General features: G+C 64.7%; 29 protein-coding genes (1 of these 29 running past the window's edge). 15 read left to right on the forward strand and 14 right to left on the reverse strand.

Features of this window, described 5'->3' with window-relative positions:
* Positions 1 to 914, reverse strand: a 914-nt coding sequence (locus tag B9A11_RS15540; RefSeq protein WP_143595902.1) for an aldehyde dehydrogenase family protein, incomplete at its 3' end; no start/stop codon positions are given.
* Positions 915 to 917: 3 nt separating this feature from the next.
* Positions 918 to 1307 carry a 5-carboxymethyl-2-hydroxymuconate Delta-isomerase gene (locus B9A11_RS15545; RefSeq protein WP_058248742.1) on the reverse strand — a complete coding sequence of 130 codons (390 nt, stop codon included), beginning with the start codon at positions 1305 to 1307 and terminating at the stop codon, positions 918 to 920.
* 250 nt (positions 1308 to 1557) lie between these two features.
* On the opposite strand from B9A11_RS15545, the gene B9A11_RS15550 reads away from it, so the two are divergent.
* The 11 genes from B9A11_RS15550 (at position 1558) to B9A11_RS15600 (ending at position 12679) form a co-directional block, all read left to right on the forward strand.
* The gene (locus B9A11_RS15550) at positions 1558 to 4431 is read left to right on the forward strand and encodes a monovalent cation/H+ antiporter subunit A (RefSeq protein ID WP_058248743.1); all 2874 of its coding nucleotides are present in this window, start codon (positions 1558 to 1560) and stop codon (positions 4429 to 4431) included.
* Position 4432: 1 nt separating this feature from the next.
* Complete coding sequence (locus B9A11_RS15555) at positions 4433 to 4840, forward strand: Na+/H+ antiporter subunit C (RefSeq protein WP_058248744.1); 408 nt, start codon at positions 4433 to 4435, stop codon at positions 4838 to 4840.
* Positions 4837 to 6447, forward strand: a complete 1611-nt coding sequence (locus tag B9A11_RS15560; protein WP_058248745.1) for a monovalent cation/H+ antiporter subunit D — start codon at positions 4837 to 4839, stop codon at positions 6445 to 6447. Before B9A11_RS15555 ends, B9A11_RS15560 begins: the two co-directional genes overlap by 4 nt.
* Positions 6448 to 6450: 3 nt before the next feature.
* Positions 6451 to 6942, forward strand: a complete 492-nt coding sequence (locus tag B9A11_RS15565; RefSeq protein WP_058248746.1) for a Na+/H+ antiporter subunit E — start codon at positions 6451 to 6453, stop codon at positions 6940 to 6942.
* Complete coding sequence (locus tag B9A11_RS15570; RefSeq protein ID WP_058248747.1) at positions 6939 to 7208, forward strand: K+/H+ antiporter subunit F; 270 nt, start codon at positions 6939 to 6941, stop codon at positions 7206 to 7208. Before B9A11_RS15565 ends, B9A11_RS15570 begins: the two co-directional genes overlap by 4 nt.
* Positions 7209 to 7217: 9 nt before the next feature.
* Complete coding sequence (locus B9A11_RS15575) at positions 7218 to 7586, forward strand: Na+/H+ antiporter subunit G (protein ID WP_058248748.1); 369 nt, start codon at positions 7218 to 7220, stop codon at positions 7584 to 7586.
* Entirely contained in the window at positions 7583 to 8302 is a 720-nt protein-coding gene (locus B9A11_RS15580; protein ID WP_058248749.1) for a 4'-phosphopantetheinyl transferase family protein, read from the forward strand. Before B9A11_RS15575 ends, B9A11_RS15580 begins: the two co-directional genes overlap by 4 nt.
* 131 nt (positions 8303 to 8433) lie before the next feature.
* The gene (locus tag B9A11_RS15585; protein ID WP_058248864.1) at positions 8434 to 9066 is read left to right on the forward strand and encodes a paraquat-inducible protein A; all 633 of its coding nucleotides are present in this window, start codon (positions 8434 to 8436) and stop codon (positions 9064 to 9066) included.
* On the forward strand, positions 9063 to 9680 hold the full coding sequence (locus B9A11_RS15590; RefSeq protein ID WP_058248750.1) for a paraquat-inducible protein A: 618 nt from the start codon (positions 9063 to 9065) through the stop codon (positions 9678 to 9680). The genes B9A11_RS15585 and B9A11_RS15590 overlap by 4 nt, the downstream gene beginning before the upstream one ends.
* Positions 9677 to 12094 (forward strand): MlaD family protein, encoded by a 2418-nt coding sequence (locus tag B9A11_RS15595; RefSeq protein ID WP_058248751.1) that lies wholly within the window; start codon positions 9677 to 9679, stop codon positions 12092 to 12094. The genes B9A11_RS15590 and B9A11_RS15595 overlap by 4 nt, the downstream gene beginning before the upstream one ends.
* A gap of 3 nt (positions 12095 to 12097) precedes the next feature.
* Positions 12098 to 12679, forward strand: coding sequence for a PqiC family protein (locus tag B9A11_RS15600; protein ID WP_058248752.1), 582 nt, complete (start codon positions 12098 to 12100; stop codon positions 12677 to 12679).
* Positions 12680 to 12743: 64 nt separating this feature from the next.
* Here the strand turns inward: B9A11_RS15600 and mmsB are convergent, their stop codons facing one another.
* From mmsB to chvE, 3 genes are all read right to left on the reverse strand, one after another.
* The gene (gene mmsB / locus B9A11_RS15605; RefSeq protein WP_058248753.1) at positions 12744 to 13967 is read right to left on the reverse strand and encodes a multiple monosaccharide ABC transporter permease; all 1224 of its coding nucleotides are present in this window, start codon (positions 13965 to 13967) and stop codon (positions 12744 to 12746) included.
* 15 nt (positions 13968 to 13982) lie between these two features.
* Entirely contained in the window at positions 13983 to 15503 is a 1521-nt protein-coding gene (gene mmsA, locus B9A11_RS15610) for a multiple monosaccharide ABC transporter ATP-binding protein (protein ID WP_058248754.1), read from the reverse strand.
* 96 nt (positions 15504 to 15599) lie between these two features.
* Positions 15600 to 16652: a multiple monosaccharide ABC transporter substrate-binding protein gene (gene chvE, locus B9A11_RS15615; RefSeq protein WP_058248755.1), complete on the reverse strand. Its 1053-nt coding sequence runs from the start codon at positions 16650 to 16652 to the stop codon at positions 15600 to 15602.
* Positions 16653 to 16821: 169 nt separating this feature from the next.
* Between chvE and B9A11_RS15620 the strand changes: the two genes are divergently transcribed.
* Complete coding sequence (locus B9A11_RS15620; protein ID WP_058248756.1) at positions 16822 to 17739, forward strand: LysR family transcriptional regulator; 918 nt, start codon at positions 16822 to 16824, stop codon at positions 17737 to 17739.
* A gap of 13 nt (positions 17740 to 17752) precedes the next feature.
* On the opposite strand, the gene B9A11_RS22505 is transcribed toward B9A11_RS15620, so the two are convergent.
* The 4 genes from B9A11_RS22505 to repA all read right to left on the reverse strand — a co-directional run bounded on the left by B9A11_RS22505 (position 17753) and on the right by repA (position 50471).
* Complete coding sequence (locus tag B9A11_RS22505; RefSeq protein WP_058248757.1) at positions 17753 to 46486, reverse strand: tandem-95 repeat protein; 28734 nt, start codon at positions 46484 to 46486, stop codon at positions 17753 to 17755.
* 433 nt (positions 46487 to 46919) lie between these two features.
* Positions 46920 to 48122 carry a plasmid replication protein RepC gene (gene repC / locus B9A11_RS15690; protein WP_058248758.1) on the reverse strand — a complete coding sequence of 401 codons (1203 nt, stop codon included), beginning with the start codon at positions 48120 to 48122 and terminating at the stop codon, positions 46920 to 46922.
* 173 nt (positions 48123 to 48295) lie between these two features.
* A complete protein-coding gene (gene repB / locus B9A11_RS15695) occupies positions 48296 to 49273 on the reverse strand; it encodes a plasmid partitioning protein RepB (RefSeq protein ID WP_058248759.1) in 978 nt (325 codons plus the stop codon).
* A 10-nt stretch (positions 49274 to 49283) separates the two neighbouring features.
* Entirely contained in the window at positions 49284 to 50471 is a 1188-nt protein-coding gene (repA, locus tag B9A11_RS15700) for a plasmid partitioning protein RepA (RefSeq protein WP_058248760.1), read from the reverse strand.
* Positions 50472 to 50740: 269 nt separating this feature from the next.
* Between repA and B9A11_RS15705 the strand changes: the two genes are divergently transcribed.
* On the forward strand, positions 50741 to 51277 hold the full coding sequence (locus tag B9A11_RS15705; protein ID WP_058248761.1) for a toxin-activating lysine-acyltransferase: 537 nt from the start codon (positions 50741 to 50743) through the stop codon (positions 51275 to 51277).
* A 69-nt stretch (positions 51278 to 51346) separates the two neighbouring features.
* On the opposite strand, the gene B9A11_RS15710 is transcribed toward B9A11_RS15705, so the two are convergent.
* Positions 51347 to 51748, reverse strand: coding sequence for a (R)-mandelonitrile lyase (locus B9A11_RS15710; RefSeq protein ID WP_058248762.1), 402 nt, complete (start codon positions 51746 to 51748; stop codon positions 51347 to 51349).
* Between the two features lie 314 nt (positions 51749 to 52062).
* Between B9A11_RS15710 and B9A11_RS15715 the strand changes: the two genes are divergently transcribed.
* Both B9A11_RS15715 and B9A11_RS15720 read left to right on the forward strand, forming a co-directional pair.
* Positions 52063 to 52839: an acyl-CoA dehydrogenase family protein gene (locus B9A11_RS15715; RefSeq protein ID WP_083499922.1), complete on the forward strand. Its 777-nt coding sequence runs from the start codon at positions 52063 to 52065 to the stop codon at positions 52837 to 52839.
* Positions 52840 to 52856: 17 nt separating this feature from the next.
* Positions 52857 to 54068, forward strand: a complete 1212-nt coding sequence (locus B9A11_RS15720; protein ID WP_058248764.1) for an acetyl-CoA C-acetyltransferase — start codon at positions 52857 to 52859, stop codon at positions 54066 to 54068.
* A gap of 436 nt (positions 54069 to 54504) precedes the next feature.
* Here the strand turns inward: B9A11_RS15720 and B9A11_RS15725 are convergent, their stop codons facing one another.
* The 4 genes from B9A11_RS15725 to B9A11_RS15740 all read right to left on the reverse strand — a co-directional run.
* Complete coding sequence (locus tag B9A11_RS15725; RefSeq protein WP_058248765.1) at positions 54505 to 55593, reverse strand: Zn-dependent alcohol dehydrogenase; 1089 nt, start codon at positions 55591 to 55593, stop codon at positions 54505 to 54507.
* A gap of 24 nt (positions 55594 to 55617) precedes the next feature.
* The gene (locus B9A11_RS15730) at positions 55618 to 56037 is read right to left on the reverse strand and encodes a PaaI family thioesterase (protein WP_058248766.1); all 420 of its coding nucleotides are present in this window, start codon (positions 56035 to 56037) and stop codon (positions 55618 to 55620) included.
* 107 nt (positions 56038 to 56144) lie between these two features.
* Positions 56145 to 57497 (reverse strand): hypothetical protein, encoded by a 1353-nt coding sequence (locus B9A11_RS15735; protein WP_058248767.1) that lies wholly within the window; start codon positions 57495 to 57497, stop codon positions 56145 to 56147.
* A 1-nt stretch (position 57498) separates the two neighbouring features.
* Positions 57499 to 57671, reverse strand: the 3' portion of a protein-coding gene (locus B9A11_RS15740) for an enoyl-CoA hydratase/isomerase family protein (protein ID WP_058248768.1). Its footprint extends 634 nt past the window's final position; the window shows 173 of its 807 coding nt (coding positions 635–807); the start codon falls outside the window, past its right edge — the gene reads right to left on this strand; its stop codon occupies positions 57499 to 57501.

Consider the following 57671-nt stretch of genomic DNA (forward strand, 5'->3'; position numbering starts at 1 on the left):
AGGCGGCTCGACGAGGTGCAGCGCTCGCCGTTCAGCGAGTAGATCATAAAGGTCGCCGCATCCACCGCGCGGTCGATGTCGGCGTCGTCAAAGACGATCACCGGGTTCTTGCCACCCAGCTCAAAGTGTACGCGTTTCAAGCTCTTAGCGCCTTGCGCCATGATCATCGACCCGGTGCGGCTTTCGCCGACAAAGGCGATGGCCTTGATGTCGGGATGCTCGGTCAGGCGCTTGCCCGCGTCCTCGCCAAAGCCGTTAACCACGTTCAGAACGCCCGCAGGCAGGCCCGCGCTTTCGGCGATTTCCACCAGCAGCTTGGCGGTCATGGGCGAGAATTCGGCGGGTTTGTGGACGACGGTACAGCCCGCCGCCAGCGCCGGCGCGATCTTCCAGGTCGACAGCATAAACGGCGTGTTCCACGGTGTGATCACACCCACCGGACCGATGGGACGGCGCGAGGTGGTGTTCATTTGCGTCGGCGTGCGGGTGACCTCGCCGTTCTCGGCGTGGGGCGCTTGATCGGCGAAAAAGCGGAAATTCGCGGCGCCGCGGATGGCGGCTTTGGACATGAAACGCAAGGCCTGGCCCGTGTCCAAGCACTCGGTAAAGGCGAGTTCCTCGGCGCGCGCCTCGATGGCTTCGGCCACCTTGATGAGGATCTTGCGGCGCTCGGCCCCGGGGGTTTTCGACCACGCCGGAAAGGCTTTCTTGGCGGCGGCAACGGCGGCGTCGATGTCCTCAGCGCCCCCTTTGGCGACCTTGGCCAGCGGCGTCAAATCGACCGGCGAGATCGTCTCGAACGTCTTGCCCGAGGCGGCGGGCACAGAGGCCCCGTCGATGTGGTTCAGAACGCCGGTCTCGGCGAAATGGGCGATATAGCCCTTCGCCTTGGCGATGTTGGCATCAAGCGTCATGGCTTAGTCCTTTTTCGAAAGCCGACCGTGGATCGGCGTGTCTTTCCAGCTGAGGTCCGGGTTGCTCTCGCGGATATCCAGCGACAGGGCGAAATGCGGCGAAGCCAACGGCTCGGCCAGGTAGGCGCGCACTGCGTCCCAGATATGCGCCCCGGCCTGTTGCAGGGTTTCCGTCGTACGCCCCGCCCCAACCGTCAAAATCAGCGCGGCAAAGTCATTGTCCGGGTGGTCATCGGCGACGATGCAGTGATCGGCGCAAAACGCCCGCACGCGGATGCCCGCCAGCGGAAACACTCCGGTTTCAACCATCGCCCGATGCGCCGCCCGGCACAGCCCATCCATGTCGAGACGGGCCGCAAGGCCCGGCGAGTATTCGATTCGCAAGTGCGGCAAAGATTCGTCCTCCCTCTTCGCGCTCCTCTTGCTTAACATGTTAAATTAAACCGGGCGTGTCAATGGGGGCATCCTTGATACATCTTTATAGGGGCGTTTTTGCGCAGAAATCGCAGACCCCGAATTTGGCCCGAAATCCCGACAAAAGCGCATCATTTCCCATGACAGTTGCGTCAGACGCGCTAAACCAAGTTGCGTTCCCCGTGCGCATCAAGGAAAAACCCTTAATTTCCAGATTTCGGAGCCGTGAATGCACCAGACATCCAGTCTTCTGCCGATCATCGCGATCTTGCCGTTTATCGGCGCGCTTGTCCCCGGCGTCATGATCCGAGCGGGGCGCACCGCCTGCGCCAGTTTCACCGCCGTTCCGACCGTCCTCGCGCTGGTCATGCTGGGCACCCTCGCCCCCGGCGTGATAGAGGGCACCGTCTACACCGCCAAGATCGCGTGGATCCCGCAGCTGGGCCTTGAGGCGGCATTCTTCCTCGATGGGCTCGGCCTGATGTTCGCCTGCATGATCCTTGGGGTGGGTCTGCTGATCACGCTTTACGCGCGGTTCTACCTGTCCAAGGCCGACCCCATGGGGCAGTTCTACACCTATCTGCTGCTGTTCCAAGGCGCGATGCTGGGCATTACCCTGTCCGATAACATCCTGCTTTTGCTGATCTTCTGGGAACTCACCAGCCTCTCGTCCTTCCTGCTCATCGGCTATTGGAAGCACCTGCCCGAAGGCCGTCAGGGCGCGCGCATGGCGCTGACGGTGACCGGCGCGGGCGGTTTGGCGATGATCGGCGGGATGCTGATCCTTGGCAATATCGTCGGCAGCTACAACCTGACCGACATTCTGGCGGCGGGGGACCAGATCAAGGCCGACGTCCTGTATCTGCCCGCGCTGATCCTGATCCTGCTGGGCGCGTTCACCAAGTCCGCGCAGTTCCCCTTCCACTTCTGGTTGCCGCACGCCATGGCCGCGCCGACGCCGGTCTCGGCCTATCTGCACTCGGCCACCATGGTCAAAGCGGGCGTTTTCCTGATGGCGCGCATGTGGCCCGCGCTGGCGGGGACCGACGCGTGGTTTTACATCGTGGCGACGGTGGGCCTGATCACCATGGTGCTGGGCGCGGTGATCGCGCTGTTCAAGGATGACCTCAAGGCGCTGCTCGCCTTCTCGACCGTCTCGCACCTGGGCCTGCTGACCATGCTGCTGGGGTTCGGGACAGAGGCCGCCGCCATTGCCGCCGTGTTCCACATCCTCAACCACCTGACCTTCAAGGCGGCGCTGTTCATGACCGCCGGGATTGTCGATCACGAAGCGCACACCCGCGACATCAAGCGCCTTGGCGGTCTGGCCAAGCTGATGCCGATCACCGCCGTGATTGGGACCATTACCGCGCTGTCCATGGCGGGGATTCCGCTGTTCAACGGCTTCCTGTCCAAGGAGCTGATGCTTTACGAGGCGGCCAAGACCAGCTGGTGGGAAAACCCGTGGCTGGTGCCGGCGCTGGCAACTTTGGGGTCGGTGTTCTCGGTCGCCTATTCCTTGCGCTTCATTTTCCACACCTTTGGCGGGCCGGTGCGCGACGACTATCCGCACACGCCGCATGATCCGCCCTTTGGCATGTATGCCGCGCCTGCGCTGCTGAGCGTGTTTGTCATCGCCATTGGCGTGATGCCCTTCCTCGCCGAGCCCATCGTGGCCATGGCCGCGACCGCTGTGACCGGCGTGGAACAGCACCCGCATTTCGCCATCTGGCACGGTGTGAACGCCGCGCTGATCATGTCGCTGATCGCCATCGCGGGCGGCGTTGTCCTGCTGCTGCTGCACAGTCCGCTGGACCGCGCGTGGCTGGCCACCCCCCGCCCCGAGGCCAAGGCGATTTTCGACGCCCTCATGGGCGCGCTGGTCAAGGCGACCCAAGGCCTCACCGCGACCCTGCACAACGGCGCAATCAGCCGCTATCTGGCGGTGTTCTCGGCCACCGTGGTGATTGTCGGCTACCTATCGTTCCGAGGCGGCGGCATGGGCGCGCCCACGCGAGAGCTGTTGCCGACGCCCATTCTGGCGGTGATCGGCTGGGCCATGCTGGTGCTGGCGACGATCCTCGTGGTGGTCTTCCACCGCAAGCGCTTTGCCGCGCTGGTCATCATCTCGGTCATCGGCCTGATGGTCTCTGCGGGCTTTGTCTACATGTCCGCGCCGGACCTTGCGCTGACCCAGATCAGCGTCGAGACCGTGACCATCATGCTGCTGCTGCTGGCCCTGCACTTTTTGCCCAAGGAAACCCCGGTGGAATCCAGCGCCGGTCGCCGTGGCCTTGATGCCGGGATCGCCATCGCGGGCGGGGTGGCGATTGCCGCGCTGGCCTTTGCCTTTATGACCCGCGATGTCAGCACGATTTCCGACTATCACCTGGCCAACAGCTATGCGGGCGGTGGCGGCACCAACGTCGTCAATGTGATCCTCGTGGATTTCCGCGGCTATGACACCTACGGCGAGATCATCGTCCTCGGGATCGCGGGCCTTGCGATCTATGCGCTGATGGAAACGCTGCTCAGCGGCCCCGCAGGCGCGCGTCTGCGCAACTCTGGCTATAACGCCGACCGCAGCCACGACCGTCACCCGCTGATGATGGTGGTCGCCACGCGCCTGATGCTGCCGATTGCCGGGGTTGTGGGGATCTTTATCTTCCTGCGCGGTCATAACGAGCCGGGCGGCGGCTTTGTCGCGGGTCTGGTGATCTCGATTGCGCTGCTTATGCAGTATATGGCCAGCGGCTTTGCCTGGACCACGCGCCGCCAGCGGCTGGAGTATCACGGGTTGATCGGTATCGGCGTCGTCATCGCCGGGCTGACGGGCATGGGCGCTTGGCTTGCGGGCCTGCCCTTCCTGACCAGCTGGTTCGGCTATGTGCACTTGCCCCCCATCGAGGAATTCGAGCTGGCCACCGCTGCGCTCTTTGACCTTGGGGTGTTCCTATGCGTGCTGGGCGCGGTGATGCTGATGCTCTACTCGCTGTCGCGCCTTGCGCGCCACTCGGGCGAGACCGTCAACCGCGAGCCGATGGATTACGATCCGTCCAAGGCGATCAAGACCTTCGACCACGACGCAAGGGAGGGCGTGTGACATGGAAGCACTGGTTGCAAGCGCCATCGGGTTTCTGACCGCCGGGGGGATCTACCTGATCCTGCGGCTGCGGGTCTTTGCCGTGGTTCTGGGGCTGTCGCTGCTGTCCTACGCGGTGAACGTGTTCCTATTCTCGACGGGGGGGCTGCGGATCAATGCCGCGCCGATCCTTGATAAATACAACGACGCGGCGGTCTACACCGATCCGCTGCCCCAAGCGTTGGTGCTGACCGCCATCGTCATCAGCTTTGGCATGACCGCCGTTTTGGTGATGTTCGCGCTGGGGGCCTATCTCGAAGCAGGAAATGACAAGATCGACATGACCGAAGTCGAACCGGACGCCGAAGCGCCCACCGTCGACGGCATCGCGCTGGACATGAGCGCAGAGCCCACGGAGGACCGCGCATGAACCACTGGATCATTGCCCCCGTTGTCCTGCCCGCGCTGCTTGCGCCGATGCTGGGCTTTGTCATGCGCCACGACATCACGCTGGCGCGGGTGTTTTCCGTCGCCGGGAACGTGGCGCTGGTCGCCATTGCGCTGGGTCTGACGTGGATCGCCGCCGATGGTGAAGTGCACGTCTATCGCCTTGGCGCGTGGCCTGCGCCCTTTGGGATTGTCTTGGTGCTGGACCGCCTCAGCGCCATGATGGTGCTGCTGACCGCCCTGCTGGCCTTGATCGTGCTGTGGCACGCTATCGCCACCGATTGGGACATGCGCGGGCGGCATTTCCACGCGCTCTGGCAGTTCCAGCTGATGGGGATTTCCGGCGCGTTCCTGACCGGTGACGCCTTTAACCTGTTCGTCTTCTTCGAAGTCCTGCTGATCGCAAGCTATGGTTTGATGATCCACTCTGGCGGGCGCGTGCGCTTGCAAGCGGGTCTGCAATACGTGGTGATGAACCTCGCCGGCTCGACCCTGTTCCTGATCGCTCTGGGGACGCTTTATGCGACCACCGGCACGCTCAACATCGCCGATCTGGCGGTGAAGGTGCAGGACATGCCGCTCGACGATGCGGGTCTGCTGCGCGTGGCCGCGATCCTGCTGTTGATCGTCTTCGCCATCAAGGCGGCGCTGTTTCCGGTGCAGTTCTGGCTGCCCGCGACCTATGCCAACGCCCCTGCCCCGGTGGCGGCGCTGTTCGCGATCATGACCAAGGTCGGCGCCTATGCGATCATCCGCCTGCACACGCTGATCTTTGGCCCCGGCACCCCCGCGGTCGAAGGGCTGATCACCCAGTGGCTCTATCCCGCAGCCCTGATCACCATCGCCGTGGGTGCGTTCGGCGTCATCGGGGCCAAGCGCCTGATGTCGCTGCTGGCCTACGCGGTTGTGGGGTCGATGGGGACGATGATGCTGGCCGTGGCGGTTTTCACGCCCGAAGCCACCACCGCGGCGCTGTACTACCTCATCCACTCGACCTTCTCGGCGGCGGCCCTGTTCCTGCTGGCCGATCTGGTGGTGACGCGGCGCGGGAACGACCACCTAAGCGCCCAGCCCAAGACCTTGCAGAACGGCCTGTTCGCGGCGCTGTTCTTTGGCGGGGCGATTGCCATGGCGGGGATGCCGCCGCTGTCGGGCTTCCTTGGCAAGCTCTTGGTGATGGACGCGCTGCGCGGCGACTGGCTGGTCCTGTCCTGGGTCGCGATCCTTGTGGGGAGCCTTGTGACCATCGTGGGCTTTGCCCGCGCAGGCTCGGTGATCTTCTGGAAGGCCGAGCAGGTCACCCCGCCCGAAGGCACCGGCCCCGTCGATGCCCTGCCCCCACCCCCAGAGGCCAAGTTCAGCGAAATCGCCCCCACGGGTGTGGCGCTGGCGATGCTGGTGGCGCTGTCGGCCTTTGCCGGGCCGGTAACCAACTACGCCCAAGGGGCCACCGCCGATCTGTTCAACCCCGCCGCCTATGTGGATGCGGTGCTGGACCCGGACGCGCCCACCAAGGTCTTTGGCAAGGACCACTCTGACGATTACGGCGCGGCGGACAAAACCGACGCGCCCAGCAACGAGGGACATTAAGCCATGCTCAAACGCATCTTTCCCCACCCGCTGCTCAGCCTTTTGCTGCTGATCGTCTGGACCATGCTGGTCAACAAGGTCACCCTTGGGAACCTGCTGCTGGGCGTGATCATCGGCATCGCCCTGCCGATCATGACCGCCGCCTATTGGCCCGAACGGGCGCTGATCAAAAGCCCGCTCAAGGTCGTCAGCTACATCGCCCTTGTGGTGTGGGACATCGTGGTGGCCAACGTGCAGGTTGCGCTGATCATCCTGTTCAAGCCCACGTCCAAGATCAACTCGCAGTGGGTCACCGTCCCGCTGGAACTGACCTCGCCCGAGGCGATCACCGTCCTGGCCGGGACCATCACCATGACGCCGGGCACCGTCACGGCGCTGCTGTCCGCCGATGGCGGTTCGCTCTTGGTGCATTGCCTGCACACCGACGACCCGCAGGGCGAAATCGACGGCATCAAGACCCGCTACGAGGCCCGCCTCAAGGAGATTTTCGCATGATCGCTTACGCGCTGACCTTTGCCTTTGTCTGCTTTGGCCTTGGGCTGCTGATTTGCCTGTGGCGGCTGCTGCGTGGCCCCACCCGCGCCGACCGGATCCTTGCGCTGGATACGATGGTGATCAACATGATCGCGATCCTCGTGCTGTATGGTCTGAAAAACGGCACCGCCGTCTATTTCGAAGCCTCGATGCTGGTCGCCATGGTCGGCTTTGTCTCTACCGTTGCCTACTGCCGCTTTTTGCTGCGCGGCGACATTATCGAATGAGGGCCTGCCATGATTGTTGAACTTCTCATCACGGCGTTTCTGGTCATCGGCGGGCTGTTTGGCATCGTCGGCTCCTACGGCCTGATCAAGCTGACCGACGCCATGCAGCGCCTGCACGGGCCGACCAAATCCACCACGCTGGGTGTGGGCGGGGTGCTGATCGCCTCGATGCTGTACTTTGGCTTTGTGGATCACCACGTGTCGTTCCACGAGCTGCTGATCACGCTGTTTTTGTTCATCACCGCACCGATCACCGCGCATTTCATGGCGCAGACCTACCTGCGGATGCACACCAAGGAAAGCGAGCTGCCCCCCACGGGCCGCCGCTATGGCTGGTCAATCTACCAAGACCCGCCCGTCGTCGAAGAGGACGAATGACCCCGGACGCCCTGCCGCCCCTGTCGGAAGGGTTCTTGACCCAGCCACAGGTGCGCGCGCTGTCTGGGGGCGTCTTGGTGCAAGGGCGGTTTGACCTTGGGCGCTTTGCCCCCGCGTTGTTCGAGACCTTGGGGATTACCCGCCCGCCCCGCCTGTCGCGCGCCGTGGACAAACGGCTGGCCGAGTATCTGGCGGGCCGCGCCATGGCCGCCGTTGCCCTGGATGCCCTCGGCCTGCCCCCTGCCTTTATCGACACCGCCGAAAGCCGCGCACCGATCTGGCCCGCTGGCCTGTCTGGCTCGATCACCCACGCGCGCGGGCACTGCGCCTGCCTGCTGCTGCCAGCCCCCGCCCGCGCGCCGGGGCTGGACATCGAAGCGCTGGCCACAGACCGCGCTTTGGACTCGATCCTACATGTCGCCGTAAATGAAACCGAGGCTGCCCTGCTAAACACCGCCCCGGACCTAAGCCAAGCCGCGACCCTGACCTTTTCCGCCAAGGAAACCCTGTTCAAGGCACTGTTCCCCACGGTGCGAAGCCACTTTGGCTTTGACTGCGCGCGGCTGTGCGCCCTGCCCGCCCGTGGCACCCTGCCCTTGGAACTGACCCAAACGCTCGCGCCCTCCCTGCCCAAGGGCCAGCGCTGGGACATCCGGTACGAAGCCCAACCCGACCACGTCCTGACGTGGCTTGTGGCAGAACAGCCGCATCCCTAGGCGAAAAACTTGCCACATCTAAACCGCGCCTTAACTTTGTCATGCGCCGTTGTATGTGGCGCGTGAGATGACTACCCTTGCGGGAACGGTTCAAAACCGCTTTCGCTGCCGCGTTTCTGGGGACTTGCGCGATGACGCAAACCATCGGGCCAGACGATCTGGCCCAGCTCATAGCTTGCCCGAACTGTGATGAGCTGTACCAAGCCCGCCTTCCCGACGAAGGCGAGCGCGCGGTCTGCCATCGCTGTCACACGGTGCTGATCCAGACCCGCGAGACGGCGGGGCGGCGCGTTTTGGCGTTGTCCATCGCGGTGATGATCCTTGTGATCGCCGCCGCGTTTTTCCCGTTTCTGGAAATTTCGGCCGCAGGGATCGGCAACCGCGTGTCGCTGCTGGACGTGGCGACCAGCTTCCGCTCTGGCACGCTGGTCTTGGTGTCGGTCGCCTCGGTGATGCTGATCGTCCTGGTGCCGCTGATCCGCACCGTTTTGTTGATCTATGTGATCGGCCCGATCGAGCTGCACCGCCCGCCCGCGCGCTACGCCAAGCGCGCCTTTCACCTTGCGCAGGAGCTCAAACCCTGGGCCATGACAGAGGTGTTCTCCATCGGGTGCGCCGTGGCGCTGGTCAAGGTGTCCGACCTCGCACGGCTGCACTTTGGCCCGGCGTTTTGGATGTTCGCCGCGCTGTCGATCTTTGTCCTGATCAATGACCGCTACCTGTGTACCTGGTCGATCTGGAACGCCATCGAGGACACGCAATGACCACCGCGCGCCAAGCCGGATTGGTGGCCTGCCGCGCCTGCGCCCGCGTCTGGCCCATGGGCCACGAGACCTGCGACCGCTGCGGCAGCCGCCTGCGTTCGCGCGAAGGCAAAAGCCTGCAACGCGTCATGGCGTGGTGGGTCGTGGGCATGATCTGCTACATCCCGGCAAACCTCTACCCGATGCTGGTGACCGAAACGCTTGTCGCCTCCTCGCGCAGCACCATCGTTGGCGGCGCCATTGAGATCGCCCACCACGGCGAAGTGTTGATCGCCGCCATCGTCCTGATCGCCTCTGTGCTGATCCCGGTGGGCAAATTCGCCGCCATCGCCTATTTGGCCATCACCGTCTCGCGCGGCTCACGCAACACGCCCCTGCGGCGCCAACACATCTACGAAATAGTCGAGTTCATTGGCCGCTGGTCGATGATCGACGTCTTTGTCGTCGCCATCCTCAGCGCGCTGGTACAGCTGTCCGTCGTCGCCTCGATCCATCCCGGCCCGGCGGCGCTGACCTTTGCGCTCTCCGTCATCTTTACCATGCTGTCCGCCAAATCCTTCGACACCCGATTGATCTGGGACACCCCGACCGAACAAGGCCCCGTCCACCCATGAGCACCCTTCCCAACGTCCCGATAGAGCCCGCCCGCCAAGGCCCGCGCTTTTCCTATGTCTGGCTGATCCCCGTTCTGGCGCTGGTGATCGCGCTGGGGGTGGCGTGGCAAACCTACGCCGAGCGCGGCCCGCTGATCGAGGTCACCTTTCGCAACGCCGACGGGGTGAACCCCGGCGAGACAGAGCTGCGCTACCGCGACATTCCCGTGGGTTTCGTGGAAAAGGTCGGCTTTACCGAAGACCTCGAAAGCGTCGTCGTCTCGATCCGCCTGTCCAAGGACGTGGCGGGCTTTGTCGACGCCGATGCCCGGTTCTGGGTCGTGCGCCCGCAGGTCACCGCCCAAGGCGTCAGCGGTCTGGATACGGTGCTGTCCGGCGTCTACATCGAAGGCGCGTGGGACGGTGTGCCGTCCACCTATGAAACGCGCTTTGTCGGCTCGGAAAAGGTGCCGCTGCTGTCGCTGGGCGAACGCGGCACGACCTTTACCCTGCGCTCCGAAGAAGGCCTGCCGAACGAGAACACCCCGATCCTCTATCGCGGCGTCCAGGTGGGCAAGATCGGCGCAACCGAGGTGTCTGCCGACGGGCTGACCGTCACCGCCGAGGCCGTGATCCTAGAGCCCTACAACGACCTTGTGACCGTGAATTCGCGGTTCTGGGACATCTCTGGCTTCAGCTTTTCGCTGGATGCGGGGGGCGCGCGGCTGGATTTCAACTCGCTCGCCTCGCTGATTTCCGGCGGCGTGACCTTTGCCACGCTGGGCTCGGGCGGCGCGCCCTTGGCCCAAGGCGCGGTCTATGACCTGCACCCGGACGAGGAAACCGCGCGCGAGGATTTCTTTCTCGAAGGGGACGGCGGCTCGGTTGATCTGATGATGATCTTTGACGAGAACCTAGCCGGGCTGTCTGCGGGCGCGCCCGTCAACCTTGGCGGCCTGCGCATGGGCGAAGTTGTGACGATTTCCGGCGTTGTGGACGAGGAACGCTTTGGCGATACCGAAGTCCGCCTGATCGCAACCTTGCGTCTGAACCCGGGGCGGATCGGCCTTGCGGACAGCGGCGAGGATGCCTTTATCGACTTTCTGTCGCGTCAGGTCCGCCAAGGTCTGCGTGGCCAGCTGACCAACGCCTCGCTGCTGACCGGCGGTCTGAAAATCGACCTCGTGATGCAGCCCGACGCGCCCGACGCCGAGCTGATCCTTGATGGCGATCCCTATCCGCAGATCCCCACCACGCCGTCCAAAGTGACCAACGTTGCCGCCTCGGCCCAAGGGCTGCTGCAACGCGCCGACGCGCTGCCGGTCGAGGAACTGCTGGAGAATGCGATTGGTTTCCTTGGCGATGCGCGCGCGCTGGTGAACAGCGACGGGGTGCAGGACGCCCCCGAAGAGCTGCGCGCCACCCTCGCCGCCATCCGATCCGTTGCCGAAAGCGAAGAGGTCGCCGCCCTGCCCGCCCAGATTGGCGCGGTGGCGGGCGGGCTGGAAGAGGCCTCTGTCACGCTCAACGCTCTGTTGGGCGACGTGCAGGACCAAGCGGTGATCGCCTCGGTGTCCGAACTGATCGCCTCGCTCGACGCCACGGCGCAGGCGCTGCCGGGCCTCGCGGACCAAGCCAGTGCGGTCTTGACCAACGTCGAATCCGTCCCCTTGGGCGATCTGTCCGGGCAACTCTCGGCCCTGCTCGGCAACGCCGACGCGCTGGTCTCGGACGAGGATCTGACGGCCATGCCCGCCGATCTGCGCGCCACGGTGCAATCTCTGCGCGGGCTGCTGTCGTCGGATGAAATCGCCGCCCTGCCGGGGCAAATCGGATCGCTCGCAGCGGGTCTGCAAGAGGCGTCTGATACGCTCAACGGCATTCTCACCGACGTCGAGGAACAACAACTGGTGGCGCAGGTCGCCGATGTGATCGCCTCGGTCGACAAGGCCGCCGCGACGCTGCCGGGCCTGTCCGAACAGGCGCAAAACATCCTGTCCGATGTCGAGGAGTTGTCGCTGCAAACGCTGGCGGACCGCGCCTCAGCCCTGCTGACCACCGCCGACGAGCTCATCGGTCAGGACAGCACCAAACAGCTCCCTGCCGAGCTGAACGCCACGCTGGCCGAATTGCGCACCATGCTGGCGCAAATCTCTGAGGGGGGGCTGGTCGACAATGCCAACGCCACCCTCGCCTCGGCCCGCACCGCCGCCGAAGCGCTGGCGACCGCCTCGGGCACCCTGCCCGCGCTGGCCGAGCGTATCTCGCGCGTGGCGGCGCAGGCTGGCGTGACCATCGGCGACTACAACCGCGGGTCCGAATTTGGCCGCGAGCTGTCCACCGCCATTCGCCAGATCGAAGCCGCCGCGTCTTCCATTGACCGGCTCGCGCGCCAGATCCAGCGCAACCCCAACTCTCTGCTGACGGGACGTTAATCCATGACCAAGCTGCCCCTTGCTGCCACCGCCCTGACCCTGCTGCTGACCGGCTGCGGCGGTGCCGATTTGCGCTTTGACGCGCCGCCCCCCGCCGTGGGGGCGCAGGCCCCTCTGCCGACCGAACGTGTGACCACACGCTATGGCCGGATCGAGGTCGCGACCGTGACCCTGCCCACCTACGCCCAGTCCGAGGAAATCACCCGCCGCGACGAAACCGGCGCGATTGCCCCGCTTGGCGCGCTCTGGGCCGATGAGCCGGGCCGCGCCGTGACGCTGCAAGTCGCCCGCGATCTGGACGCCATCACCGGGCGGCTGGTCGCCCCCGAGCCGTGGCCCTTCCGCGATCTGCCGGACGTCAAGGTTGACCTGCGGATCGAGGATTTCTACGCCACCAGCGCGGGCACCTTCCGCGTGTCGGGGCAGATGTTTGTCGCCCCCGACGTGGGCCCCGGCGATCGGTCAAAACGCTTTGCGATCGAAACGCCCATCCCCGGCGACGGCACCCCCGGCGACATCGCCGCCGCCCGCTCGGCCGCTGTGTCGGACCTTGCGGTCTTGGTCGCCAAGCAAGGCCTGCGCTAAACGCCAGACACAAAAACGCCGCCCCCCGACACGCGCGAGGGGCGGCGTTTTCCTTTGGGGTCAATCAGCCCTGTTTGCTGCGGTTGTAGACGTCAAAGAAGACGGCGGCCAGCAGCACCAAGCCCTTGATCATCTGCTGATAATCAATGCCGATGCCGACGATGGACATGCCGTTGTTCATCACCCCCATGATGAACGCGCCGACCACCGCGCCGATGACCTTGCCCGACCCGCCGGACATGGACGCGCCGCCAATGAACACCGCCGCGATCACGTCGAGTTCCACCGCAAAGCCCGCCTTGGGCGTCGCCGTGTTCAGACGCGCGGCAAAGATCAGCCCCGCCAGCGCCGCCAGCAGCCCCATGTTCACAAAGGCAAGAAAGGTCAGACGCTCGGTCTTGATCCCCGACAGCTTGGCGGCCTTTTCATTGCCCCCCAGCGCATAGATGCGGCGGCCAATGGTCGTGTTCGCGGTCAGGAAGGCATAAACCACCGTCAAAACCACCATGGAAATCAGCACGTTGGGCAAGCCTCGGAAGGTCGCGAGCTTGAAGCTGACGAACAGCAGCGCCAGCGCGATCACCACGTTGCGCACGATGAAAAACGACTTGGGCTCGCCCTCGATGCCGTATTGCGCGTTGCGGGCGCGGTCGCGCAGCCCCATGTAGACGATCACCGCCACCGCAATGATCCCCAGCCCCATGGCCAGCGCGTTAAAGTTCCGGCTGCCTGCAAGCTCTGCCAGACCAGAGGTCGCGGCCTTGGGCAGGATGTCCCCGACAAAGCCGGTCGACAGGCTCTGGAATTCGCGCGGAAACGGGCCGACCGACTGCCCTTCGAGCAGCCACAGCGACGCGCCGCGGAACACCAGCATCCCGGCGAGCGTGACGATAAACGAGGGGATCTTCCAATAGGCGACGAAATAGCCCTGCGCCGCGCCGATCACCACACCCATGCCCAGCGAGGCAATGATGGTGATCCACACCGGCTGGCCCAGTTCGACGATCATCACGGCGGCAAACGCCCCGATAAAGCCCATGACGGACCCCACCGACAGGTCGATATTGCCCGAGACGATCACCACCAGCATCCCCAGCGCCATGATGATAATGTAGCTGTTTTGCAAAAACAGGTTGGTGATGTTCACCGATTTCAGCAGCGTGCCATCGGTCACCACCTGAAAGAACAGCATGATCGCGATCAAGGCGATCAGCAGGCCGTATTCCCGCAGGTGATGTTTGAAATAATAGGCCATGCCCTTGGCCTGCGCCCCTTGTGCGTGATCCATCTCGCAGGTCCCCCTTTAATCCGTAACAATGAGCGACATGATGCGCTCTTGGCTGGCGTCTTCGGCGGTCAGTTCCCCGACCAGAGCGCCTTCGTTCATGACGTAAATGCGGTCGCACATCCCCAAGAGTTCCGGCATCTCGGAAGAGATCATCACCACGCCTTTGCCTTGCGCGGCCAGATCGTTGATGATGCCGTAAATCTCGAACTTTGCGCCCACGTCGATGCCGCGTGTCGGCTCGTCGAGGATCAAAACCTCGGGCTGGGCAAACAGCCACTTGGACAAGACGACCTTTTGCTGGTTGCCCCCGGACAGGTTCACCACCTTTTGGAAAACGCTGGGGGTGCGGATGTTCATGGCACCGCGATATTTCTCGGCCACCTGGGTTTCTTCGCGTTCGTTGATGACGCCCGCCTTGGCGACGCCGGGCAGGTTGGCCAGCGTGATATTGGTCTGAATGTCCTCGTCCAGCACCAACCCCAGCGACTTGCGGTCCTCGGTCACATAGGCGAGGCCAGCGTCAATGGCGCGGTCGATTTCCGACACGTCGATGGGCTGGCCCTTTAGGCTGACAGAGCCAGAGATATTGCGCCCATAGCTGCGGCCAAAGATCGACATGGCCAGTTCCGTGCGCCCTGCCCCCATGAGGCCCGCGATGCCGACGACTTCGCCCTTGCGCACGTGGAAATTGACGTCGCGGATGACTTGACGTTCGGCGTGCTCGGGGTGCCACACGTTCCAGTTTTTCACGTCCAGCAGCGTCTCGCCGGGATTGCGCGCCCGCGCCGGATAGCGGTCGGACATGTCGCGCCCCACCATGTCACGGACGATGCGGTCTTCGGTGATGTCGCCGGACGCGGCGGTCATGGTGCTGACCGAGGTGCCATCGCGGATCACCGTCACCGTGTCGGCCACGCGGCGGACCTCGTTCAGCTTGTGGCTGATGATGATCTGCGTGACGCCTTGGGTTTTGAGTTCCAGCATGAGGTCAAGCAACGCCTGACTGTCCGCCTCGGACAGCGCCGCCGTGGGTTCATCGAGGATCAGCAGCTTGACCTCTTTGGACAGCGCCTTGGCGATTTCCACCAGCTGCTGCTTGCCGACGCCAAGCTGTTCGATCCGCGTCGCGGGCGCTTCTTTCAAGCCCACCTTCTTCAGCAAAGCTTCGGTCCGCTGAAAGGTCTCGCGCCAGTCGATCACACCCTTTGCGGCGCGCTCATTGCCCAGAAACAAGTTCTCGGCGATGGACAGCAGCGGCACAAGCGCCAGCTCTTGGTGGATGATGATGATGCCGCGCGCCTCGGAATCAGAAATATCCCGAAACTGCGCCAAAGCGCCGTCATAGTGGATTTCACCGTCATAGCTGCCCGCCGGATAGACCCCGGACAGCACCTTCATCAGGGTGGATTTGCCTGCGCCGTTCTCGCCGCAGATGGCGTGGATTTCACCCTCCGCCACTTGGAGATTGACCTGATCCAAAGCCTTGACGCCCGGAAAGGTCTTGGTGATCGCGCGCATTTCCAAAAGGGGAGTCATAGCGCCCTCTGTGCTGGAGTATTGCTGGATAATAACGGGCCTGCCCCCCACCACGGAGGCGGGAAACAGGCCTTGGGAGTGAACCGTGAAAGCGGCTTACTTGATCTGGTCTTCGGTGTAGTAACCCGAGCCGATCAGGATTTCTTCCCAGTTGGAGGCATCGACCGGAACCGGCTCCAGCAGGTAGGACGGGATCACCTTGACGCCGTTGTCATAGGTCGAGGTGTCGTTGATTTCTGGCTGGGTGTCGTTCAGCAGCGCTTCGACCATGCCGACGGTGACACGGGCCAGCTCGCGGGTGTCCTTGAAGATGGTCGAGTATTGCTCGCCCGCGAGGATCGACTTGACCGACTGCACTTCGGCGTCCTGACCGGACACGATCGGCATTTTCATATCGCCAGAGCCATAGCCAACACCTTTGAGCGAGGACAGGATGCCGATGGACAGACCGTCATAGGGCGACAGCACGCCGTGCACGTCCTGATCGGTGTAATAGGCGGACAAGAGGTTATCCATACGCGCCTGAGCAACCGCGCCATCCCAGCGCAGGGTGCCAACGGTGTCCATACCCATCTGCCCCGAGGGGATCACAACCTTGCCCGCGTCGATCAGCGGCTGAAGCACGCTCATCGCGCCGTTGTAAAAGAAATACGCGTTGTTGTCGTCGGGCGAGCCGCCGAACAGCTCGACATTGTAGGGGCCATCGCCAAAGCGCTCTTCGAGACCGCTGACAAGGCTGCTGGCCTGCTGCACACCGACCTTGAAGTTGTCGAAGGTGGCGTAATAATCGACGTTCTCGCTGTCGCGGATCAGGCGGTCATAGGCGATGACGCGAATGCCCGAGGCTGCGGCGTTTTCCAAGGCGTTCGACAGGGTGGTGCCGTCGATGGCGGCGATCACCAGAACGTCGACACCCTTGGTGATCATGTTCTCGATCTGCGCCAGCTGGTTCGGGATGTCATCCTCGGCGTACTGAAGATCGGCGCCAAAGCCCGCCTTTTCCAGTTCCTTGACCATGTTGTCGCCGTCGGCGATCCAACGGGCCGAAGATTTGGTCGGCATGGCGATGCCCACGTTGCCCTCGGCATAGGCTGCCGACGCGAAAGCGATGACCGCAGTGGCTGCGGCCAGAAGTGACTTGAGTTTCATATCGTCCTCCCAGTGGCGCGCGATGCGTTCTCCTCAACGACCTGCGCACCCGTTTGTGTGGGGCCCTGTGACCCGCCCTAATGGTTAAGCACTGTCCACATACCTGTAAAATTCTATTGTGCGCGGGGCGTATATCTTTACTGGTATGCGACACGAGGGAGAAAAGACAATGGACCTGACGCGCCGCCTGAAACTGACGCATCTCAAGCTGATCCTGAAAATCGCCGAGGTGGGCCAGATCCAGATCGCCGCCGGGGCGCTGGCCATGTCCCAGCCCGCCGCCTCGCGCATCCTGGCAGAGATCGAGCGGGAAACCGGCGCGCAGCTGTTCCACCGCACCCCCAAGGGGATGGAACCCACCCCCATTGGCGAGGCGTTCATCCGCCACGCGCGCGTGGTGCTGTCGGAACTCGACTCGCTGGAAAAAGAGGTGCAGGGGCTCAGCACCGGACAGGCCGGTGAGGTGCGCATCGGCTCGGTGACCGGGCCTGCGGTGGGCGTCCTGATGCCCGTGGTCCAAGAGGTGCGCGCGCAAGCCCCCGAAACCGCCATCACCATCGAGGTCAGCCCCTCTGCCGATCTGGTGCGCGGGCTAGAGGAAGGGCGCTTCGATTTCATCATCGCCCGCATCCCCGACCTGTCGGATTCGCGCGACTTTCTGGTGCATCCCGCCCGCACCGAAGTGGTCAAGTTCCTCACCCGCAAGACCCACCCCTTGGCCAGCGCCAAGGCGATCGACCTTGCGGACCTGCTGTGCTTTGACTGGGTCATTCAGGAACGCGGCTCGCCCATTCGCCAAGCGGTGGAAACCGCCTTTCACAACGCCGGCCACCCGACGCCGCCGCGGGTGATCAACAGCTCTTCGATGCTGATCGTGCAGGCGCTCTTGTCCTCGACCGATGCCATCGCGCCGCAATCGCGCGAGGTGGCCGAGCTGATGACCTCTGACGCGGTGGGGGCGAACCTGACGGTGCTGGACCTTGCGGGCACCATCACCGTCTCGCCCTACTTTGTCATCCGCCACCACACCCGGCAGCTGGGGCAGGCGGCAGAACGGTTGTACCAGCGCGTGCTGGAAAACCTCTGACCGCCCTGCGCGTTTAGACCAAGCCCTCATCGACGATCGGCGCCAGCACCGGATCGGGCGCGACCGCCTCTGGCATCGCCTCGGGTGCCTCATAGGTCCGGGTGAACACCCCGCCATCGTCGTAGTTGACCACGTATTCGGTGATCTCGCCCGCGCCGTCATAGCTGCGGCTGCGCGTCGACCACTCAAAGGCGTCGCCCGCATCGGTTTCCAGCCAGCCAGAGATCGTCCCATCGGTAAAGGTGAACCGCGTCTCGCGCCCGTCGTCCTGCACGATGTCGATCTGCGCCACGCGCCCATTGGCATCATACAGCGTCTTGCGCTGGGTCCAGTCCCACGCATCCAGCGGATCGGTGTCCACCCGCGTGGCGATCACGCCGCCCGAGTAGGTGCTCTGCGCGATGCGGCCATCGTCATAGACCGTTTGTGCCGTCGCCACCGCGCCGTTCTCAAAGCTGCGCGCGCGCGTCTCCCACGCGTAGGCATCCGCCAGATCGCTGTCCTGCCAGGTGGCGATGATCCCGCCTGCGTAGGTGATCTGCGTCTCGCGGCCATCGTCCTGCGCAATGGTCAGCGACGCCACCTGCCCGGTGTCGTCATAGACAAAATCGCGCTGCGTCCAGCCCCAGGCATCGCTTGGATCGGTGTCGGTGCGGGTCGCCAGAATGCCGTCCACAAAGGTGCTCTGAGCGATGCGCCCGTCGTCGTAGATCGTCTCACCCGACACGACCTCGCCCGCCGCATCGAACCCGCGCGAGCGTGTGGCCCACTCAAAGGCATCCGCCGCATCCACGTCCAGCCAGCTGCTCAGCGTGCCATCCGTATAGCCCAGCTGCGTCTCGCGCCCGTCGTCCTGCGCGATGGTCAAGCTGGCGACCTGCCCGTTCTCGTCATAGGTAAAGTCGCGCTGCGTCCACTCCCACGCATCATTCGGATCGGTTTCCACGCGGCTCGTCAAAGCGCCGCCGTCATAGCTCATCCGGGCCACCCGGCCATCGTCGTAAACCATGACGCTAGACACCATGTCGCCGGCGGGATCAAAGCTATGCTCCAGCGTGTCCCACACCCGCAGGTCTTCGGTATCGGTCAAGCGGCGCAGCTGGCTGCCGTCGGGCTGATAGCTGATCGACAGGGCGCGCCCGGTGTCATAGCGGATGTCCAGCCGCAGCAGGCTGCCGTCCACCGCATAGACCCGCGTCTGCTCCGCCCAGATGAAATCATCGCGCGCGTCAACCGTGCGCTCGGACGTTCTGACACCGTTTTCGAACAGCGCCAGCGACTCGGCCCCGTTGTCATAGACCGTCACGATCTGCGACGGCTGGCCCGCGCCATCAAGGCTGGTCTGCATCAGCAGCCACGCCTCGGCCCCAGCAAGGTCAAAGACCACATCCGCCAGCACCACCTGCCCCGCGATCACACCTCCGGTGAACTCCAGCACCTCGATCCCGGTGGCCTCGGCCACACCGCTGGCGCTTTGGATCAGCAGGCGCGCGCCCTCGATGCCAAAGCCATAATCCGCCGCGCAGCCCGCCAGCACCAGGGTATCCGTGCCCTCGCCGCCCAGCACCGTGTCGGCGCCTTGCACGTGGATCGTGTCATCGCCCGCCAGCGCCGAAATCGTCTCGGCCCCGGCGGTGGGCAGCGGCTGGCCGTCCGGCGCTTCGGTCGCGCTGAACAGATCGTCGCCCTCGGTGCCCAGCAAGACCACCCCATCCGCCAGATCGGTGACGGTGATGGCGAGGGCTTGCTCGGTCGCGTCGGTGCCATCGCTGGCCGAGACGATCACGTCATAGACGTTGTCGCCGCCCGCGTCCTGCGGCAGCTCAAAGTCGGGCGCACTGGCAAAGGCCAAAGCATCGCCACTGAGCGTGAACAGCGCCGCGTCCGCCCCGCCGGTGATGGCATAGGTGACCGCGTCGCCTTCGACATCGGTGGCAGTCAGGGTGACCACGGCGAGGGTGTTCTCTGCCACCGACAGGGCCGCGCCAGAGGTGAACACCGGCGCGTCATTGATCGGCGCGACGTTCAACACAAGGGCCGAGGTCACCTCTGCCTGCCCGTCGGAGACGTACAGCTCCAGGTCCACCGTGCCGCTGAACTCTGCCGGGGGCGTGCCCGACAGGCTGCGCGTCGCCGCGTCAAAGCTGATCCACACGGGCAAAGGCGCGCCGCCGGGGCTGCGCAACTCGATAACAAGCGCGTCGCCGTCCGCGTCCGTCACTGTCCCGTCCGGCAGGGCAATGTCGAACGCCGCATCCTCGGCCGCGAACAGCGTGCCGGGGCCGGTGATGACCGGCGCGTCATTGGCCGCCTCGACCGTCACGTCGACCCGCGCCACGTCGGTCTGCCCGGTGGTGTCCTCGATCTGGTACTCGAACCAGCCGGTGCCGTGGAATTCCGGCGCGGTGGTGACGATCACCTGCCCGTCCTCCGTCAAGGTCGCGGTGACCCCTTCGGCGTCCAAGATCCGCGTCAGCTGGAACGCCTGCCGATCCGGGTCGCTGTCATTGGCCACAAGGGCGCTGACGAACACCGCCAGCGGCTCGTCCTCGGTCATCGTGACCGCGTCATCCACCGCAATCGGCGCATCGGAGGTGCCGATCACGTCGATGGTCACCGTCGTCGGCACCTCGAAGCCAAGCTCATTGGTGATCGCGTAGCGCAGCTTCAGCTCGCCAAAGAAGTTCTCGGACGGGGTCAGCCGCCACAACCCGCTCTCCAGCTCGGTCACCGTGCCCTTGTCCTGATCCAAGGGGCCAAAGGACAGCCCGAGGAAGGTCACGCTGGACCCTTCGGGGATGTCGTCATTGGCCATCAGGATCGCCGGATCAAGGTCGAGGAAGCTGTCTTCGAGCATCTCGAACCCGTCGTCGGACACGGCCACCGGCACTTCGAACGGCGGCATGATGATGACCTCGGCATAGCCGATCGCCGTCGCGCCGTGTGCGTCCGTCACCCGGTAGTGGAACCCGCCGTCGCCGAAATAGCCCGCGCGCCCTTGGAACACCGCTGTGGTGCCATCCATGTAGGCGGTGCCATTGTCACCATCAAAGACGTCCACGATGGAAAACGCATCACCCTCGACGTCCACATCGTTGAACAGCAGGTCGGCGAAATCGACGACCAAGGCTTGATCCATCTCGCCAAAGAAGATCCCATCGGTGTTGGCAATCGGCGCGTCGTTCACCGGCTGAATGTCAAAGGTGATCACCCCGGTGTCGCGCGCGCGCCCATCGGTGATGATATAGCCAAAGCTCACCGCGCCGGTGACATTCTCGTCGGGCACGAACTGGTAGCGCCCGTCCGGCAGCTCCAGCAGGCGGCCCCCATCGGTTTCCGTGCTCAGCGAGACAAAGCTGAACTGATCGCCATCGGCGTCCACGTCATTGGCCAAGAGGTCCGATAGGGTGAACTCCACCGGCTCATCCTCGAGGATGGTGAACACATCCGTCACCGCCTCGGGCGCTTGGTTGGTGCTCTGGACGTATAGCTCGACAATGCCGGTGCTTTCGCCGTGGCGGTCGTCGGTCACGGTGTAGGTGAACTGCGTCAGCCCGTCGAAATTCGCATCGGGGGTAAAGGTGATGTCGGTGCCGTCAAAGCTGACGGCGCCGTTCTGCGCCCCTTGGACCGACACAAACCGCACCGGATCGCCATCCACATCGCTGTCGTTCGCCAACAGATCGGCGGGCGTCAGGGTGATCGACCCGTCTTCGAGCAGGGTAAAGTGATCGGTGGCGGCAATCGGCGGGTCCAGCAGGCTGGCCACGTCAAGGTAAACCAGCCCCGTGACCGCGCCCTCGGCATCGTCGGTGAGCGTGTAGCTCAGCACGTCCTGACCCGCAAAGCCCGGCGTCGGCGTGTAGGTCACAACCCCGCCGTCCACGGTGATCGTGCCATTCCCCGGCGTGCCAAAGCCGGTGATCCGCAGCGCATCGCCATCGTCGTCGCGGTCGTTCAGCAGCAGCTCGGCCACGGTAAAGCTTACCGCGCCATTTTCCCACAGCGCAACGTGGTCGTCATGCGCCACGGCGCTCTCGCGCGTCGGCGTCACGTTGAACACGATGCTGGCGGGCTCATCCGCCAGACCGCCCTTTTCGTCGCCCGCCATATAGGTAAAGGCCAGCGCGCCGTTAAAGTCCTCGGGCGCGTCGATGTCGATGCGCTCGGGCAGGGTCGTCAGACTGAACGGCGTATCGTCGCCGAGGTTTTCCACGGTGAACGTCTCATCAACCACCGCCTCTAGGATCAGGCTCATGGCGGGCAGATCACCCGCGCCATCCACGTCGATGCGCAGCGGCACCGCCCCCACGTATTCCGACGGCGGCATCCCGCTAAAGGTCAGGCTTGCGGCGTCAAAGCTCAGCCAGTCGTTCATCGGCGCGCCGCTTTCGCGGGTCACACTCAGGCCCGTCTCGCCCGACAGGTCCAGCGCAAAGAGCGCCGCATCACCGCCCGCCAACACTGCGTTGATCGCGTCCAGCTGCGGGTCGCTCGGGTCGATGACAAACTCCAGCGTAAAGCCTTCGTCGGCGCTGTAGTAGCTGTCCGCCTCCAGCGCGTCACGCGCACCCGGCGTGTAGACGATCTGCACGCGCGCGGGGGTGTCGCTCGCATCCGTCCCGAAATCGGAAATCGCCAAGGCCCGCGTGGCGGCGTCAAAGGTCAGCCAAGATGGCAAAGGCCGCCCGCCGCCCACCTGCGCGCCCCAAGTGCCGCCGGTGATGTCAAAGCCCGCGACGCCGCCTGTGCCCAACGACCAGTCAAAGGCCTCGCGGATCGCGAAGCCGCCCATGACCGCCTCGGACACGTCGATGCCCGCCGCCAGCTCCGGCGCATTCAGGTTCGCATCCCACGCGAACCGGAAGTTGTGCACCGCGCCATTGCTGGGATCGGTGACAAAGACCGCCGCCTCGATCTGGCCTTCGACCCCTTCGGGGATCACGCCGCTAAAGGTCAGCGTGTCCGCGTCGAACGACAGCCACTCTGGCAAGTCGCTGTTGTTGGCCGCGGTCGCGCGGACGGTGTAATCGGGCGACAGGAACTGACCCACCAGTTCCCCGAGGATCGAGGTTTCCTCGAAGAACAGCACATCGCCGTCCAGATCCAGATCGTTGCCAAAGGCTTCGGCGGGGATGACGTACAGCGGGCCATCTTCCAGACCCTCTACCACGTCATTGCGCAGCTCTGGCCCGCGGTTGAACGGCAGAATGGTCAGATGCACCGTCGCCGTATCGGTCAAGCCCCGCCCGTCCGACACCGTATAGTCAAAGCTCGCCGCGCCGTTGTAATTCTCGCGCGCCGCGAACTCGATCATGCCATCAGCGTTGACCAAGACCTTGCCGTTTTCGGCAAAGCGATAGACGCCCTCGAACACCAGATCGTCGCCGTCCGGGTCGCTGTCGTTCAGCAGCAGCCGCGCCGGGTCGATCAGGATCGTGCCGTCCTGCAACAGCTGAAAGCCCCGGTCGTCCAGCGCCTTGGGCGCTTCGTTTTCGGGTTTGACGCTGATCTGGAAGTCGATCGTGGCCTCGGCCCCGCGCGCGTCGATCACGTCAAAGGCAATCGCTGCATCCCCCAAGGCTTCGGGCGTAAAGGTGATGATCCCCGTGCCGAAATCGAAATGCTCAAACCCGTTGGTGGACGCATTGCCATCGGCGCCGACATGCAAGCCAACAAAGCTAAAGGCGTCGCCTTCGACGTCATAGGCCGAGTCCAGCAGGTCTTGGACCGTGATCTCCAGCGTGTTGTTCAGCTTGACCGAAACGGTGCCATCGCGCGTGCGCGGGGCGTCGTTCACCGGGGCAAAGTAGATCTCGACCTCGGCACTCGCCTGCGCGCCGTCGTTGTCCTCGATCACATAGCGGAAACCGGCAAAGCCGAAATGATCGGGCCGCCCGAGGAACTCGATATACTGCCCGTCAATGGCCCAGGTCGCATCGGTGGCGGGGCCGTCGTAGTTTTCCTTGTCCTCGTAGGGGCGGATTTCCTCGCCATCAAGGTTCAGCAGCGGCTCTGCCGACACGATGCGCAGCCCTTCGGCGGCGTTGTCGCCATCCACGTCGTAATCGTTCGCCAAAAGGTTCTCGATGCGGATGCGCAGCGGCTCATCCTCGACGCCGTATTGGATCGGATCGTCCACCGCCACGGGGGCGTCGTTCACAGGCGACAGGTTGACCTCAACGCGCGCGGTGCTCTCGCGGCCAAATGCGTCGCGGACCGTGTAGGCAAAGAAGGAATCGCCGTTAAAGTCTTGATCCCCAAGGAATTCGATCATCCCCTCGGCGTTGATCGACACCGTCCCGTGCAGGGCGTTTTGCACCGACACCAGCTCCAGCGTTTCAGGGCTGGCGGTGTCATTGGCGATCAGATCGGCGGGGTCGATGAGTGCGATCTCATCCTCGGTGCCAAGAAGGTACACGTCGTTCTGCGCGTTGAACCGCGTGTCACGCGCGTTCGCCGCCATGTAGGCGCGGTCCCAGATCGTGCCGTCGGCAAAGACGATCTGTTCGATCCCCAGAGCGCCGCTGCGGTAATGGCTCTGCACCGTCATCGTGTCGATCAGATAGCCGTCGTGGCGCTCCAGCTCGATCAGCAGATCGTCGCCCTGACGGATCAGCGACACGTCCTTGGCGGCGATCCTGTCGTCCATGACCACGCGGTCCACGTCCGCCTCGTACCCGAAGTCGTCCACCAGATCGTTGCCGCTGTCAAAGCCGAACAGATAGTCGTCAGAGCCGAACCAGCCCCGCATCGTGTCGTCGCCGTAGCCGCCTTCGAATATCTCATGGGCGTCAGAGCCATAGAATTCATCCGCATGGTCAGAGCCGATCACGCCTTCGATGTTGAACAGAGTGTCGCCGTCCGCTTCACCGCCGACGCCCATCTCGACCTCTAGGTCGACATACACCGCTTCGTCCGACGTGGCATAATCGACAAAGTCGAACCCTTCCCCACCGTCAATTCTGTCCGCGCCATAGCCGCCGCGGATCGTTTCCGAAATCTCGCTGCCCGTGATGTCATCGTCGAAATAGGTGCCGATGATCCGTTCCACATAATGCAGACGCGCGATCTGGGGGCCGTAGAGGCCGTCCACCATGACCTGTCCATAGTCTGGCAGATGATAAGGCAGGTGAATACCCTGTCCAAGATTGCTGAAATCGGCGGTATCAAGGCCCGCGCCGCCATCAATAACGGTAAAGCCCGCAGAGCCGACGATCACCACGTCATCCCCTGCGCCGCCGGCGACCGTATCCTCGCCGTGCCCGGTGGCAAAGATGTTGTCGCCCGCGTCGCCGGTCAGATAATCGTCGCCGTCGGTGCCGATCACGTTCTCGATGCCGCTCAGCACGTCGCCCGCCGCCTCGCCGCCGCTGACCGTGCCTGCGCCAAGGTCGATCTGGACGCCTTCGGTGCCGAACGCGTAGGACGCCCAGTCGCTGCCCGCCCCGCCGATCAGCAGGTCTGCGCCTGCGCCCCCGTCCAGCGTATCATCGCCGATCCCGCCGCGCAGGATGTCGCTTCCGCCCCGGCCTTCGATCAGGTCATGACCCGCCTCGCCGCTGAGGCTGTCGTTCGACGCCCCGCCGCCCAGCGTGTCGTTGAACCCGCTGCCGATCAGCGCTTCGATGCTGATATAGCGGTCGCCCTGCGCATAGCCGCCCTGCCCGATCAAGGTTTCCAGGTCCGCGCGCACGCCGGTGTTCGACCCGGTAAAGGTCACCGTGTCAAAGCCCGCGCCGCCGTCGATGCTGTCGGCATCATCGCCCGCGTCGATCAGATCGTTGCCGTCGCCGCCTTGGATCATGTCCGCGCCTGCGCCGGTCAGGATGGTGTCGTCGCCGTCCCGCGCCACAACCCAATCGTCGCCGTTATAGCCGTGCAAGGTCTCGTCCAGCGCGTTGCCTTCGATGTAATCCACCAGCGGCGAGCCCGCCAACTCCGCGCCGTAGAAGTCGGCGATGGTGGCATAGGCAAAGCCGGTGTCCTCCAGCCCTTCGGCGTCGGCGATGCGGTATTCGATGGTGACAGGCCCGGTATAGCCCGCGTCAAACCGCGCCACGACGAACTGCTCGCCGCGGAAATCGACCACCTCAAACGAGCCCACCGACACGCGGTTGCCCTGCGCCAGCTCCAGCGGGTCCCAGATCGCATCGACGCCCACGAATGTCGGGCGGTCGCGGTCCGGGTCGTCCAGATCGTCGTCGATGGTGCCGTCGCCGTCCTGATCCGCCTGCTCGATGTCAAAGTCGTTGAACAGCAGGTCCGACGCGCGGATCACCAAAGGCACATCCAGCGGCGTCACAAAGCCGGGGTCATAGACCACCGTCGGATCGTCGTTCGATGCCACGATTTCGATGTCGAGGAAGCCTTCGACCACGTTGCCGTCGGCGTCCTGCAAGAAATACACGATCCCGGACGAGTACGTCGCGTCAATGAACGGCGTATAGAGCAAATCGCCGTTCGCGTCCTCCTCAATCGTGCCGTTGACAAAGCCCACCGCCGCCGGGCCGAACTTGAAGAAATCCGCCAACGGGTCGATGTGCCGCCAGCCGATGATCGACAGCCCTTCGTTGCCGTCCACGTCGCTGTCGTTGGCGATCAGGTTGGACAGGTGGATGGTGGTCGGGATGTCCTCGGGGATCAGGACCTGGTCGTTGATCGCCACGGGCGGCGCGTCAGAGGTCGGGTCAAAGTACAGCGTGACCTGCCCGCCATCCACCGCGCCGTCGGGATCGGTGATCGCATAGCCAAAGGTCGTCTCTCCCCAGAAGCCCGCATCGGGGCGAAAGCGGATCGTGTCCCCATGCGCCGCATCGTGATAGGCAATCACATTGCCCTCGGCATCGAGGAAATCGCCATGCACCGGGCCAGAGGCGGCCTGGAACGTCACCGCAAAGCTTTCGGGATCGGTGTCGTTCTTCAACAGCTCAAGGATCGGGATTTCCAGCACCGTGTCCTGCGTGCCGCGCAACACATGCGCCAGCTGCTGACTGCGGTACATGTCGTCGCGCGCCACCGGCAGATCGTTGACCGCCTGATAGACAAGCACCGCCGTGGCGGTGTCGCGCCCGCCTTGGCCATCGTCGATGGTGTAGTCGAACCGCGCCTCGCCGTTGAAATCCGCGCGCGGGGTGAACAGCACCGTCTGGTTGTCCAGCAGCACCGCGCGCCCGCCAACCGCGTTGTCCACACTCGCGATCACCAGCGCGCCAACGGTGTTGGTGTCATTGGCAAACAGCCGATCCGCGCCGATCACCACCGGGGTGTCCTCTAGCAGCGGATCGCCGTTGTCGTCCGTCTCGAACCGGTCGTCCCTCGCATCGGTGTCGGTGGTGTTGGCCGTCACGGTGACGCTGGCGGTCGCCACGTCATAGCCGCCCGCCGGGTCCGCCACGCGATAGTCGAACGTCGCGGTGCCAAAGAAGTCCTCCGCCGGGGTCACCAGCACATTGCCGTTGCCGTCCAGCGTGACGGTCAATTCGGGGCTAGAGAACACCTCGGCAATCCGCAGCGCATCCCCGTCCACGTCGCTGTCATTGCCCAAAAGGGCAGAGGCGATGATGGTGAGCGGCGTGTCTTCCTTCATGACAAAGCCGCCGTCCGCCCGCGCCTCGGGCGCATCGTTAACGGGCGTGACGTCGATGTAAACCACCGCCTCGGCGCGCCCGCCTTCGGGGGTGTTGGCGGCATAGCTGAACTGCGCCGGGCCGTTGAAATTCGCATCGGCGGTAAAGGTGACGTTTCCGTCCGACCCCAGCGCCACGCTGCCGCCGATGGCGTCAAACACCTGCCCCACGATCATCCGGTCGCCGTCCGCATCGTTGGACAGCAGACGCTCGGTGCGGATGGTCAGGGTGGTGTCCTCGTCCATGGCAAAGCCGCTGTCGTCCCGCGCCTCGGCCAAGGGCCGCACGGCCACGTTGATGACCCCTTCGGCATAGGCGTTGCGGTCGTCGGTGATGCTGTAGGCAATCGTCGTCGCCCCAAGGAACCCATCCTCAGAGGTGAACCGCAGCGTCCCGTCGCCCGCCAGCGTGGCGGTGCCGCCCGGGCTGCCATCCACGGTGACAATGCGCAGCGCGTCGCCATCGGCGTCAAAGTCGTTGCCAAGGATATCCGCCACCTGCAACACCAGCTCTTGCCCCGTCGCCACGGCAAAGAACCCGTCGTCATTGGCCACCGGCGCGGTGTTGTCGAGCAGGTCCAGCAGGTCTTGGCGCGTCCATGTGGTGCCATCGTCAAAGACGATCTGCTCAACGCTAGAGCCATCCTCCGCCAAAGCATCCAGCACCGTCACCCGGTCCCCCGGCGCGGTGATGAAATCGAACTGCACCGACAGGCTGCCTTGGAAGAGGCGGGTGACTTGCACGTCTTCGACCGCCACGCCGGTCAGGTACAGCACATCGCTCGCGCCATCCGTGCCGCCGTCGCGCAGCCACACGTCGCCCGACCCTGCGGCCCAGGTGTAGCTGTCCGCGCCATCCTTGCCGACCACCGTGTCGTTGCCCCCGGCAAAGGTGAAGCCATCGTTGCCGTCAAAGCCTTCGATGGTTTCCGCGCCCTCGGTCATGACCCCAAGGATCGCCTCGGCGCGCATGTCGTCGCGGTCCCAGACGGTGCCATCGGAGAAGGTCAACGACAGCGTCCCATAGAGGCCGTTGAGGCTGCCAAGCGCGTCGATCAGCGTCAGCCGCTCGCCGCTGGCAAAGTCGATCACAAGGTCGGCGGACCCCGGCCCGCTGCGCTGCACCGCTGTGACATCGGCGGGGGCAAAGCCCAGTTGCACCGTGTTCACACCCCGGTTCCAGTTGTCCAGCGCGTCCACCCGGTCGCTGCCCGACCCCGGCCCAAAGACATAGACGTCATCGCCGCGCAGCCCGATCAGCAGATCGTCGCCCGCGCCGCCGTCCAAGGTCTCGGCCGCGTCAGAGCCAAAGACCACATCCGCACCGTCGCTGATTTGCGCATCGGTCAGCAGGCCTTGGATCTCGGGAATGGTCAGCGTGGTGCCGCCGTCCAGCACGATCTGTTCGATCCCCGCGCCGACGCTGAGACCGTTGGAGATCACGATCTGGTCGTCGCTGCCGTCAAAGGTGATGCGCAAATCGGGGCTGCTCGTCCCCAGCCGCGCGAAGCGGATCTGCTCCAGCGTATAACCGCTGATCTCCAGCGTGTCGGTGCTGTAGCTGTGCCCGTCGCGCAGGATGTCGCGCCCGTCGCCGGCAGCAAAGCGGTAGGTGTCGTCGCCATCGCCGCCCGACACGCGGTCATTGCCCAGACCCCCTGCCAAAATATTGGCGCTCTCGTCCCCATAGATGAAATCATCAAGGCTCGTGGGCACCATGGCGATCAGCTGAGGCACCGTCAGCTCGGTCCCGTCGTCCAAGCGCACAACCTCAATCCGCCCCTCGCCCAAGGCGCCATCAATGCGCACCCGGTCGCCGTCCGTGCCAATGGCAAGGATCATCGCGGACCCATCGCTCGACTGCGCGACCCGCAGATCGGCCAGCGTGATCCCCGCCCCGAGGACCAGCACATCGCTGCCGCCCGCGTCGACGATCCGGTCTTGGTCATCGCCAAGGCCAAAGTGGTAGGTGTCATCACCCAGACCGCCTTCGAGCAGGTCAACGCCCGCGTCGCCGCGAAGGTCATCATCGCCGCCCAGCGTTTTCAGGTGGTCGTCACCCGCTTGGCCCCCGACGGTTTCAGCAGCGTCAGAGCCGATCACCACGTCGTCGCCCATGGTCGTGGCCAGCGCCAAAGCGATCACATCGGCGGTGCTCCAGACGCTTGGGTCATCGGCGAAGGTCACCTGCAAGGCCATGCTCGGGTCCGGCGCAAGGCCGGTGTCGATGCGGTCGGCCGTGCCCTTGATCTGGAACACCAGCGTCGGCAGGCCCGTCAGCACCGACACATCGCTGGGCGCAATGCCGCTGGCGAAATGCACGGTGGTCAGCCCCTCGGCATCGACAATCACATCCTGCCCGTCGCCGCGCGCAAAGACATAAACGTCATCGCCCGCCGCCCCGCGCAGCGTGTCATCCCCCGCGCCCCCCGTCAGGGTATCGGCGCTGGCGCTGCCGGACAGATCGTCGTTGCCGCCAAGGCCATCCAACGCGCCGCCGTCCAGCACGCGCAGGGCATCATCCCCGGCGGTCCCCGTCATCGCCACCGCATTCAGCGCCGCCAGATCCCAGGTCGTGCCATCGGCAAAGCGGACCTCTTCAATCACCGCGCCCAAGGCTGCGCCCACCAGCAGATCGCGCGTATCGCCGCCCGCCACGCGCAGCTCCAGATCGTCGCCGCGCAGCAGGACGGTCACATCACTCGGCGCGATCCCAGCGTCAAAGGCAATGGCGTCAAAGCCCCCGGCGTCGGTCAGCGTATCCGCGCCATCGTTCAGGCCGAACAGGTACAGATCCTCCTCGGCCCCGCCGATCAGGCTATCGTCGCCCAAGCCGCCTCTGAACAGATCGTCACCGGCGAACTCGGCCACGTCGTCGCTGCCGCGCAGGGTATCATCGCCGCTGCCGCCCAGCAGCGTGTCGTTGCCCGCCCCGCCGGACAGGCTGTCGTGACCCGCTTCCCCGGCGAGCGCATCATTGCCATAGCCGCCCGAGATCACATCACCGTCGGCCCCGCCCGCAAGGCTGTCATCATCCGCCAGCCCAAGGATCGTATCCGCCCCGCCGTTGCCAAAGATTGCATCGGCCAGCGGCCCGCCAAGGACTTCACTCGCGTCGTCACCGTCGCTGATCCCGGTCACGTCGCGCTCTAGGCTCACGCCGCCGAAATTCGCCGGGGTCAGCGCATCGGCATCGACGCCCATCAGCCGCAGGATCGACCGCCCGATGCCAGCGTCATCCACCAGCACCACCAGCGTGTCGGCTCCGTCCTGCACCAGCCGCAACCGCCCCGTGGCAAAGGGGCTGGGGGTCGAGGACGCCAGCCGCAGAATGTCCCCCGCATCGCCAGGGGTGAAATCGGTGATGACGTCCTCGGCAATGGTGCCCGCGATTTCATAGGTGGGCACGTAGCGGTAGACGTCGCGCCCCGCCCCGCCGGTCATCGTGTCGGCGTCCGTATCGCTCAGCAGATCGCCAAAGACATCGTCCCCGTCGCCGCCCAGCAGGCTATCGGCCCCCGCGCCGCCTTCGATATAATCGGACAAGGCGGTCCCGGTGATCGTCTCATAGCTCGCATCGCCATAGAACGTCTCGCCATCTAGGCCAAAGTCCGGCTGCACGCGGGTCTGAATCTCGGCAAAGCTGAGGCTCGCCATGGTGTCGGTGAACAGCAGGCTTTCGATCTGATCCCCGGTGAACGCGCCCTTGACGGTGATCCGGTCGGTACTGCCGTCAAAGCGGATGGTCAGGTCCGCGCCCCCCGCCCCAGTCTGCGAAAAGCGCAGCGCGTCCGGGCCGTAACCGCTGATTTCCAGCACATCGGCGGTGGCGTCGCCTTGGTCTTGGATCACGTCGACACCGTCGCCCGCGGCGAAGCGGTAGGTATCGCCGCCCGCGCCACCTTGGACGGTATCGCTCCCAAGGCCACCCGTCAGCGTGTCGGCATCATCGCCGCCGCTGAGGCTGTCACGCCCCGCGCCGCCGTCCAGCGTATCCGCCCCGGCCAGACCGCTGAGCGTATCGTCACCCCCAAGGCCAATCAGGCTATCGGCGTCCGCGGTGCCTTCGTAGAGGTCATCGCCCGCCGTGCCAGAGGTCGCCAGCGCGCGCAAAGCCGCCAGATCGAGGGTCTCGCCCCCCGCCAGAACAACGCTCGCCACAGTATTGCCGGACAAAGCGCCCAGCAAGGTCAGACGGTCGTCGCCGATGTGCAGGGTCAGGTTATCACCGCTGCGCGTGACGCTGATGTCGGCAAGCGCGATCCCCGCGCCCAGCTCGACCCGGTCGATGCCGCTATAGTCGGTGATGCTGTCTTGGCCGTCCCCAAGCGCAAACAGATAGGTGTCGTCCCCAGCGCCGCCGTCCAGCAGGTCGCTGCCGGTGCCGCCGTCTAGGGTGTCGCCCCCGTCCCCACCAGTCAGCGTGTCGTTGCCTGCATCGCCGCTAAGGTCATCGGCCCCGCCTGCGCCATTCAGGCTATCGTCACCGCCGAGCGCTTGCAGCGTCTCATCGGCACCCGTGCCGCGAATGATCTGATCCGCCGCACTTCCCGCCATGGAGGCGGCCAAAATCTGGGCAAAGCTCCACTCTGTCCCGTCCGCAAACCGCAGCACCTCAATCGCGCGGGCGTCGATGTCCAGCGCGCGGTCGATGATGATGCGATCCTCGGTGCCGGTGACGCGCAGCAGCAGGTCCAGCCCTTTTTGCTCGACCACCACGTCGGCGGGGTTGATGCCCGCGCCCAGCTGGATCGTGTCCACACCGCCAAGATCGGCGATCCGCAGCTCGCCATCCCCCGGCGCAAAGTCGTACAGATCATTGCCCCCGGCGTCGGTCACAAGGTCACGCCCCGCGCCGCCGCGAACCGTGTCATCGCCCAAGCCGCCTTCGATGGTGTCGCGCCCATCGGTGCCGGTCAGGCTGTCGTTGCCGTCACTGCCGGTCTGCGCCGGTGTCGTCTGGGCCGGTATCAAAGCCGCCAGATCAGCCGCGCTCCAGACCGTGCCATCGGCAAAGCTCACGCTCGCCAGCACAGCGCCCAAGGCACCATCGGTGAGGATCACCCGCTCGTCACTGGCCCCAAGGCGCAGGTGGATGTCATCCCCCACTTGGCTAACCACCACATCCGCAGGCAAGATCCCCGCCGCAAAGGCCAGAACGTTGACGCCATCGCTATCGGTAATCACCGCCTGCCCGTCGCCCATGGCAAAGCGGTAGGTGTCATCGCCCAAACCGCCCTGCAACACGTCGCGCCCCGCGCCACCGTCCAGCGTATCGTTCCCGTCACCGCCGCTCAGGCTGTCGCTGCCCGCATCCCCAAGCAGGCTGTCGTCGCCATCCGCGCCGCGCAGCGTATCGTCGCCGCCCTGCCCCGCGAGGGTCTCGGCGTAGCCCGTCCCGGTGACGTCGTCCGCCCCTGCCCCGGTGGCCAGCGCAAAGGCGCGCAAGCTCGCCGCCGTCCACACCGTGCCATCGGCAAAGCTGACCGTTTCCAGCGCCGACCCGCTTTCCATCCCGCCGCGGATCACCACGCGCTCATCGCCAAGGATCAGCGCCAGATCGCTGCCCGCCATGCGGCGGACACGCACGTCCCCCGGCACGATCCCGGCGGCAAAACTCAAGGCATCAAGCCCGCCCGCGTCGGTGATCTCCAGCACGCCATCGCCCAGGGCAAAGCCATAGGCGTCGTCGCCGCTGGTATCCGCCACCACCCCCGGCCAAGCCACCGCCACGGCGGCAAGGTCGGCATAGATTAGCGTCAGCGCTTCGCCTTCGAACAGGACGGACTCCACCCTTTGACTGCCGCCAGAGACGTTGCCCTTGATCCGCAGCAGATCGTCGGACCCGGCAAAGCCCAGCAGCATGTCGCCGCCATCGGTCCAGACCAGCAGGTCAGCGGAGGCCAGCGAAGCGTCAAAGACGATCGCATCATTGCCCGCGTAGAAATAGAACCCGTCGTAGTCGTCGATGGTGTCGCGGCCAAAGCCAGCACCAAAGCGGTAGGTGTCGTTGCGCGCGCCGCCGATCAACAGGTCGTCGCCCGAACCGCCGATCAGCGTGTCCGCATGGTCGCCGCCATCCAGCGTATCGCCCCCGGCCCCGCCATCCAGCGTGTCGTCTTGGGTGCCGCCCGACAGCACGTCAAAGCCCGCGCCGCCTTGCAACGCATCGGTCCCGGCGCCGCCCTCCAGCGTGTCGTCGCCCACGTCGCCATTCAGGCTATCGGCATCGTCGCCGCCCAAGACCACGTCATCGCCCGCCCCGCCGCTCAGCGTATCGTTGCCATCATCGCCGCGCAGGGTGTCATCGCCATCGAGGCCGTCCAAAGTATCGCCCGCCGCAGAGCCCGCCAGATCGTCAGCGCCCGCCGTGGCCACCCTCAGCAAGTCCAGCATCTCGGCATGGGTCAGGGTGCTGCCGTCCGCCTCGAACACGTAGGTTTCGATCTTGTAGGTCGCATCCACCGCCGTGCGCAGCAGCAGCAAGCGGTCCTCGGTCCCGGCAAAGCTGATTTCCAGATCATCGCCCACGCGGCGCAGCTGCATGTCCGCCGGGTTCAGCCCTGCGCCAAACACCACCTGATCGGCGTTCGACAGGTGGTTTGGCCCGTTCTCGGACAGGGTATCCTGCCCAAAGCCCGCGTCGAACTGGTAGACGTCGCTGCCCCAGTAGCCTTCGAGCCAGTCGTTCCCGGTGCCCCCGTTCAGCGTGTCGGCCCCGTTGCCCGCGCGGATCGTGTCATTGCCCGCGCCCGCCGCGATGCTGTCATCGCCGTAACTGCCCTCTAGCAGCTGGTCGGTCCCCGACGGCTGAAGGGCCATCTCCATCAGGTCGGCAAAGCTCAGGGTCGAGCCGTCGTCCACGAAATTCAGCGTCTCGATGCGTGCCGCGATGTCCGTCCGGCCATTCTCCAGCCGCAGGCTGCCCGGCACGCCGTCAAACGTCAGCAGCAGATCGTTGCCGTCGATCACCGCCCGCAGGTCGGCCCGCGCCAGCCCCGCGCCAAAGGTCAGGCTATCGGCCCCCGACAGGTGGTTCGGCCCATTGTCGGCAATCGTGTCGTCGCCATCGCCAAGGTTATAGAGGTAGGTATCGTTGCCCCAGTAGCCTTGCAGGACGTCATCCCCGCTGCCGCCGTCCAGCGTGTCATTGCCGTTCCCGGCATAGATGCTGTCATTGCCCGCGCCGGTGCTGTGCAGATCGCCGGTGTCACCGCCCGCCATGGCTTGGTCACCATCCTGCGGCTGCCACGCCATCGCGGTCAGTTCGGCATGCGTGTAGGTGGTGCCATCGGCAAAAACAAAGCTTTCGACCCGGTTTGCGGCGGTGTTCACAGCCCCTTCGACCAGCAGGCGATCCTCGGTCCCGGCAAAGCGCAACAGCAAGTCCGCCCCGCGCGTGGTGGCGATCAGATCGGCGGGGTCGAGGCCTGCGCCGAATTCCACCCGATCCGCGCCGGACAGGTGGTTGGGGCCGTTGTCGGCAATGGTGTCATCGCCAAAGCCCGCCTCGAACCGGTAGGTGTCATTGCCCCAATAGCCGGTCAGCCGGTCGTTGCCTGCGCCCCCGGTCAGGGTGTCGTCGCCGCTGCCCGCGCTGAGCGTGTCGTTGCCCGCACCGCCGTCCAAGGCCTCGGGGTCGTAGCTGCCGAACAGCGCTTGGTCGGCATGGTTCGGCGCTTGGGCCAGTGCCATCAGGTCTGCGTGGCTTAGGATCGTGCCGTCGGCAAACTCATAGGTTTCAATCCGATAAGAGGTGCTGGACAGGGTCTGCGCCACCCGCAGCGCCTCGCCGCCGGGGAACCGCAGGGTCACGTCCTCGGCGCCCACCGTCACCTGCATCTCCGCCAACAGCAGCCCCGCGCCAAAGACCACGCGATCCGCGCCAGAGGTGTGCGCAAGCCCATTGTCCGCAATCACATCGCTGCCAAAGCCTGCCTCAAAGACGTAGACATCGCTGTCGTTGCGCCCCGCCAGCGTGTCATCGCCCGGCCCGCCGGTCAGCGTGTCAACGCCGTAATCCCCGATCAGGCTGTCATCGCCCCAGCTGCCGGTCAAAGCATCATCCCCGGTGGTCCCCGTCAGGGTCAGCCCCAGCGTGGTCGCAAACGGCGCGCCGTTAAAGTTGCCGCCCGACAGCGCCGCCAGATCGACCCCTTCGAGCCGGAACAGCATCCGCGCCGCGCCCAGATCGGTCGTCCCCTCAGGGGCGAAATAGACGTAGACGTCCGCGCCCTCTTGGGTCGCCACAAGGGTGCCCGCCAGACCGTCCGCGATGCGGATGTCCAGCACGTCGCCCAGATCCCCGGTCTCGAACCCTTGGATGGTGATCAGGCCCGTGCCGTCGTCGATTTCCGGTACAAAGGTCTGGAAGGTCTCGGTGACACCCGCCGTGGCCACATAGGTGCGCGGCTGCGCCGGGATGGTCGCCCCGTCGCCCGTGTCCGTGCCGCCGCCCAAGACCGGGTCGCCATGGGCGATTGCAAAGGTCGGATCGCTAAACGGATCAGCCCCCGACACGCTGGGGAAGAGCGCGCGCTGCGCCGCCTCTTCGGTCACGATCAAGGCGGTCATCTGCGCCGCCGTCAGCGGCGTTTCCGCGTCAAAGGCAAAGACTTCGATCGGCGCTTCGCTATAGCCGTACTGCCCCGCCACGCGCAGGCTGTCGGGCGTGCCGATGAACCGCACCAGCAAGTCGTCACCATCTTGCGTGACCACCATATCCGCCTGCGACAGCCCCGCGCCAAAGCGCACGGTGTCGTTGGTGAACAGCCAGTTCCGCTCGGCCACCACGTCTTGGCCATCGCCGAGGTTAAAGACATAGGTCGTGTCGCCGCGCCCGCCGTCCAGCGTATCGCGCCCCGCGCCGCCGTTCATCACCGCGTCATACCCTTCGGCGCCAAAGGAGAGCAGCTCGTCTCCGTCGCCCCCCTGCCCGGCCAGCGCCAGAATATCCGCCAATTGCAGCTCTGACCCGTCGGCAAAGACGAACCGCTCGATCTCGGAACCGTGGCTGATGGCGCTGAACATGCCTTGAATCGTCACCCGATCCTCGGTCCCCGCGATGCCGATCACCAGATCGTCCGGGCCAACGCTGAGCAGCCGCAAGTCGCTGGCCGTGATGCCCGCGCCAAAGCGCAAGCTGTCCACCGCGCCCGCGTCCAGCTGTTCCACATCGGCGATGGTGTCCTGCCCGTCGCCCAGATCGAACACGTAAGTATCACCGCCAGAGTTGCCCTTCAGCAGGTCGTTGCCCGCCCCGCCGTCCAGCACATCCGCGCCGCGTCCCGACTCCAGCGTGTCGTTGCCGCCTTGACCGTACAGCGCCACCGCCGCCTCTGGCCCGCTGCTGACCGTCGGCCCGGACGCCACGATGATATGATCGTCGCCCTCCGTCGCCGGGATCGCCGCCGCAAGCGCCGCCACGGACAGGCTCTGCCCGTCCTCAAAGACCAGCGTGCCGATGATGGCGTCGGGATCGCCGGTGGGGTCGATCAAGGTCAACCGGTCGTCGGTGCCCAGCACCAGCAGGATGATATTGCCGTCCGCGTCCCGCTTGGCCGCGATGTCCGCCGCCGCGATCCCCGGCCCAAAGACAATCGTCCCGAACCCATCCGCGCGCGAGGCCGACATGATCCGGTCCTGCCCATCCCCAAGGTCAAAGCGGTAGGTGTCCAGCCCCTGCCCGTCGACGATAATGTCGTTGCCAAGCCCCGCGTCGTACCCTTCGTCACCCAGGGTGCCGCGCAGCAGATCGTCGGTGTCGCTGCCAATGGCGTTGACCAGATCCAGCAGGTTGTCCTTGGTGAACACCCCGCCCCCGGCAAAGCGCACCTCTTCGATCGCCGCCCCCCGGATCAGGATGGACTCGTCGCTGGCCACAAAGGTCAGCAGCAGGTCGTCGCGATCCGCCGACAGCCGTTCCACCCGCATTTCCGAGGCGCGATAGCCGCTGATTTCCAGCACATCGGTGCCGTGCTCTTCTTCGATGACGTCCTGCCCGTCACCAAAGGCAAAGCGGTAGACGTCATTGCCGCGCCCGCCGACCAGCACATCGTCACCCGCGCCGCCCTCCAGCGTGTCCGCCCGGTCAGAGCCGCGCAAGAGGTCGTCGCCGTCCGTCGCCTGACTGTCCACAAAGGCCTGGATCAGCGCGGCGGCGTCCCACGTATTGCCATCGGCAAAGGCGATGCGCGGCACCGCTCCCTGCCCCAGCGCGCCCGCGATCACCACCTGCGCCCCGGTGTTGAACAGCAGCACCAAGTCGTCAGACGTGCTGTCCGCCCGCAGCACCGTCAGCCCCGTCTGCGGCAGATCGGCAATGCGCAGCACCGCGTTCACCGTGCCCGGCAGCATCTCGACCCGGTCCAGCCCATGCGCCCCGGTCAAGACGACCTCGGCCCCTTCGGCCAGCAGGATCAGATCGTTGCCCGCGCCTGCATCCACCGCCAGCCCTGCGGGGTACTCGCGCGTATCCAGCACGTTTTGCCCGTCCAGCGGCAGGGTGTCGAGCAGCTCTTGGCGGACCTCCTCGATGGTCAGCTCGGTGCCATCCTCGAACGCGAACACCTCGACCGGCGTGTCGAAATACCCGCCAAGGATCACCACGCGCTCGCCCGTGGCCCCCAGCGTGATCAGCAGATCGCCATCAATGTTCTGAAAGCTGACGTCATGCGGCGTGACCAGCGCGCCAAACACGAGGCGGTCAATCCCCGAGGTATCGCTGATCGCGGTCGAGGTGTCGCCATAGCCCACAAGGTAGGTATCATCCCCCGCCCCGCCAATCAGCGCATCGGCCCCGGCGCCGCCGCTGATCGTATCGTCGCGCGTGTCCAGACCGACAAGGCGCTCGGCGGCATCCGTGCCGGTCAGCATGGTGTCGATGATCTCTTCGATCCCAAGCACCGAGTTATCGGCAAAGCGGAACTGTTCCACCCGCGTCTGCGCCAGCCCGCCAACGATGGTCAGCACGTCCACGCCGTTCCCGAGGTCAACCCGCAAGTCGTCGCCATCACGGGTGATCGCCAGGTCTTCGCGGCGCACGCTCGCGCCGAATTGCACCTCGTCAAGGATGCCTTCCGCGTCGGGACGTTCCACGATCTGGTCAAAGCCATAATCCGCCCCAAAGGCATAGACATCCGCCGCCGCGCCGCCCACCAGCGTGTCGTCGCCTTGACGACCGTCCAGCACGTTGGCGGCGGTCGGGTTGCCTTCGATCAGGTTGTCGCCGCGGTTGCCGCCGGTGATGCTCAGCCGCTCTTCGACGTCGGAAATCAGCAGATAGGTGCCATCCCAGAACTCGAACCGCTCCACCCCGTTCTCGATATCGAGAAACTGGTTAACGATCCGCAGCGTGTCGGGCCGCCCATCGACAGAGATCAGCAGGTCGTTGCCGTCCTTGGTGAACACCACATTGGCTTGGGTGATGTCGTCACCGAATTTCACCGTATCGTCGACGGGCACGGACATGCCCTCGCGGTCCATCCACGCCGCGCGCACCCGCGTGTCGCTGATGGTGTCGTTGCCGTAACCGACGTCGAACAGGTAGGTGTCGCCGCCGTCGCCCCCGACGATCAGGTCATCGCCGCCGCGCGCGTCCAGCGTCTCGGCAAAGTCAGAGCCGCCCAGCGTTTCCGCCGCATCGCTGCCCACGCGGTCAATGTCCTCGGGGTTGAGGTCGGTAAAGTCCAGCGTCTGATCGGTGAACTCCAACGCCTCGATCGCGTGCTGCTGCGCCCCGTCGCGCACATACTGGTTTTCCAGCGTCAGCGTCTCGCCGGTGGCGTCAATCGTCACGATCAGGTCCAGCGCCGTGCGGCTAAAGCTGACCTCCGCAGCGCTCAGCCCGTCAAAGACGATGCGGTCCTGCGTGCCGGGAGGCGACAGGAACTCGGTCGATTGGTCAAAGATCGTGTCGTCGCCATAGCCCGCCGCAAAGACATAAGTATCGCTGCCGCCCTGCCCTTCGAGCCGGTCATCGCCCGCGCCGCCGTCCAGCGTGTCCTGGATATGCTCAAAGCCATAGATGGTGTCGTCGCCGTCGGTCGCCGCGATGTCCACGTAGTGCTGCAACAGCTTGAGGTGATCCCAAACCGTGCCATCGGCAAACTGGATATCCTCGATCAGGTTGGTGAACCCAACGAGGAAGATATACTCCAGATAATCGCTCAGGATCAGCTGGTCGGACGTGCCCTTGACCTGCAACCGCAGCGTGTCCGACGCCCCATCGCGCAGATAGTCAAAGTCGGTCCAGCGCAGCCCGTCGATGAACTCGATCTTGTCGTCCTTGACGCCGAACAGCGACGAGGTCCAGTCCTTGTCGAACACCACGTCCTGACCGTAACCCCGGCCATAGATGTAGGTGTCAAAGCCCGCGACCCCTTGCAGGTAGTCATCCCCCGCGCCGCCGTCCAAGGTATTGCCGTTCAGCACGCCATAGATCGCGTCGTCGCCATCGGTCTTGGCGTTGGCGATCACCTCGTCCACCATCTCTTCGAAGGTCAGGTAAGCGTCGTTTTCAAAGGTGATCTGCTCGATCTGGTTGGGCGCGATATAGTCCAGCCCGACGTCCGTGCCCATCAGCTCTTCGAACATGCCCAGCGACAGCGACAGCCCGTCGAACTGCCCCTTCAGGGTGATGCTCTGATCGGTCATCACCCCGTCTTGCAGGATGTGGATCACCAGATCGCCGGACTCTCCGGTGCGGGTCAGGTGCAGGTCGTCCTTGTCGATGTCCCCGCGGAACATCAGGTAGTCGATCCCCGCCTCCAGCGGACCAAAGCTAAAGCCCCCCAGATCGTCGATCACATCATGGCCGTCGCCGCGCCGGATGTAATAGCTGTCACCGCCCAGACCGCCGCTGAAGTAGTCGTTCCCCAGACCCCCGAACAGCACATCACCCGAGCCAGAGCCGTAATAGGCGTCCTCTTGGTCCAGCAGACCGCGCTCAAAGTCGATGACCGAAAACGCCATGCGATAGCGGTTCCAGATCGTGCCATCGGCCCAGACGATTTCATTGACGCCGCTGTCGATGCGGGTGCCATTCTGCAAGATCTCGTTCAGCTCGCCCAGGAACTGGTCTTTGAGCAAGAGGCTCGCCTCGCCGCCCTGCCCGTCGTCCCAGCGCAGGATGTAATCCTCGCCGTCACGCTCGAACGTCACCTCATCTGCGGTCAGATGCAGGAACCGCAGCTGGTCATTGTCGCCCAGATCATAGTCGCGGATCGTGTCGTCGCCGGTCTGATCCCCGACAAAGTAAATGTCGCTCTGGACGTCATCGGTGTAGAACGGCGCGTTCTTGATGTAGCTGCCGGTGACATCGGTGTCGCCGTCCGTGAGGTGGAAAAAGTTGATGCCTGTATGCCCCCACAGCGCGGTGGCATCGCTGTCATGGGTGACCAGCCGCCGCTCGTCCAGTTGCAGGGCATTGGCGATCCCCGCCGGGTCCAGATCAATCGGCGTGGTTTCCAGCGCCGCCAGCGCCATCTGCATGATATAGGCCTGATCCAGATCGGCTTTGCTTTCAAAGACATACGCCCCCTCGCCCTTGGCAAGGTTGGGGTAAATCTGGTTGAGGATCATGCTCCAGTCGACGAGGTAGTCATAGACCGCATCACCGTCGTTCGTCGCAGGCGCCGCGGCAAAGATCGCCTCGAACATCGGGGCCATCTCGCGGCCCGAGGTCAGCGTATAAACGTCGCGCTCTACGTCATAGCTAAGCCCTTGGGCAAAATCGCTCAGCCCCGATTGCACCGCCATCTGCACGCCCAGACGCTGGCTCATGATGACGAACTGCGTCATGTGCAGGCCGATCATCTCGATGCCCACATCAATGGCCGACTCGTAGACATCGGCGCTTAGCGAATAACTGGTGCCGTCGCGCAGCGTGTAGTCGATCAGCCCCGTGGCATTGTCCAAGCTCGCCGACAGCATTTCGGGGCGGAACTCGACGCTGCCCAGACTGGTGGCGAATTGCAGCTCGCCCGGCGTCAGGATTTGCACGCGATAGGTGGCGTCATCGTGGATGTTGGCCTCGTCCAGCGCGTCCAAGTCCACGGCATAGTTACGCAGGTTGAACTCTCGGCTGTCGCCGGTCTTGAATTGCAGCTCCAGCGCGCGGTCCAGATTGCGCGCCCAGACAAGGAACGTCCCGTCCTGATCGGTGACTTCGACGGTGTAATCCACCGTGATCCCGTCGGTGACACGGATGCCCACGCGCTCGACCGGAACCTCGGCAAAGGGGTTAAAGCTGATCTCTTCGACCCGCCATTCCTGCCCAGGCTCGCGCGCCAGCCCAAGGATGTCCTCCACCGTCGGCTGCGCAATCACCGCGCCGCCCGCGCCCACGATCTCGCGCCCGGAGGCCAGCCGCCAGCTGCCGTCGGCGTTCTGAATGCCCCAGTCGTCGATGACCGCACGGCCTTCGACCAGCCGCACGAGATAGGGCGCGGCCTCGCGGAACTGCGGGTCAAAGCCGCGGCTGGCGGGCGACCAGGTCTGCTCCATCTGCCACGCCTGGCCCGCCGCCGCGCTTTGCGCCATCACATCGCCTAAGGTGGGCCGGTCAATCACCGCGCCGCCCGCGTCCAGCACATCCGCGCCGCTGCTGAGCGTCCAATAACCACCCGTGGCGTCCTCGACCCAGATGCCATAATCGGCCAGCACCGCCGCGCCTTCGCCGTCGGTTTCCAGCAAAACCGGCGTCAGCTCGCGCGTGGTGGGCATGGTCTGCCCCCAATGGGCCAGCACCGGGCCAACCGCGTCTTGCAGCGCGAGGATATCCGGCGTGGTCATGCCCGCCGCGATCTGCGCCACCAGCTCGCCCAGCTCTGGGTCATTGGCCATGGCCACCGCCAGATCGGTGTTGGTGCCCATCCCGTTCGAATTCACCTCAAGCGCGCGCTGCCACGCGGGCGCGCCGCTTTCGCCGGTATAGACCGTGTGGGCCGCATAAGTCTCAAAGATCGTGTCGAACATGTTGACGACCGACCCATCGGCAAATTCTACCGCCGCATTGCCAAGGATACGGTTGCCCTGCGGCTGGACGAAATCCAGATCGCTCGCATCAAGGCTCAGCGAGACAATCCCCAGATCGTCCAGAGTGAACAGCTCGCCGTCATCGGTCAGGCCGTCTTCGCTGATGTCGCGCCAGATCAGCAGGTCGGACCACACCGCATCGGCCATGGTGATCGCCCCGTCGGCATTGCCGCCCTGCGCGGCCGTGTCATAGACCGACAGATCGCCAAAGCCTCTGCCCGTGTTGCCGCCGAACATCTCGGAGATGTCGTCGATCCGGTCGTTGTTGTTCAGATCGCGCACGAGGAACCCGTCGTCCCCAGCCAGCCAGCTGGTGCGCGTGGCAAACATATCGCCGTCCAGATCGAAATGGATCTGGGATTCGTACATCGACAGCGCCTCTAGCCCGTCGCCATCAAGGTCAATGACCAGCGGGTCTTCGCCAAACACCCACTCCAAGGCTTTGCCCATGCGCACCGCCGAGCTTGCGATCCAAGCGACGGTGTTGAGGTTGTCGATCCAGCCCATGACCTTGACCAGACCGCCCACCACGGGCAACGCCTCGATCGCCTTTTCCGCAACGCCCGCGCCGCCCATCAAGGCCGCATAGACCGATGGGAAGTTGAACAGCATCCCCATGTCGGCGGTCTCGTTGGCCTCCGACTTGTTCAGCGCGGCAACCCCGCCAATGAAATCCTCGCGCGAGACCGCGTTTTCCATAAAGGCCAGCGGCGTGACGAACAGCCCGCCGTCCGCGTAGTCAAACGAGGGGATCGACTGCCAGTTGACCTGGATGTCGCCCGAGGAATCGGTGCCAAGGAACACGTCCGAGATCACGTTCCACAGTACGTCGCCAATGTGCACGACCGACATTTTGGCCACGACCGGGGCAGGGTTGTCGGAGTCGCTTGCGACGGTGTTCCTCTCGGAATAGGCCACATAGGCGATGAAGGGCGCAAAGCTGTCGTAGAAAATCTTCAGCCGGTTGCCCGAGGAAATCGACATGACGATGGCCTGAAAGGTGAACGCCGTCGCCGCGCCCGAGAACATCGTGGCGTAAATCCCGGGCCCCAAACCCCCGGCACCCAAGGCCACGCTGCCCGGCGTCGTATCCCCGCCCGTCAGCGGCAGACCGGCATAGAACAGCACGTCGTGCTTTTCGGGGTCCATGATCGTGGTGTCCGCCGACCACGCGAAAAAGTCGCCGTTGTTCGAGTCGTCAGAGGGCAGGGGGCTGACATCCCCGTCAGAGCCGACGACCATCCCCGTGGTGGTGTCGCCATACAGCACGCCGCCCGAGGTAAAGTTAAACAGCATGTCGCGCCCCGGACCACCCGCCAGCGTCACCGCCGTGCCGCCCTTGGCCAGCAGAACATCCGCGCCGCTGCCACCGCTAAAGGTCAAGCCTTCGCGCGGGGCTTCAAGGATGACGATCACGTCGTTGCCGCCGCCCGCGTCCAGTTCCTTGACGTCCTCGAACAGGGTCTGATCGCCGTTGTCGATCAAGGCGCGGTCGTTGCCGCTGGTCAGCGAAACCGACTGCGCGCCGGTGATCGAGACGTTGGAAAACGCGACGCCCTGCGACTCGCCGGTGATGAGTGTTTCGATCAGTTGCGGGGTGTATTTGGGCAGGAATTTCGCGGCGTCATAGTAGGTATCCAGCTCAGAGTTCGCCTCGGCGAAATAGCCGTTGTGATAGAACACGCCGCTGGCCAGATCGCCCTCGTCGACAAAGTTCAACAGCCCCGCGCCGCCGCCGAAATTGATCTCGACCGGGTCGGAATCCAGCCCCCACATGGCCACGTCCAGCTGGTTGGTGTTGCCCAGATCGACGTACTCGGCCTCGGCGATGTAATCCCAGGTCTCGGTGTCGCTCAGCAGCACGTCGGTGCCCGCGTTGGGGGCGATGTCCAGAGCCACCGTGCCGCCAAAGTCGTCGTAGATCACCTCGTCGTAGCCCGCGCCGCCAAGGATGCGGTTGACGCCGGTCCCGCCCACCAGCGTGTCGTCTCCCTCTCCGCCGATCAGATCGTCGTCGCCGTCTTGCCCTTGCAGCAGGTCGTCGCCTTCGTCCCCGGACAGCGCGTCATTGCCTTCGCCGCCCAGAAGGGTGTCGTCATCCTCGCCGCCGGACAGCGCATCGTTGCCCGCGTCACCGATCAAGGTGTCATTGCCGAAATCGCCCAGGATGGAATCGTCTCCATCGCCGCCCAGAACCGCGTCATGGCCTTCGCCCGCGTCGATTTCATCCGCGCCTGCGCCGCCAAGGATTGAATCGTCGCCGAGCCCGCCGGTGATCACGTCATCCTCTGCGCCGCCGTCCAGGATGTCGTTGCCATATCCGCCAATCAGGGTGTCTGCGCCGCTTTCGCCAAAGACCTGATCATCGCCCCGGTTGCCCCGCAAAACGTCATTGCCCGCGCCGCCATAGATCGTGTCGTCGCTGTCGACAGAGCCGCTCCAGTCGTCGGGGCTGACGCCTTCTTCTCCACCGTCGATGAAATCGTCGCCGTCGTCACCGGCCAGATAGTCGGCCCCCGCGCCGCCGAAGATCACATCGTTGTCTTCTTCGCCAAGGATGCTGTCGTAGCCGTCGCCCCCGTGCAGCGTATCGCCGCCGGCGCCGCCAAGGATGCTGTCCAATCCTGCGCCGCCGTCGATGAAATCGGCCTCGCCGGGTTCGGTGCCGCCGCGCTCGCCGAACAGCACGTCATCGCCATCATCGCCAAAGATCGTGTCGCTGCCTTGGCCGCCCATGACAAAGTCATCGTCCCCGCCCGCTTCGACGTAATCCGAGCCGTCTTCGCCTTCGATGGTGTCGTCGCCCGCATCGCCATACAGCACGTCCAGCGTGCCGGTGCCGCCGGTGATCCAGTCCGCGCCTGTGCCGCCCACAATCGTGTCGCTGCCCGTGTTGCCGTGAAGCGTGTCATCCCCGGCATCGCCAGACAGCACATCGTCGCCATCGTCGCCGTACATCTCGTCCGCGCCGGTGCCACCGCTGAGCATATCGTTGTCGTTGTAGCCGTGGATCACATCGTCGCCGCCGTCGCCGGACAGCGTGTCATCCCCCGGACCCCCGGCGATATAGTCGCGATCCGCGCCGCCGCTGATCTGATCCGCGCCCGCGCGCCCGTCGAGCGTATCGACCCCGTCGCCGCCCGCGATCTGGTCGTTTCCGTCGCCGCCATCCATGGAATCGTGCCCGGTGCCGCCATCCATGCTGTCATTGCCGTCTTCACCGAACAGCGTGTCATTGTCGTCGCCGCCGCTCATCTGGTCGTGACCTGCGCCGCCCATAAGGGAATCGTCGCCCAGACCGCCGAGCAGGGTATCGTTCCCATCGCCGCCCAGCAGCGTGTCGTGAAAGGTGCCACCGTCCAGCAGGTCGTTGCCGATCCCGCCATCAAGGCTGTCGTCGCCTTGCTCGCCATAAAGCGCGTCGTCGCCCGGCCCGCCGGTCAGTGTGTCGGTGTTGTACCAGCCGTGCAGCGTGTCATTGCCATCGCCGCCGCTGATCTGATCCGCGCCCGTTTCGCCAAAGATCTGGTCCGCGCCGTCATCGCCGTTCAGGATGTCTTCGCCGCCGCCGCCCCGGATCGTGTCGTCGCCCGTGCCGCCGTGCACCGTGTCGTTGTTGCCGTCGGTGCCCGCCTTGATCGAGTCGTTCCCCGCGCCGCCGTCGATGCTGTCGGCGTTGTGGCCGCCTTCGATGGTGTCGTCTCCATCGCCGCCCAGCAGGGTGTCGCGCCCGGACCAGCCCGAAAGCGCGTCATCGCCGGTGCCACCGCCCAGCAGATCGTCACCTTCGCCACCGCCCAAAGTGTCGTGGCCCGACCCGCCGTCCAGCGTATCGCCGTAATCGCCCAAACCGCCGTACAGATCGTCGTTGCCCGCATTACCGCTGAGAACGTCAGAGCCGTAATTGCCATCCAGCGTATCGTTCCCGTCACCGCCGCTGAGCTGGTCGTTGTCGTTGCCGCCGTCCAGCACATCGTTGCCGCCATTGCCGATCAGCGTGTCATCGCCATTGTAGCCTTCGATGCGGTCGTCATCTTCGGTTCCGGTCAGGGTCTCGGGCAGGTTCGAACCGTTCAAGTCCATCAGAGCAATCCTTGGGCAGGGCAAAACGCGAAACGCCGCTGGCGGGCGGCGCGTATCGGCTTGGCAATCTGGAAATCAGCAGGACAGGGGAGAAGGCCGCGCCGATCATTGGCAGCGGAAAAAGCGATGCGGTGGGGCGGCGTTGCCCCGAAAGAAACCTTTGCCGTCCACATCACAGCAGACCCTCTTGAAATACGAACGGCGCCGGGCAAACCCCCAAGATTTCCAAACGTCGCTTTAAAGAATGTGTTAACGAAGTTAGGCCGGGGCAGGGGGCGTAAGTCAACGCTTTTCCCAAGGGTTAGGGCGCTCACCTCGCTATTTTGCCATGTCGGATTCGGCGCGCCAGAGTTCACAACTGTGAACTGATGCAAAACGGGGCAGGGGAGGGGAGTTCACAGCTGTGAACTTTTCCCGCCCGATTTTCGGCAGATCAGGCCGCCTTGCGCATCAAGGCCATGATCATCGGCCCGCAGGAAAACGCGCCCGCGGCGGCCTTGTCGGTCAGCGCGCGCAGATAGCCGCCGGGGGATTTGATGTCAGACATCCGTTCCAGCATCGCGGCCAGGACCACGGCGGCTTGTTCCGGGCCCATATGCGCCTGCGCCTCTTGCCAGGCCGAAGGCGAAATCCCCATCATCGGGCGCAGCGTATCAGCGGCGTTTACCAATTGATGCCAATGGCGGATTGGATCGGGCAGGTAGCCTTGGATTTCCGGACAGACATTCAGCACCAAGCCCAAGGGGACAGAGGGCAGGGGCCGCTGATCCACTTGCGGGGGGGAGGGGGCCACCTCGGGCGCCGCCTCTTCCTTTTCAATGGAAGGTTCAAGAACAGAAGAGTCTATATTTGAATTCTGATAGTGGCGCTCAGATTGAAGGGCAGTGCCGCTCATATCTGATGTTTCTTCCGTAACTTCAGTGGGTTCCAAGAGGTTGCGGGCCTGATCCAGGGCGCGCGACAGCTGCGCGGCCAGCCCGTGCAAATCCGCCTCGTCCAGCTTGCGACGCAACGCGCGGGCGGTCAGCAGCGCCAGATCCTCGAAGGCGTCCCACAGGGTCAGATCCGGGCGCTGGTCCGCCCCCCATTCGGCCAAACCGGCCAGATCGCGGCGCATCAGGCTGACGGTTTCGCGCAGGCGTTTGACGCGCTCTGCCTCGGCGCGCAGCTCTTCGGCGGCGGCGCAATGCAGCGCGTGACGGCGCACCAAAGGCGCAAGGTCAAAGCCAAAGGCGGTGCGGCTGTCGCCCTTGCCACGGGCATAGCGCTTGCCATTGGGGCTGTCGCGGCGCATCAGCACGCCGGCGGCCACCAGACGCGAAAGATGGCGGCGTAGGGTCGATTCCGGCATCCCGCCAAGCCGTTCGGAAATCGAGGCGTTAGACGGGTGCACAATCACACTGTCGCCTTCCAGAACCGTCTTGGGGTGAAAGCTGATCAGCGCCTGAAGCACCGTCATATCGCGGTCGGACAGGCCAAAGGCGGTGCGCGCGGCGGACAATTCGCGCAGCGCTTCCCATTTGTCGACGGACGTCACCGGACAGGGCAAATCGCTGCCCTGCTGCGCCTGCGCGCGCTGTTTCATCAGCCCAGCATCGACCTTTCGCCCAAAAGGCGTGATCGGTTGGTAACCCATGTGTCATTCACGAAGACAAAAAATTCCCGGCTCGCGAATCACTTTGGACTTGCGAGGGCGCGCTCTGGCGACTACCTTGAAGGTGCTAATCTGAAGGGGTCTCGTAGAGCGGTGCTTTGCGGGGCCTTTTCTTTTGTCTGGCTCGTGCCTCCTGTTTTGTTATCTGCTCTGGCTTATTCTTCGCGCTGCGCGGTGTAGCGCGCGTGAAGCTCTGTGATGACGTCCTGCGCCTGATCCTGAAGCCAATCGGCAAAGCCGGGGTCGGTCAGGTCCAGCGCGAGGCCGCCTTTTGTGCGTTTGATCCGGCCCGCCTTGGTGCCGTCGATGGTCAGGCTGCGCGGACGCAGGGCCACCGGGGTCACCTCGCCCAGAGGGCGCGGCGGGGGCGGGGCCTTGCGCGGGGCCATCGCCTTTTCGACGGCTTCAAAGGCGCGCACCGAGGGGTCGGCGTCGCCGGGGGTGTCATGCGCGGCGCGGGCGAGGTCAAACAGGCCTTCGCGGCCGCGTTTGTCGATCTCGTCGGACACCGCCTGCCAGCGCGGACGGCCCACGCCGGGCGCCGGGCCAATCAGGCGGATCAACTCGGGGCTGACGATGCGCACCAGCGCAAGCGCCATGGACATCCAGCTTTTGGTGACCGAGAGGACTTCGGCCACTTCGGATTGCGAGCCATAGCCGCTGTCCACCAGTTGCGCCGCATAGAGCGCCTTTTCGATGTAGGACAGATCGCGGCGGGCGGTGTTTTCGGCGGCCTGCGCGCGGGTTGCGCCGTCGTCATCCAGCGAGGCGATCAGCGCGCGGACCTTGGTCACCTTGTCCGAGGCGCGCACCGCCATCAGGCGGCGACGGCCATAGACCAGCAGGTATTTGTTGGCGTCCTTGGGGTCGCGCCGCACGAGGATCGGGACCACTTGGCCGTTGGTCTCGATGGATTGGATCAGCTCATCAAGATCGCCGGGCACGATGCGGTCATCGAGCCGATCGTCGAGGATCTGATCGGGGTCCAGCTCCCAGACGTTGTGCCCGTCCACCGCATCGCGGGCCGAGCGCAGCGCGCGGTTGCTGCTCATCATCGAGGGCGGCGCAGAGCCGACCCCGGCAGAGGCGAGACTGTCCAGCATGGACATGCGTTTCTTGCGGGTGTCACTCATCGGTCTGCCCTCATTTTCGACCCCATGTCGCCTGAATCAGCGCCGCGATCTCGTCGTTGACGGCGTTCAGGCTTTCGATGGCGCGGTCATAGGTCGCGCGGGTAAAGGCGCTGCGGTCGACTTCGTAGAGGGTCTGTTTGGTCAGACCCGCGTCGGAAATCGCGGTGGATTTCAGCATCGGCGCATTGAGCACCTTGTCGCCGTACATGGTGCGCAAGAACGCGGTGATGCGGTTTTGCGGCGCGTCGGTGGGCTCGTAGCGGGTCAGCAGGTAGCGCATCCAGTCGTGGCTCATGTCGGCGCCGGATTCCGCGATCACATCCATCAGGTCGGCGGTCATGCGCAGGAATTGCGACATGGACATCACGTCGAGCATTTCGGGGTGGATCGTCACCAGAACGCCGGTCGCGGCGGACAGCGCCGACATGGTCAGAAAGCCCAGCTGCGGCGGGCAGTCGATCACCACCACGTCATAGCGGTCATCCACCTGCGACAGCGCCTCTTTGACGCGGAAAAAGAACAGCCCGGCGGCGTTTTGCGACAGGGCGCGGGGGGTGTCGTGTTCGAACTCCATCAACTCGAGGTTGCCGGGGATCAGGTCGAGACCGGGGATGTAGGTGGGGCGGATCACATCGGTGATCGGCACCGGGTCGTCATAGCGGATCGCATCGTACAGCGTGCCGCCCTCGGGCAGGTCGTATTCGGGCTGGACGCCGTGCAGCGCGGTCATGGAGGCCTGCGGGTCAAGGTCGATGGCCAGCACGCGATAGCCTAAGAGGGCCAGCCGCTGCGCCAGATGCGCCGAGGTGGTGGTCTTGCCCGAGCCGCCTTTAAAGTTCATGACGCCAATGACTTGGAGGTGATCGCCCTCGCGCCGACCGGGCAGATAGTCACCGGGCTTGCGGGCGGTCTTTTCCAGCAGCTGACGCAGATCGGCGAGATCCTGAACGGAGTAAAGCCGCCGGTTGCCGGGGGTCAGCTCGGGCGAGGGGCCTTTGCCGTCCAGATGCAGCTTGCGCAGGTAGCTGTCGTTCACGCCAAGCAGGGCGGCCGCCTCGCCAGAGGTGAACTTGCGCATTTCCTTGTCGGCGTCGGGGGGAAAGAGGCTTTCGCGTTGGGCGTGCAACTGCATGGCGAGGATTTCCGCGTGATCGCGGATAACGCCATTGAGGTCTTCTGTCTGTGTGTTCTTGCTCATTCGCCCCACTCACCGCAGTATGCCCGGACCCGGATCGGCCAAGTGCCTCGAAAAGCGCCCCACCGGCAAACCGTGTTCACGGATATTGGCGTTTATCCGCCCTTTTCCGTGACTATTTACCCAAGCTTAAGATTCGTGCAAGGGTTTTCCCGAATTCCTTGTGGATAACTTTGCCCGATCAAGGCTTGCGCTGCCCGGAGCGCGGGGTAACCTGACGCCATTGGGGACGCATATTTTAAACGACTTATTCGCCAAAAAGGACGATTTTGATGACCGAGACAAACGCACAGCCCGAGATCGACGCCGCCACGCTGAAAAAGATCGAACAGATGCGCAGCCATGTGCGCCAAAGCTTTGGCCAGGTGGTGATGTCGATGATGGCGCTGCCGCGCTATCGCCACCAAAGCCTGATGGATTTGCAGCATCTGGTGCTGGAACCGCTCATGCAGGACCGGATCGCCATGGCGATGAAATCGGGCGAAGCTGGCACGCAGGATCTGGCGGGGATGGCGATCTGGGCCAGCGTGTCCAAAGAGGTCGACGCCAAGATCCGCGATCAGATCAAGGCGGGCGCCTTTCCGATCCGGCTGAAGGCGGACGAGTGGCGCTCTGGCGACATCAACTGGCTGCTCGACATCATCGCGGGCGACAAAAAGACCGCCGGGACGGTGCTGACGAACTTTCGGCAGGTGGTCAAAGAGGGCGATCTGCGGCTGCATCCCTTGGTGGGGCGCTTGGTTGATCCGGGCCTGCTGGAGCAGCTGACCGGCAAGGCAGAGGCCAAGGCGGAACCCGCTGACGCCTGATCATAGGGCAAGATCGAAAAAGGGCGGCCCGTCACAGGCCGCCCCGTTTTTACCCATTAAAACAAAGGCTTAGGCCTTGCCTTCGTATTGGTCGTCGGTGACCTTTTCCATCCACGTCACCGGGGTGCCGCCGATGCTTTCCTGAATGGCCATGTGGCTCATGGCGGTCTTGGGCGAGGCGCCGTGCCAATGCTTGACGCCCGCCGGGAACCAGACCACGTCGCCCTGGCTGATTTCCTGGATCTCGCCGCCTTCTTCCTGAACAAAGCCGCGGCCAAAGGTCACCACCAGCGTCTGGCCAGCGGGGTGGGTGTGCCACGCGGTGCGCGCACCGGGCTCAAACGTGACGTGGCTGCCGGACACGCGGCCCGGCTCTTCGGCCTGGAACATCGGATCGACGCGCACGGTGCCGGTAAAGTAATCCTCGGGGCCTGCGTATGACTCGTTTTCGCCGGAACGGGTGATTTTCATGAGAAAGCTTCCTTTTTCTGTCTGCCGTCGCGGCAGGGGGCGCAATTTGCGCCAACCCGGTGCCGCCACGGGCTGTGTCTGCACGATAGATGGGGGCGCTAACGCCGCAAGAAAATAACGCAAACAGACAGCCCACTTATGAGCGGTTTTCATCATTGACCTTTTGGGGCCATAGGCCGGGCCTGATGTGGGTTTTTGTTCCGCCCTGCGGTATTTGGTATTTTCATTTTGAAACGCACCTGCGAAAACCCAAGGCAATCATAGCGCCGCCCCCCATGCGCGCGCAGACACGTCACGACGAGGAGGAAGCGACGATGGCAATGGATGATGACAGTTTTCAGCAGGTGCTTGATACGGTTTCGCGGTTTGCCCGCGAACGCCTGATCCCGGCCGAGCGCGAGGTCGAGGAACTGGACGACATCCCCGAGGGCATCGTGCAGGAAATGCGCGATCTGGGCGTGTTTGGCCTGTCGATCCCCGAAGCCTACGGCGGGCTGGAGCTGAATGTTCTGCAAGAAAGCCAAGTGGTTGAGGCGCTGTGCTATGCGTCCATGTCGTTCCGGTCGATGATCGGGACCAACGTGGGCATCGGCGCGCAGGGCATCGTCATGGAAGGCACCGAGGCGCAGAAACAGCAGTATCTGCCGGGGCTGGCCACGGGCGAGCTGATCGCGTCCTTTGCGCTGACCGAGCCGGACAATGGCTCTGACGCCTCGCATATTCGCACCAGCGCCCGCAAACAGTTTGGCGTGTCGATCTGCGATCAACAGTTGGTACAGGGATTGCTGGCAGACAGTCAGGCGGAACTGGCGGCGGCCCGTGCCTTGGTGCGTGATGCGGCGCGCAAGTACGACGCCACCGGGGCGGCTGCGCTCGAAGCGTCCTGCGCCAAGTATTTCTGTTCCGAGGTGGCGGGCCGCGTGGCCGACCGCGCGGTGCAGGTGCACGGCGGAGCGGGCTATATGGCGGAATATGCGGTCGAGCGTCTCTATCGCGACGCGCGTTTGCTGCGGATCTACGAAGGCACCAGCCAGATCCAGCAGATCATCATCGCCCGCAACATCATCAAAGCCGCCAAAGACGGCATGTAATTCGAGGGAAACCCCCAATGTTTCAAGACGTTGTCATTTGCGACCCGGTTCGCACGCCCGTTGGCCGCTTTGGTGGTCAGTTCAAAGACCTGCACGCCCATGAGCTGGGGCAAACCGTCCTGCGCGGTTTGCTTGACCGCACCGGCCTGCCGGGGGATCGCGTCGACGAGGTGATCTTTGCCCAGTGTTATCCGTCCATGGATGCGCCGGCCTTGGGGCGGGTTGTGGGTCTGGACGCAGGTCTGCCCAAGACCATCGGCGGCTACCAGCTGGACCGGCGCTGCGGCTCTGGTCTTCAGGCGGTTCTGAACGCCGCGATGCAGGTCGCCACGGGTGGCGCGTCGGTGGTGATCGCGGGCGGCGCCGAAAGCATGTCGAACGCGCCGTTCTACTCGACCAAGGGCCGCTGGGGCATCAAGGGCACGGCGATGACCTTTGACGACGCCTTGGCGCGGGGCCGTGTGACCGCGGGCGGCATCCACTACCCGGTGCCGGGCGGGATGCTGGAAACCGCCGAGAACCTGCGCCGCGACTACGCCATTGGCCGCGAAGAGCAAGACGCCTTTGCGGTGGAAAGCCATCGGCGCACGGTGGCCGCGCAGACGGGCGGTCTGTTCGACGATGAGATCATCCCCGTGACGGTGAAATCACGCAAGGGCGAGACGGTCTTTACCAAGGATGAGCACCCGCGCCCCGAGGTCGACATGGACAGCATGGCCAAGCTGCGCCCGATCCGCGGCGGTGTCGATGAGGCGGCAACGGTGACGGCGGGCAACGCGTCGGGCCAAAACGACGGGGCGTCGGCCTGCATCGTCACCACCCGCGCGATTGCCGAAGAGCTGGGCCTGACCGCCTATGTGACGGTCAAGAGCTGGGCCGTGGCGGGCGTTGGCCCCGAGGTCATGGGCATTGGCCCGGTGCCGTCGGTGGCCAAGGCTTTGGCCCGCGCCGAGCTGTCGCTCAAGGACATCGACCTGATTGAACTGAACGAGGCCTTTGCGGCGCAGGTCTTGGCCTGTACGCGCGAGTGGGATTTCGCCCAGAGCGATTTTGAGCGGATGAACGTCAACGGCTCGGGGATTTCGCTGGGTCACCCGGTGGGCGCGACCGGCGGGCGCATCCTGGCGGGTCTGGTGCGCGAGATGCAACGCCGCGACGCGCGCTATGGGATCGAGACCATGTGCATCGGCGGCGGACAGGGCTTGGCCGCGATCTTCGAAAAGGTCTGAGGTTTCAGATCGTTGGACAGAGGGCCGGGGCAGCGATGCCTCGGCCTTTTGTGTGTGGAGCGGCGCCAGAGACGGCGCGCGTGGGGGCGATCCTGCGGGTTGTGACTGGCAGTTTATCGCAAGGCTGCCGCGCTCCGTCGCGGACTGGGTCCAGCATGGAGGCAGAGCCGCCGCGTGGGGGCGCGGTGGCGATGCGCGGCGGCCCATGGGCCTTGAACCCGCGCGTGCTTTGCGTCGACGCTGTCCCGGTCCAAAGCGAACCCTGGGCGCGGAATCAAGGCCGCAGGCCGCCGCGCCAGAGACGACGCGCCCCCACGCGGCGGCTCTGCCTTGAGACTGGATCCAGCCAGCAACGGCGCACGGGAGCCTATGGATAAACTGCCAGTATCGGCGGATGGATCGCCCCCGCGCGCGTCGTCTCTGGCGCGGCTAAATCTCAGCCGTGGTCGAACACGATCACGTTACGGCGGGCCGCGCCGGACATGGTGTCGGCCATCGCTTCGTTGATCTGCTCCAAGGACCAGCGCCCGGAAATCAGCTCGTCAAGCTTGATGCGCCCCTGCTGGTACAGATCGACGATCCACGGGATGTCGGTCTTGACCACCACGTCGCCCATCTTGGACCCAAGGATCGACTGGCCCACATCGGCCATGAACAGCGGCGAGTACTTGGCGGTCTGGTCGTAATGCGGCATCCCGACCATGACGACCTTGCCCCGGTTCGCCAGATAGCGCGGCGCGAGGTCATAGACCGACGCCACGCCCACGGTGACCAGCACCGCATCGGCCCCGCGCCCGCCAAAGATCTTATGCACCTCTTTGAACGGCTTTCCCTCGGCGAGAACGCCGTGGGTTGCGCCAAATTCCTTAGCGATTTCAAGCTTGTCCGCGTTGGTGTCCACGGCGACGATGCGGCGGGCGCCTGCGATGCGCGCGCCTTGGATCGCGTTCAGGCCGACGCCGCCCGCGCCGATCACCACGATATCCTGACCGGGGCGCACGTTGGCGGTGTTGATCGCCGCGCCAAGCCCGGTGATCACGCCGCAGGAAATCAGCGAGGCCGCGTCCTTGGGCATGTCCTGCGGGATCTTCACCAGCTGGGACTGGTCGACCACGACCGCTTCGGCAAAGGCGCCGGTATAGACCGCCTGCCAGACCGGCTTGCCGTCCTGCGAGAGGGGGCCAGCCATGGGATCGCCGGGGTCTTCGCAGGCCGTGGGGTGGCCCGAGCCGCAGGACGGGCACGCCCCGCAGGAGCGGATCAAGGTCACCGCCACGCTGTCCCCGACCGCCAGCCCTTTGACGCCCGCGCCGACAGAGGTCACGGTGCCTGCTGCCTCGTGGCCAAAGACCGCCGGGACCGGGCCGCCAAAGCCCCCCTGCCACAGCGACACGTCCGAGTGGCAGATCGCCACGGCGTCGATGCGGACCTCGACTTCGCCCAGCTCGGGGGCGCGCAGGTCGATTTCCTGGATTTCAAGCGGTTCGCCGTGTTTGGTGCACACGGCGGCTTTGATCTTGGCCATGATGTGTCCTTTTGGTTGGGCGCGTCAGTCGCGCGCGCGGATATATTTGAACGTCCCCAGCGAGGTCGCGAGGGTGCGGCCCGTCTCATCGGTGATGCGGGCCTCGGCGTAATAGATCGACCGACCGCCGCCCGTGCGCTGCGCGGTGACGGTCAGGGTGCCCCCCGTGGCGGGGGCGAGAAAGTTGGTGGTCAGCGACAGGGTCATGCAGCGGTCGGGCGTGTCAGTTTCGTCCGGGCAGGTGCCGCACAGCCCCGACGCGAAATCAAGGAAGGCGCAATAGACGCCGCCGTGCACGATGCCCTGGCTGTTGAGATGCTCAGGCCGGATGGTGACGCGGCCGCGGGCCTGGCCGGGGGTCCATTCGGTGGCCTCGAACCCTTGGGCGAGGTTGAAGCCGGTGGCGGTTTGTTGCGCGTCAAGCGCGGGGGCTTGGTCGGTCATGACGGTCCTTTCCTGCGCTGGCGAACGCTTGGGCGCAGAATAGTAATCTGGGTAATTGTTAGCAACCTAATTAACTGCGATTTGACTGCGATTTGACGGGGCGGCGGTCAGGTAAAGGCCAATAAAAACAGAGACACGGTGGTCATGGCGGCCACCCCGTAGGCCATGTTCCAGCGCAGGCCGACGCGGGCCGGATCGGCGTCGATCATCCGTGCGGACAGGCGGACAGAGGCCGAGAAGGGCGTGACATTCACCACGATCGACCACGTGGCGGTCAGGGCGATGGCGACGGCCACCGGGTCGATCCGCAGCCCCGCAAGGTTGGGCAATGTCCCGGCGAGGATCGTGACCGAGATGATCGGGCTGACCCCGACCATGGACAGCACAAAGGCCAGCCACGCCGACAGCGCCAGCACCGCCCCGCCGGACAGGCCAAGCGCGGTGATCGCCTGCCCCAGCGCGACCGTGTCAATCAGCGGCAGCACCAAAACGCCAAGGAAGGCAGAGGCGGCGAACAGCCCGATCTCGGATCGCATGTTCGGCCAAGACGGCAGCAGCTCGCCCCCGAGGGCGGTGGCGCTGGCGCGGGGCGACCGGGTCTGGATCAGCAGCCAGCCGACCGAGACGAGCGGCAGGCAGAGCAAAAGCGCTTGGATCAGGCTGACGGACAGGGCTTGGGCCACGGCAAAGGCAAGGCTCGGGACCGCGACGACCAAGCCCAGCAGCGGCGCAAGACCCAGCAAGGACGGGGTTTCCGGCAGGTTCGGCAGCGCCCGGCGCGGGTGGCTAAAGCGGTCGAGCCCCCAGCCCAGCAGCAGGATCGCCACCGCCAGCGGGGTGGAATAGACCGCGATTTGCCCATAGCTGACCTGCGGGATCGCAGCGGTGATCAGCGCCATGGTGACGGTGATCGGCGACCACATCGGGAGGCTGGAAAACCCGCGCAGCATCGCCAGCGTCATGCGCTGTTTGCGGATCGCGCTGATGCGCTGTTCCTCGGGGGTGGTGCCGGGGGCGACGCCTTTGGCGATCATTGTCCCCAGCAGGCCAAGGGTTGAGAAATTCAGCAGGATGCCGAAGATCGCCGCGCCGAAGGTCAGCACCAGATAGCGCCGTCCGGGCGGTTGAAACACCAGAATTTCCCCCGACCGCAGGATCAGGGGGGATCGCGCGGCGGCGAATTGCAAAAAGCTGAGCGAGGTCAGGAAGAAGGCAAAGAAGCCCGCCCGCTCTACCGAGCGCCCCGCCAGCGCCCAGTCGAAGGTGCCCGTCGCCAGCTCGTAGGCGGGCAGGGCGATGCACAAACCGCAGAGGATCAGCGCCACCCGCGACATTTGCCGCGCCTCCAGCGCGATGAAGCCGGTCAGGCCCACCGCCATGGCCACGCGCAGCCCCGCGCTGTCGGTGAAGATCTCACCCACAGCGGCAAGGCAGGCCAGCAGGAGGAATGCCGGGGACACGTTACTTAAAGTTAAAGCGCAGCGGTTCCTTGTTCGAGAACCGCGTGACCGCCTCGCCGTTGTAGCGGCTGGCGAGCAGGATCGCCTGCGCCTGAAGTTCCAGCGACAGCAGCGTCTCGGCGTCGGTGTCGAGCGACCGGCCAGAGATGTCCTTGGTCAGGGAAAAGGCGGCGC

The sequence above is a fragment of the Tropicibacter naphthalenivorans genome, from assembly GCF_900176475.1.
In the GTDB taxonomy this organism is placed as follows: domain Bacteria; phylum Pseudomonadota; class Alphaproteobacteria; order Rhodobacterales; family Rhodobacteraceae; genus Tropicibacter; species Tropicibacter naphthalenivorans.

Coding starts and splice junctions, on each gene's coding strand:
- B9A11_RS15550 (WP_058248743.1), top strand. CDS start 1,558: ATGCACCAGACATCCAGTCTTCTGCCGATCATCGCGATCTTGCCGTTT.
- B9A11_RS15555 (WP_058248744.1), top strand. CDS start 4,433: ATGGAAGCACTGGTTGCAAGCGCCATCGGGTTTCTGACCGCCGGGGGG.
- B9A11_RS15560 (WP_058248745.1), top strand. CDS start 4,837: ATGAACCACTGGATCATTGCCCCCGTTGTCCTGCCCGCGCTGCTTGCG.
- B9A11_RS15565 (WP_058248746.1), top strand. CDS start 6,451: ATGCTCAAACGCATCTTTCCCCACCCGCTGCTCAGCCTTTTGCTGCTG.
- B9A11_RS15570 (WP_058248747.1), top strand. CDS start 6,939: ATGATCGCTTACGCGCTGACCTTTGCCTTTGTCTGCTTTGGCCTTGGG.
- B9A11_RS15575 (WP_058248748.1), top strand. CDS start 7,218: ATGATTGTTGAACTTCTCATCACGGCGTTTCTGGTCATCGGCGGGCTG.
- B9A11_RS15580 (WP_058248749.1), top strand. CDS start 7,583: ATGACCCCGGACGCCCTGCCGCCCCTGTCGGAAGGGTTCTTGACCCAG.
- B9A11_RS15585 (WP_058248864.1), top strand. CDS start 8,434: ATGACGCAAACCATCGGGCCAGACGATCTGGCCCAGCTCATAGCTTGC.
- B9A11_RS15590 (WP_058248750.1), top strand. CDS start 9,063: ATGACCACCGCGCGCCAAGCCGGATTGGTGGCCTGCCGCGCCTGCGCC.
- B9A11_RS15595 (WP_058248751.1), top strand. CDS start 9,677: ATGAGCACCCTTCCCAACGTCCCGATAGAGCCCGCCCGCCAAGGCCCG.
- B9A11_RS15600 (WP_058248752.1), top strand. CDS start 12,098: ATGACCAAGCTGCCCCTTGCTGCCACCGCCCTGACCCTGCTGCTGACC.
- mmsB (WP_058248753.1), bottom strand. CDS start 13,967: ATGGATCACGCACAAGGGGCGCAGGCCAAGGGCATGGCCTATTATTTC.
- mmsA (WP_058248754.1), bottom strand. CDS start 15,503: ATGACTCCCCTTTTGGAAATGCGCGCGATCACCAAGACCTTTCCGGGC.
- chvE (WP_058248755.1), bottom strand. CDS start 16,652: ATGAAACTCAAGTCACTTCTGGCCGCAGCCACTGCGGTCATCGCTTTC.
- B9A11_RS15620 (WP_058248756.1), top strand. CDS start 16,822: ATGGACCTGACGCGCCGCCTGAAACTGACGCATCTCAAGCTGATCCTG.
- B9A11_RS22505 (WP_058248757.1), bottom strand. CDS start 46,486: ATGGACTTGAACGGTTCGAACCTGCCCGAGACCCTGACCGGAACCGAA.
- repC (WP_058248758.1), bottom strand. CDS start 48,122: ATGGGTTACCAACCGATCACGCCTTTTGGGCGAAAGGTCGATGCTGGG.
- repB (WP_058248759.1), bottom strand. CDS start 49,273: ATGAGTGACACCCGCAAGAAACGCATGTCCATGCTGGACAGTCTCGCC.
- repA (WP_058248760.1), bottom strand. CDS start 50,471: ATGAGCAAGAACACACAGACAGAAGACCTCAATGGCGTTATCCGCGAT.
- B9A11_RS15705 (WP_058248761.1), top strand. CDS start 50,741: ATGACCGAGACAAACGCACAGCCCGAGATCGACGCCGCCACGCTGAAA.
- B9A11_RS15710 (WP_058248762.1), bottom strand. CDS start 51,748: ATGAAAATCACCCGTTCCGGCGAAAACGAGTCATACGCAGGCCCCGAG.
- B9A11_RS15715 (WP_083499922.1), top strand. CDS start 52,063: ATGGCAATGGATGATGACAGTTTTCAGCAGGTGCTTGATACGGTTTCG.
- B9A11_RS15720 (WP_058248764.1), top strand. CDS start 52,857: ATGTTTCAAGACGTTGTCATTTGCGACCCGGTTCGCACGCCCGTTGGC.
- B9A11_RS15725 (WP_058248765.1), bottom strand. CDS start 55,593: ATGGCCAAGATCAAAGCCGCCGTGTGCACCAAACACGGCGAACCGCTT.
- B9A11_RS15730 (WP_058248766.1), bottom strand. CDS start 56,037: ATGACCGACCAAGCCCCCGCGCTTGACGCGCAACAAACCGCCACCGGC.